The sequence below is a fragment of the Sphingomonas sp. AP28 genome (assembly GCF_056680455.1).
Genome location: NZ_CM155283.1, coordinates 3,637,898 through 3,695,267, shown reverse-complemented (window position 1 = coordinate 3,695,267; position 57,370 = coordinate 3,637,898). Strand labels below are relative to the sequence as shown.

Genomic DNA, 57,370 nt, shown 5'->3' with positions numbered 1-57,370 from the left:
ACCCCGGCCTCAGCGTTCGCTGGACCGGCCACGACGTGAAGATCACCGCGACCAACCTTGCCCGCGCGGTCATGCTCGATTTCGGCGCGGTCGCCGCCCAGCCGTCCGACGACGGCTTCGACCTGTTGCCCGGCGAGAGTGTCACCATCCATGTCGTCTCCGACGCCTCCGCAGCAACGTTGCGGAAAGCGCTTACTTTGAGGACCCTCGCCCGATGATCTGGCTCCTGCTCGCGTCCGCCGACCCGGTGGCGACTGCCGTCGCGCAAATGTCGCTCGAACAAAAGGCGGCACAGTTGCAGAGCACCGTGCCCGCCGATCCGAAAGCCGGCCTGCCCGCATACGACTGGTGGAACGAGGGGCTGCACGGCCTCGCGCGCAACGGCCACGCCACCGTCTTCCCGCAGGCGATCGGCATGGCCGCGACCTGGGACACCGCGCTCGTCGCTAAGATCGGCGACGTCGTCGCGACCGAGGCGCGCGCGCGCTTCAATGCGCAGGACGTCGGCGCTAACCGCAAGATCTACGAAGGGCTGACGATCTGGTCGCCCAACATCAACATCTTCCGCGATCCACGCTGGGGCCGCGGCCAGGAAACCTACGGCGAGGACCCGTATCTGACCGGTCGCCTCGGCGTCGCGTTCATCGGCGGGTTGCAGGGCCCCGACCCGCTCCACCCCAAGGTCATCGCCACCCCCAAGCACTTCGCGGTGCACAGCGGCCCCGAAGCCGGCCGCGACAGCTTCGACGTCGATCCCAGCCCCTATGACCTGGAGGCGACCTACTTTCCCGCATTCCGGCTCGCCGTGACCGAGGGCAAGGCGCAGTCGCTGATGTGCGCGTACAACTCGATCCACGGCGTCCCGGCCTGCGCATCGTCGGCGTTGATGGTCGACCGGCTGCGGCGCGACTGGGGGTTCAAGGGCTTCACCGTGTCGGACTGCGACGCGGTGTCGAACATCAGCCTCTACCACCACTACCGCCTCGACGCCGCGGGCGCCGCCGCCGCCGCGGTTCGTGGCGGCACCGACCTCAACTGCGGCAGCGCCTACGCCGCCCTCCCCGCCGCGGTGCGCCAGGGTCTCGTCACCGAAGCCGAGGTCGACACCGCGTTGATCCGCGCGCTCGAAGCGCGCCGCGCGCTCGGCACCGTGTTCGGCGCGGCCAACCCGTGGCGCAGCATCCGCACCGATCAGGTCGACACCCCCGCCCACCGCGCACTCGCGCTCGACGCGGCCCGGAAGTCGATCGTCCTGCTCAAGAACGACGCGAACCGCCTGCCGTTGAAGCCCGGCAGCCGGATCGCGGTGATCGGCGCGGACGCCGACGATCTCGGCGTGCTGCAGGGCAATTACCACGGCACCGCAGTCGCGCCCGTCACGCCGCTGGAGGGCATCCGCAAGCAGTTCGGCGCCGCCAACGTCCGCTACGCGCAAGGCTCGTCACTAGCCGACGGCGCGGCCGTGCCAGTCCCCGAGACCGTCTTCGCCGGCGGCCTGAAGACCGAGTATTTCGCCGCGCTGGCGGGCGTCGGCGCACCGACCCTGACCCGCACCGATCGCCACATCGACATCGACCACAACCGCGCGAGCCCCGCCCCCGGCCTCGCCAAGACGTTTGGCGTGCGGTGGACCGGGACCTTCACGCCCCCCGCAGCCGGCACCTATCCGCTGGTCGTCGACGTCCCCGCCTGCTGGAAGGATTGCTCGACGCACGACGCGGTCCGGCTCTGGATCGGCGACCGCCAGCTCTCGGCAGGCGAGGTCAAGAAGGGCCGCGTCGAGGTCACGCTGACCAGCGACGGCAAGCCCGTCCCGTTCCGCCTCGAACTCGATCACAGCAGCGACGACGAAGGCGTCCGCCTGCTCTGGAGCCCACCCGCACAGCCGTTGCTCGACCAAGCCATCGCCACCGCTCGTGACGCCGATGTCGTGGTCGCCGTGATGGGCCTGTCGCCCGATCTCGAAGGCGAAGCACTCTCGGTCAGCGTCCCCGGCTTCGTCGGCGGCGACCGCACCGACATCGGCCTGCCTCCAGCGCAGGTCCGCCTGCTCGAAGCGCTGAAGGCCACCGGCAAGCCCATCGTCCTCGTCCTCACCAGCGGCAGCGCGGTCGCGGTCGATCCGGCATCGGCTGACGCGATCCTCGCCGCCTGGTATCCGGGACAAGCCGGCGGCACCGCGATCGCCGAGACGCTGGCCGGGCTCAACAACCCGTCGGGCCGCCTCCCCGTCACCTTCTACAAGACCACCGGCGACCTGCCCGCCTTCACCGACTACACGATGAAGGAGCGCACCTACCGCTACTTCACCGGCACGCCGCTCTGGGGTTTCGGCCACGGCCTGAGCTACACGAACTTCGCCTACGCCATGACGAAGCCCGCACTCAGCGTCGCCGCCGGACAGCCGCTGACCGTCACCGCCAAGCTGTCGAACGCCGGCAATCGCGCCGGTGAAGAAGTCGTCCAGGCCTACCTCGTAGCGCCCGCCGCCAAGGCCGGCGGTCCGACCACGCCCGTCCTCCAGCGCCAGCTCGTCGGCTTCGGCCGCGTCGCGCTGAAGGCGGGCCAATCGCGCACCGTGCCGATCACCATCGATCCCCGCTCGATGAGCAGCGTCGCGCGCAACGGCACGCGGACGATCGTCCCCGGCGCCTACCGCCTCTATATCGGCGGCGGCCAGCCCGTCGACGGCGCGGGCCAGTGGAGCGACCTGACGATCACCGGCGCGACGGTGGAGCTGCCTAAGTGAGCGCCACCAACATGGACCGCCGCACCGTCATGGCCGGCGGCGTAGCGGGAGGCCTCGCGCTCGTCGGCACGCCCGCCTTCGCCGCCCGCCCCTCGCTGCCGAGCAAGCGCCCCGCGCTCGCCGACCGCAACTTTACCAGCCGCTTGGTCGAACGCGAGATCGCGCGCGTCTCCGCCCGGATCGGCGACCCGAAGCTCCGCTGGATGTTCGGCAACTGCTACCCGAACACGCTCGACACCACCGTCCGCATGTCGACGATCGGCGGCGCGCCCGATGCGTTCGTCATCACCGGCGACATCCCCTGCCTCTGGCTCCGCGATAGCTCCGCGCAGCTCCGCCCCTACCTCCATCTCGTCCGCGAAGATCCGGCGCTACGCACGCTCTTCCGCGGCCTGATCGCGCGCCAGTCGCGCTCGATCCTGATCGACCCCTACGCCAACGCGTTCATGGAAAGCCCCACCGCGAAGACCGACCTCAGCTGGGCCCTCAAGGATCAGACCGAGATGAAACCCGGCGTCGCGGAGCGCAAATGGGAGATCGACTCGCTCTGCTATCCGATGCGCCTCGCCTACGGCTATTGGCAGGCGACGCGCGACGCGACGCCGTTCGACGCGACCTGGGCCGAGGCCGCGCGCGCGAGCATCCGCACCTACCGCGAGCAACAGCGCAAGGACGGTCGCGGCCCCTACAGCTTCCTGCGATCCTCGAACCGCAACACCGAGACGATGGCTCTCGAAGGCTGGGGCAATCCCGCCAAGCCCAACGGCCTGATCCAGTGCGGCTTCCGCCCCTCGGACGATGCCTGCGTCTACCCGTATCTGATCCCGTCCAACCTCTTCGCGGTCACCACCCTGCGCGAACTCGCGGTCGTCGCCAACGAAGCGCGTCACGATACCGCGCTCGCCGCCGATGCGACCGCACTCGCGAACGAAGTCGAGGCGGCCCTCGTCGCGCACGGGCGGATGCGCTTGCGCGACGGCAGCGAAGTCTGGGCTTTCGAAGTCGACGGTTTCGGCAACGCCGTCTTCATGGACGACGCCAACGTGCCGTCGCTCTCCGCGCTCGCGTACATGGGCTGCGTCCCCGCCACCGATCCGCTCTGGCGCCGCACCGCCAATGCCGCCTGGAGCGACGCGAACCCGTATTTCTTCAAGGGATCGAAGGCCGAGGGCATCGGCGGACCGCATGTCGGGCTCGGCCAGATCTGGCCGATGTCGCTGATCGTCCGTGCGCTCGCAGGCGCCGACGACGCGACCGTCCGCGCGTGCTTGCGTATGCTGCGCGACACCGATGCCGACACCGGCTTCATGCACGAGGCGTTCGACAAGGACGATCCCGCCAAGTTCACCCGGTCCTGGTTTGCCTGGGCCAACGGGCTGTTTGGGGAACTGATCGTTCAGCTTGCGAACACCCGCCCCGCACTATTGGCGAGCGCGTTATGAAGATCACACGACGCGCCCTGCTCGGCTCCAGCGGTGCGCTGGCCATCGCCGGCGCGGCCCCCGCGATCGCAAGGTCTCCAAAAGCCGCGCCCAATCTGTGGATCGGCACCGGCGGCGACGGCCATACCTATCCCGGCGCGACGATGCCGTTCGGGATGGTCCAGGTCAGCCCCGACACCGATACCGAGAATTGGGCCAACTGCTCGGGCTATCACCACGGCGACCCGACCATGATGGGCTTCTCGCACACGCATCTGTCGGGCACCGGCATCGCCGACCTGATGGACGTGCTCGTCGTCCCCTGTCGCGGCGCGGTCAAGCTGCTGCCCGGCGCACCCGACAAGCCCGGCGAAGGGTATCGCCAGACCTATACGCAGGAAGTCACCGAGCCCGGCTATTACGCCGTCACGCTAGGCAACGGCGTCCGCTCCGAACTGACCGCGGAGACGCGCGTCGGCTGGCAGCGGCACCACTTCCCCGCCGGGCCCGGCCACCTCCTGGTCGATCTCGGCAACTATCGCGACAGCCGCCCCGGCGAAGGTCCGCTGATCGACGATAGCCGTATCGAACTCGATACCGACGGCACGCTCACCGGCAGCCGCCGGACGTTCCGCTGGGCGAAGGGCCGCCGCATCCACTTCGCGATGCACGTGTCGCCAAAGCCAGACCGGATCACGCTCTACGCCGACACGCAGAGCGTCAACGGCGCGATCGTCACCGCCGACCGAGTCCGTGCGGTGCTGCATTACGACAATGCCGGTGCCGCACCGATCGTCGTCCGCACCGCCGTCTCCGCGGTCGACATGGCCGGCGCGCGCACCAATCTCGCCGCGTCCTATTTCCGCGAGTTCGACGTCGCGCGACGCCAGGCGATCCGCAACTGGGCGGACACGCTCAAGGTCGTGAAGGTCGAGGGCGGCACCGACGACGCCCGCGTGATCATGACCACCGCGCTCTACCACGCGATGATCGCGCCGACGCTCTTCTCCGACGTCGACGGCCGCTATGTCGGGCTCGATCGCGAAGTCCACAGCGTGCCCGCCGGCGAGCAGGCCTACAGCACCTATTCGACCTGGGACACGTATCGCACGCTCCACCCGCTGCTGACTTTGGTCGCGCCCGACCGCGCGAAGTCGCTGGTCCGCGACCTGATCCGCCAGACGCAGCAAAGCGCATACGGCCCGCCCTGCTGGCCGCTCCAGGGGGTCGAGACCGGCACGATGATCGGCTGGCACTCGGTCGCGATCATGGCGGAAGCCGCTGCGAAGGGCATCGACGCCGACTATGCCGCCGCATGGCCCGCGATCCGAACCCGCGCGTTCGATCCCGCCGCTCCCGACCTCGTCAACAGCCGGGCGCGCGGCACGTACATCGAGCGCGGCTATCTCCCCGCGGACGTCGTCGACGAATCGGTCAGCCGGACTCAGGAATACGCGTATGACGACTGGGCGATGGCGACGCTCGCGCAGAAGGCCGGCGCGAAGGAAGACGCCGATCGCCTGCGTCTCCGAAGCCGCAACTACCGCAACGTGCTCGATCCCGCGATCGGCCTCGCCCGACCGAAGCTTGCTGACGGTAGCTGGCTGAAGCCGTACGACCCGATCCAGCTCGGCCACACCAAGCGCTACCGCGACTTCACCGAGGCGAATGGCTGGCAGACCACGTTCCTCAACCAGCACGACCTCTACGGCCAGATCGCGCATTTTGGCGGCGACGCGAAGTTCGCTGCACGGCTCGACGCGCTGTTCGCCGCGCCGTCGACCCTGCCCAAGGACGCACCGCCCGACATCTCCGGGCTGCTCGGCCAATACGCGCACGGCAACGAACCCGATCAGCACGTGCCCTATCTCTACGCCTATGTCGGCAAGCCGTGGAAGACGCAGGCGCTCGTCCGCAAGCTGCTCGCCACGATGTACCGCAACGCGCCCGACGGGATCATCGGCAACGACGATTGCGGCCAGATGAGCGCATGGTTCGTGATGTCCGCACTCGGCTTCTATCCGGTCGATCCGGTCGCGGCGGTCTACGTGTTCGGCTCGCCGCTGTTCACCCACGCCGAAATCCGCGTCGGCAAGGGTCGCAAGCTGGTCGTCGAAGCCCCCGGCAACCGCGCCGACACGCCCTATGTCGCGGCGGTCCAGTGGAACGGCAAGCCGTGGACGAAAAGCTGGATATCGCATGCCGATCTCGCGGCCGGCGGCACGCTCCGCTTCACCATGTCGGCCACGCCGAACCCTGCATTCGGCGCGAAGCTCGCCGACCGACCGCCCTCGTTCGGCCAGCCCGCTGCCTGATACCTCCCGGAGACGATGATGACCAAAGTTTCCCGCCGCCTGCTGCTCGCCTCGGGTCTAGCCGCCACCGCCACGCCTGCGATCGGCGCCGGCCGCGAAACCGCGCCGAAACCCTGGGGCGCGACACCCTCGAAGCGCCAACTCGCCTGGCACGCGCGCGAGCAATACGCATTCGTCCATTTCTCGATCAACACCTTCACCGATCGCGAATGGGGCTATGGCGACGAGGATCCGAAGCTCTTCAACCCGACCGACTTCTCGCCCGACCAGATCGTCGCCGCGGCCAAGGCAGGCGGGATGCGCGGCATTATCCTGACCGCCAAGCATCATGACGGCTTCTGCCTCTGGCCGACGATGCTCACCGAACACTGCATCCGCAACAGCCCCTACAAGGACGGCAAGGGCGACATCGTCGGCGAGATGGAGCGAGCCACCCGTCGGGCCGGGCTCGATTTCGGCCTGTATCTCTCGCCCTGGGATCGCAACCACGCCGAGTATGGCCGCCCCGCCTATGTCGAGTATTTCCGCAAGCAGGTGGTCGAGCTCTGTACGCGTTACGGCACGCTGTTCGAATTCTGGTTCGACGGCGCGAACGGCGGCGACGGCTATTATGGCGGTGCGCGCGACACGCGGAAGATCGACGCGCCAAAATACTATAACTGGCCGTCGATCGTCGCGCTGGTCCACCAGCATCAGCCGATGGCCTGCACCTTCGACCCGCTCGGCGCGGACCTGCGCTGGGTCGGGAACGAGGACGGCGTCGCCGGCGATCCGTGCTGGCCGACCATGCCGAACCATCCCTATGTCCAGTCCGAGGGCAATTCGGGCGTGCGCGGTGCGCCGCTCTGGTGGCCGGCGGAAACCGACGTCTCGATCCGGCCCGGCTGGTTCTATCACGCCGACGAGGATTCGAAGGTCAAGACGCCCGCCCGCCTGATCAAGCTCCACGACGAGTCGGTCGGTCGCGGCACCAACCTCAACCTCAACCTGCCGCCCGATCGTCGCGGCCGGCTCGCCGACATCGACGTCGAGACGCTGAAGTCCTTCGGCACGGCGCAGGCCGCGACCTTCGCCACCGATCTCGCCAAGGGCGCGGTCGCATCGGCCAGCCACGTCCGCGGAAAGACCTATGCGGCCAGCACGGTGCTCGACGGCAACCGCGACACCTACTGGTCGACGCCCGACGCCATCACCACGCCGACGCTGACGCTGGACCTCCCGCCGGGTCGATCGTTCGACCTCATCCGCCTCCGCGAGTATCTCCCGCTCGGCATCCGCGTGACCCGGTTCGCGATCGACGCCGAGATCGCTGGACAATGGCGCAAGCTCGCCGAGCATTCGGGCATCGGCCCCCAGCGCATCGTCCGCCTGGAAACGCCGATCGCCCCCCGCCGCCTGCGCCTGCGCATCCTCGAAGGCACAGCCTGCCCCGCAATCAGCGAAGTCGCGCTCTTCCGTCAGGTCGCACCCGCGCCCGTCGCGCCGGTCCGCAACACCGACACGACGACCGTCGTCACCAGCCGCTGGTCGATCGTCACCGCTACCGCGCCGGGTGCCAAGGCGCTGCTCGACGACGACAGCGCAACCGCCTGGACCATGCCCGCACCCGCGCCCGGCACACCCGCCTCGGTCACGATCGACCTCGCCGCGACGGAGACGCTCGCCGGCTTCGTCCTGATCCCGTCGCGCGCGGTGATGGCAAGGACGGCCCCGCCGAAAGGCTACCGGGTCGAGGCGAGCACCGACGGCAAGACGTGGCAGGATATCGCCAAGGGCGAACTCCCCAACATCGCCTACGCGCTCGCCGCCCAGCGGATCGCCTTCGCCCGACCGACCACCGCGCGCTACCTGCGCTTCTCGTTCGCCGAGACCGCGATTCCCGCCCAACGACTGGCGATAGCAGGCCTCGGCGCGTTCAGGCCGAAACCAGGCGCATTGTAACGGGCATAGGTATATCCGCTGCCACCCTGCCGCCGCAGAAGGAGAATCTAGATGACCGCCTATGTCGTATTCGTGCGCAACGAAGTCACCGATGCCGAAGAGATGAAGCAATATCAGGCCAAGGCACCCCTGGCCCGCGAAGGCCGCACGCTGAAGCCACTGGCGTTCTACGGCGCGGTGGAGACGCTCGAAGGTCCCGCAGTCGAGGGCGCCGTGATCCTCGAATTCCCGGACGTGGCGGAGGCGCATGCCTGGTATGACAGCCCGGCCTATCAGGACGCGTTGCAGCACCGTCTCAAGGGTGCCGACTACCGCGTGTTCGTGATCGAGGGCCTCCCCGGCTAACATAGGGGCGGCTTATCCCCGGCTGGCGCACCAACCTGTACGCCAGCCGACAACTCCGTTCAGGAACGATGTCTCTCGATAGCCGTATCAACGGCACATCCCGATTGTCGGGTTCGAGAGGACATCTCATGAAGTTTACGCATCTCATCGCTGCCGGGTTGGCCTTCGCGACACTCGGCCTCGGCGCCGCCGCTCCCGCAGAGGCACAGCGCGGGTACAGCCAGCAATATCGCGACAACGATCATCGCGGCGACCACCGCGACCATCGGGGCGACCGCCGCGACTATCGCCACAACGATCACCGCGGCGATCGTCATGACAATCGTCGCTATCGTGGTCGCGACCATGATCGTCGCAACTGGAACAACAACCGCCGCTGCCGCACCGAATGGCGCCACAACCGCCGCGTGCAGATCTGCCGCTGATACTGCGTTGACTTGAGGCGGGTGGCGGCAGCACGATGCCGCCACCCGCATTCGGCGTAACCCTTTGAAAGGATTTGAATCATGAGCCGATTCCTCGGCACGGCGGCGCTGGTCGTCGCCACCTGCCTGTCCGCTGCCACGCCCGCGCTCGCCCAGAGCAGCGCCGACGACGCGCGCTTTGCCGCCGCGCAGGCGCGACTCGACAGCGAATTGCAGATCTTCCGGACGGAATTCGATCGCTACCAGTCGGTCCGCGGCAACCGCGGCGGCTACGCGCCCCAGGGTGCCTACCGCACCGCGCCCGACCGCAGCGGCGGCTATCAGGAAGCGTATCCGGACGAGCGCGACGAGGGTAATTACGACCCCTCGCGCTATTATCGCTCAGGTTCGAACTACCAGGAGCGCGTCCTGTCGACCAACGACCGCGTCTATGCCGGCCAGGACGGCCGCTATTACTGCAAGCGTAGCGACGGCACGACCGGGCTGATCATCGGCGCAGCGGGCGGCGGCATCCTCGGCAACGTCATCGACGGCGGCCGTTCGCGGATCGTCGGCTCGCTACTGGGCGCCGCCGCAGGCGGTCTCGCGGGCCGCGCCGTGGACCAGAACAACAGTCAGGTCCGCTGCCGCTAGGTTCATGCCGCGAGCTAACTGTTCCCCCGCGAACGCGGGGGCCCAGGATCACAGGCGATACCGTTCGTGACCCTGGGCTCCCGCCTTCGCGGGAGAACGGCGGGGAGTGGCGGCGGGCGACACGAGCCCCCTACTTCGCCACCCCGACCAGCTTCTGCGTGAAATACGTCATCTGCAAAGCCTGCAACCGAGCCCCCTGCTCGATATCCGCATCGCCCGAATGACCGCCCGCCGTATCCTCATAATACAGATACGGCAGCCCATATTCCTTCAACCGCGCCGCGAACTTCCGCGCATGCTGCGGCCCCACCCGGTCGTCCTTGGTCGTCGTCCAGATATACGGCTCCGGATACGCCACGCCCTTCTTGATGTTCTGATACGGCGAGATCGTCTCGAGGAACGCCTTCTCCGCCGGCACCGTTACCGAGCCATATTCGTCGACCCAAGACGCCCCAGCTGCGATCCCCTCATACCGGATCATGTCGAGCAACGGCACCTGGATCGTCACCGCCTTCCAGAGGTCGGGATGCTGGTTGAACTCGACCCCCATCAGCAACCCGCCATTCGACCCGCCATAGATCCCCAGCTTGGCCGGGCTCGTCAGCTTCCGCGCGAACAGGTCCTTCGCCACCGCTGCGAAGTCGTCATAGATCACCTGCCGCTTGGTCTTGCGCCCGGCGTCATGCCATTTCGGCCCGAACTCCCCGCCACCGCGGATGTTGGCGAGCACATACGACCCGCCCCGCTCCAGCCAAAGCTTGCCCGTGCTCCCCGAATAGCTCGGCGTCATCGACACCTGGAAACCGCCATACGCGGTCATGATCGTCGGCGTCGTCCCGTCGAGCGTGATGCCCTTCTTGTGCACCACGAAATACGGCACCTTCGTCCCGTCGGTGGACGTCGCCTCGAACTGCTCGACGACATCGTTCGACGCATCGAACTTGGCCGGCAGCGTCTTGATCGGCTTCGGCGCAGCGCCCGTCGCGGCATCCAGCGAATAGAGCGACGTCGGCGTCAGGAACCCCGTCACCGTCAGATACGCGTCGTCGCTACGATCGGTCGTGCTCGCCACGTCGATCGAGGCGTTGTCCGGCAACGCGATCGGCTTGGCGGTCCAGCCATTCGCGCCATGCGTGTAGACCGAGGCCCGCCCGCGAACATTGTCCGACACCACCAGCAACAGCTTCGACTTGGTCAGCGCCATCCCGTCGACCGACTGGCGCGGCCCCGGCGCGAACACGATCGTAGGATTGATCGTCCCCTTTGCGACCTCGGCTAGCGGCGCCGACGCGACCGCACCCTCGGGGATCTTGCCCCACGGATCGCTGGTCGAGAAGATCACCTGCCCGTCGATCATGCCCACCGGGAACGTCCGGTCGGGCAGCGCGAGCGGCCGCGTCCCCGTCGGCGTCCAAACCAGCTTGTCCGCGCCGAAGAACGTCTTCCGCCGCTGGATCACGACCAGCCGGTTGCCCTTCTCGTCGGTCAGCACGTCCGCGCCCGTCGCGCCCTGGTCGGTCGCCGCGCCCCGGTATACCTCGGTCGCGGCGGTCAGCGGTGCCCCACGCTTCACCTGCTTCAGTACGAACGCATAGCCCGACTGAGTCGTCGTCCCCGCACCCCAGTCGCGCGCGACCAGCAGCGTATCCTTGTCGACCCAGCTCGCATCTTGCTTCGACTTCGGCAGCGTGAAGCCGTTCGCGACGAACGTGCCGGTCGACAGGTCGAACTCGCGATACGTCACCGCGTCCTCGCCACCCTCCGACAGCGCGACCAGGCACAGCCGCTCCTCGGGCTGCAGGCAGGTCGACCCCTTCCACACCCACTGCTTGCCCTCGGCCTTGCCCAGCGCATCGAGATCGAGCGCGGTCGTCCATTTCGGCGTCGCGCTCGCGTAATCGGCAGCACTCGTCCAGCGCCACAGCCCATGCGGATGCTCGGCATCGCGCCAGAAATTATAGATCCGTCCGAACATCTGGTTCGGCATCGGGATGCGATCCTTCGCCGACGCGATCGCCAGCGCCTCGGCATAGAAGGTCTTGTAGCGCGGATCGTTCTGGAGCCGTGGGAGCGTCTTCGCGTTCTCCGCCTCCACCCAGGCGAGCGGCTTCGCGCCATCCTTGTCCTCGAGCCAGATATACGGGTCGGCGGCGGTGTTCGTTGTGGTCATCGGTGCGACTTGGGCAAGCGCGGCACCGCCCGCAAGTCCGGCGCCACCGCTCAATATCGTCGCCGCAAGCATCGAAGCCAGAACCCGCATCACCGTATCTCCCTGATTTGCTTGGCGCGATACATGACGAGGTCTATCGCGGTCCGCAATGCAACCGGACCAGATATCGGCGGCCGACGGCCTGCCCAAGCCCCGCCGCTTCGTCGCCATCGCCGCGATCTCGGCAGGCACCGCGCTGACGATCATCGACGGCGGCATCGCCACCGTCGCGCTGCCGACGATCGCCCGCGACCTGAACGTCGGCAGCAGCGCGGTGGTGACCGTCGTCACGGTGTACCAGCTGATCCTGGCGATGGCGCTGCTCCCGTTCTCCGGGCTCGGCGACCGTATCGGCCTGAAGCGCATGTACCAATACGGCCAGTTGCTCTTCACGGTCGCGACGCTGCTCTGCTTCTTCGCCAAGAGCCTTCCCTTCCTGCTCGTCGTCCGCGCCGCGCAAGCCTTGGGTGCCGCGGCCGCACTGAGCGTCTCATCCGCGCTGATCCGCTCGATCTACCCGACCAAGCAACTTGGCCGCGGGCTCGGCATCAACTCGGTCGTCGTCTCCAGTTCCGCGGCACTCGCCCCGACGATCGGCGGCCTCGTCCTCGCCATCGCCCCCTGGCCCTGGGTGTTCGCCAGCGCAGTGCCGTTCGCGATCGCATCGCTGCTGCTCGGCCGCGCGCTACCCGAACCGCGGAAACACGACGAACCCTTCGACGTCCTCGGCGCAGTGATGTGCGCGGCGATGATCGGCCTCGTCATCGGCGGTGCGGAGAGCGCGGTTCACGGCGACAGCCCGATCGTCTCCGCCGCGATCGTCGCGACCGGCATCGTCATCGGCTGGTTCTTCGTGAAGCGCGAGCAGGGCGAGACCAAGCCGATCCTGCCGATCGACCTGCTCGCTCGGCCCGTCCTCGCGCTGTCGGCGATCGGTGCCTACACCGCGTTCATCGCGCAGATGACTCTGCTGCTCTCGACCCCGTTCCGCCTGACGCACGCCTATGGGTTCAGTGCGGCGGAGGTCGGTGCGGCAATCGCGCCGTGGCCGCTCGCCAACATGTTCGTCGCGCCACTCTCCGGCTGGTTGTCGGATCGCTACCCGGCCGGATTGCTCGGCGGAATCGGCATGGGCATCTCGATATGCGCGCTGCTGCTGATCGCCTACATGCCCGCGGACCCGGGGTATTTCGACATCGCGTGGCGGATGGCGTTGTGCGGCTCTGGCTTCGGGATGTTTATGGCCCCGAACGCACGGTTGATCATCGGCAGCGCGCCCCGCGAACGCGCGGCTGCGGCTGGCGGCCTCGTCTCGACGGTCCGCCTGGTAGGCCAGACCACCGGCGCCACCCTGGTAGCCGCCCTGCTGGCCATGGGCGTAGGCGCCGGCATGACCCCGCCGCTGGTCGCAGCGGGCCTAGCGCTAGTGGCAGGCCTATGCAGCCTAAGCCGCCTCCGCCCCTCGATCCGCAACCCACCGACCGAAGAAACGCAGGACGTGCAGCCGGCCTCCCAAGCGAGGTAACCTACTCCTTCTCCCCTCCGGGGAGAGGGTCGGGGTGAGGGGCAGCCAAGCAGCGCTCCGCCCGGAACAGCCCCTCACCCCAGCCCTCTCCCTAGAAGGGGGAGAGGGAGCAGCAGAAGAAGCCGAAGAAGAAGAATGTTCACCCGCGAAGGCGGGTGCCCAGTCTGTGTCCCCGCCTTCGCGGGGACACAAGCTTTTGGGAAGACCCAACGATCTCCCTAAAAATAACACCACCCCGGCGAAGGCCGGGGCCTAATTGGAAAGGTCGGCGTAACGGAGGACTGCGCGTCGTTAGCAACGTTCCCCAATTGGGCCCCGGCCTCCGCCGGGGTGGTCCGAAATAGGGGGCAACCGCCCCCAAATCAAAACGCCGCCGTCGCCTTAGTCTCCCCCATCATAGCCTTCCGCACCAAAGGAATCGGCGGTCCCCCATAACTCAGGAACTGGTCATGGAACGCCTTCCAGGCCTTCCGCCCACCCCGCGTCGCAGTCCAATCCGCCCGCAGTTTCCGGATCATCAACTTACCCATCGTATAGTTCAGATACGCCGGATCATACGTCCCCCGCGCCGCCTGCTGCTTCGCGTTCCCCTCGTCCTGGTAACACTCGTCGACGAACATCCGGAACGACTGCTCCTGCGTCATCCCCTTCGCATGCATGCGGATCGCCGAAAGATACCGGCAATCGCGCAACAGCGCGTTGGAGATCTGCCCGACATGCGTCTCAGGATCGCCGTTGTTCAGCCCGGCCTCCCACATCATTTCCTCGGCATAATGCGCCCACCCTTCCGCAAACGCATACCCCACGAAAAGCCGCCCGAAGAGCGACGGCGAGCGGTTCGCCTGCAGGAACTGGACGAAATGCCCCGGCATCACCTCGTGCACCGATGTGAACAGCAGGTCGTTCTTGCCCGGCACGAACGCGTCCTGCACCGCCTTGGTCCAGCTCGGGTCGGGCGGCGAGATATAGTAGATCGACGGCACGCCCTTATCGAACGGCCCCGGCGGATCGATATACGCCGAGTTCTGCCGGTTATACGGCGGCGATTCCTCGACCAGCGCCTGCTCGGTCCCCGGGATCGTCACCAGGTCGTGATCCACGACGAATTTCCGCAAAATCGGGATCTGCCGCCGCGCCTCTGCAACCGGCCCGCCGACCGGCTTGTTAGCATTCATCTTGTCCGTGCACGCGAGGATCGTCTGCCCCTTGGCGAATACCCCGCACGCCTGCGCCAGCGCCGCCTGGTTGCGCTTCAAGTCGGCGACACCCGCCGCCTCAAGCTGGTCGAGCGGCGTATCGACGCCCTCGGTCATCGCCACCATCCGCGCGAACTTGTCCGCCCCGAGCGCGAAATCCTGCGTCGCGGTCGCGCGCTGGCCCTCGGTCCACGTCCCCAGATCGCGCATCGCCTTCGACGCCGCCTGCGCCGCATCGGTGAGCTGCTTCTGCGCCGCCGCATCCTTCACGCCGGCAAACGCCTTCACCGCGTCGCCCGCATAATAATCCGCAAACCCGTTGAACGCCGCCGTCCCGTAACTGACGTAGCTCAGCGGCATCGGCGTCTTGAGGTTCGCCTTGATGTTGCCCGCCGCCGCCGGGATCTTCTGCAGAAACGCGGTCAGCGCCTTCATCCGGGTCGGCGCATCGGCATAGTTGCGCGCGATATACGTGTTCGGATCGAGCCCCGCGCTCACATACCACGCCGGATTATGGTGCGGCTGGTCGGCATCCTCCAGCCAGAACAGCTTCCCCTTGGCGACCTGCACCAGATAGTCGCGCTCGAACGCCTCGGCGGGTTTCAGGTCCTTGAACGCTCCAGCCTTGTCGATCGCGCCATGCAGGAAGTCCGCCTGCCGCTTCAGCCCCGCCGCGCTCCAGTCGCCCAAGCCGCCGTCATACTCGTGCTTGCCCTGATAGACCGCGTTGGCCGGATCGATCTTGAACCAGCCGTCGATGAAGCCATCGCGGAACCCCGCCCAGTCGCCCTTCGCAGCAGTCGTTGGCGCGGCTGGAGCCTGCGTGTTCGCGGTCGTCTGCGCAGGGCCGCACGCGCTCAAGGCGAGGACCGCGCCGAGCGCCGTCGTCATAAGTCCGATCCGCATCCTGTCTCCAATTCCGATTCGTCTGGCGCCATGCTGCCAGTCGATGTCTTGGTACGCCAGCATGCGGAACGGCGCGCACGATGAGCCGTTGAACGTGCATCTGCAAAGACAGACCGGAGACTTGCATGCCCTACGTAAAAACCCGCGACGGTACAGACATTTACGTCAAGGACTGGGGCACCGGTCGCCCGGTTATTTTGACGCATGGCTGGCCGCTCAACGCCGACAGCTGGGACGCGCAGGCGATGGCGCTCGCGCACGCCGGATTCCGCGCTATCGCGTACGACCGCCGAGGGTTCGGTCGCTCGGGCCAGCCCTGGACCGGCTACAACTACGACACGCTGACCGACGATCTGGCCGACGTGATGGAAGCCACCGGCGCGAACACCGACGCGACGATCGTCGGCTTCTCGATGGGTGGCGGCGAGATCGCGCGCTACATGAGCCGCTACGACGGCAAGGGCGTGGTCGCCGCCGGGCTGATCTCGTCGGTGGTGCCGTACATGCTCAAGACCGACGACAACCCGGACGGCGTCGACGAGGAAACGCTGGCCAGCATCGGCGCGAACATCGAGGATGATCGCCCGGCGTTCTTCAAGACCTTCCTCCAGCAATTCCTCGGCGTCGGATTCATCACCTCGCCGGTCAGCGACGAGGTCGTCGACTGGGTCTGGAGCCTTGCGATGCAGGCGGGCCTTCACCCGACGCTGGAATGCGCCAAGGCGTTCGGCCACACCGACTTCCGTCAGGATCTGGCCGCCTTCCGTGTCCCGACGCTGGTCGTCCACGGGACGAGCGACAAGACGGTGCCGATCGACGCCACCGGCCGCGCCGCCGCCAAGGGCATCGCGGACTCGCAGTTGGTGGAGTATGACGGCGCCCCGCACGGCCTGACGATTACCGAGAGCGATCGCTTCACCAACGACCTGCTCACGTTCCTGGGTCGGTAATTTCTGAATCCTCCCCCGCAAGGGGGAGGTGGCAGGCTCTTGCCTGACGGAGGGGGAGGTAAGCGAAACCTTTGTTCCGTATCCTCCCCCTCCGTCACCTGCGGCGACACCTCCCCCTGGCGGGGGAGGATCGAAAGACTAGTTCCCCAGCGGGACGATAACCTCGTCCGGATGCGCGACGTTCAGTTCCTTGCGGACCATCTCGTCGACCATATCCGGGTTCGCATGATCCGGGTTCAGCAACGCCACCCGGTTCTTCAAGACCTCACGCTTGCGATCGAGCGCGGCATAATCCTGCTCCCGCTTAGCAAGCTGGCGCTTGTAATCGCCATACGCGAACATCCCGTTCGGCCCGAGCACGGCATACGCGCCGAAGAACGCCATCAGCGTCAGCCCCAGCGCCGGCCACGCGGCCTTGCGCATCGTCTTCCGCAACTTGCTGGTCTTCGTCGTCACGCGTGCCATGTCGTCCTCCGGTACTCCAGATCGGTCCAATCCTGGACTTACCCGGTGCGTATACCCTCCATACACCCAACCGTCATTCCCGCGAAGGCGGGAACCCATATTGGCAAACCTCGTGACCTGGTCGCGACCGTTTGAGCATCTGGGTCCCCGCCTCCGCGGGAATGACGAGAGTTAGATGTCGAAAGGGCTATACCCTCAGCCCCCAATCAGGATGTCGCGACCGGCATAGCGCGCGGCATCACCCAGCTCTTCCTCGATCCGGATCAGCTGGTTGTACTTCGCCAACCGGTCCGACCGCGCCAGGCTGCCCGTCTTGATCTGACCGCAGTTGGTGGCGACCGCCAGATCGGCGATCGTCGCATCCTCGGTCTCGCCCGAACGATGCGACATCACGGCCGTATACTTCGCCCGCTGTGCCATCGACACCGCCTCCAGCGTCTCGGTCAGCGTGCCGATCTGGTTTACCTTCACCAGCAGCGAGTTCGCGATACCCTGGTCGATCCCGCGCTTCAGACGCTTCGGGTTGGTCACGAACAGATCGTCGCCGACAAGCTGGACCTTGTCGCCGATCAGGTCGGTGAGCGTCTTCCAGCCCTCCCAATCGTCCTCGCCCATGCCGTCCTCGATCGAGAAGATCGGGTAGCGGCGCGTCAGGTCCGCCAGATATTCCGCCATCTCGGCGCTCTCGAGGATCCGGCCCTCGCCCGAGATGTCGTACCTGCCGTTCTTGTAGAACTCGGTCGCCGCGCAATCGAGCGCGAGCATCACGTCCTCGCCCGGCTTGTACCCTGCCTTCTCGATGCTCGACATGATGAAGTCGAGCGCCTCGGTGGTGCTGCCGATGTTCGGTGCGAAGCCGCCCTCGTCGCCGACGCTGGTCGACAGGCCCTTCTCGCTCAGGCCCTTCTTCAGCGTGTGGAAGATCTCCGAGCCGCAACGCACCGCCTCGAGGATGTTCGACGCGCCGACCGGCACGACCATGAACTCCTGGAAGTCGATCGGGTTGTCGGCATGCTCGCCGCCGTTGATGATGTTCATCATCGGCACCGGCAGCAGATGCGCCTGCACGCCGCCGACATAGCGGTACAGCGGCAAGCCACGTGCTTCGGCCGCCGCCTTGGCGACGGCGAGGCTGACGCCGAGGATCGCGTTCGCGCCCAGCCGGCCCTTGTTCTCGGTACCGTCGAGTTCGATCATTGCGCGATCGAGGTCCGACTGGTCCTCCGCGTCCATGCCGAGCACCGTGTCGGTGATCTCGTCGTTGACCGCATCGACCGCACCGTCGACGCCCTTGCCACCCCAGCGGGTCTTGTCGCCGTCACGACGCTCGACCGCCTCGTGTGCGCCGGTCGAGGCGCCCGACGGCACGGCAGCGCGGCCGAAGCTGCCGTCTTCGAGCAGCACGTCGACCTCGACGGTCGGATTGCCGCGGCTGTCGAGGATCTGGCGTGCATGAAGGTCGATGATTGCGGTCACGTAACGATGCTCCTACAAATCCCGGTGCCGGGTCGTTCGCGCCGCCTCTACCGTCTCACGCCATATCGGGCAATCGCGCGGACATCCGAGAATAGTGTCGTGCAATCGCGCGACGGTTCGGGAACCGTGCTCCAACGACGGTGTTGAGGGCGTAACAATTCTGAAAGGGACCGTCATGGCCGACTCCAGCGTAAACGACACCGTCAACGACCTGAAAACGACCGCGAACGAGGTCGGGACCGAGCTCAGCAAGACGATCGATAACGGCGATGTCTCGGCCAAGGCCGGCGACGCGAAGCAGGCGATCAAGGACGGTGCGAACAAGTACACCGCGCAGGCGACCGACAAGGTCCGCACCTTCGCCGAGGACGGCAAGGCGCGCGCGAGCGGCGCTCTGGAGCAGGTCGCACAGTTGCTGACCGACGCCGCAGGCCAAGTCGATGAGAAGCTCGGCTCACAGTACGGCGGCTATGCCCGCAGCGCCGCCGACAGCGTTTCGGGGTTCGCCGACCAGGTGAAGGCGAAGGATATCGACGAGCTGTTCGACGACGCACGCGAGCTCGTGCGGAAATCGCCGGCCATCGCCGTGGGTGCAGCAGCCGCCATCGGCTTCGTCGTCGCGCGACTGGTGCAGTCGGGCGTCGATGCCAACTCGAAGGTCTGACGTTTTGGTCGATCCACTGACGTTCGCGACCGGCGAGGACGAGAGCCTCGTGTCGATCGTCGGTCGCCTGGCGACCGAGACGAAGAGTCTCGCGACCGCGGAAGTCGCTGTCTACAAGGCGAAGTTCGGCGAGACCGCGAGCGCGTACAAGTCGGCCGCGATGTTCTTTGCGGTCGCCGGCGTGCTGGCTTTGGCCGCACTGATCGCACTGCTGGTCGGTGCGATCTTGACGGTGGCGACGCTGGTGGGGCCAGGATGGGCGACCGCCATCGTCGTGGTGGCCGTCCTCGCAGTGGCGGCGATCCTGGCGATGATCGGCAAGTCGAAGCTTCAGACGAAGAGCGAGCCCGTATCATGACATCCGCCAAAGTCGCCGCCGCAGAGATCGAATCGGCCCTCGCCCGCCAGCGTGTCATGATGACGCTCGGGCAGTTGCAGGACCGGCTCAATCCGCGAAAGCTCGCGCTGAACGCTAGCCGCGACGTCGCCGATGCCGGCACCGCCGCGCTCAGCGCCAGCGTCGAGACCGTGAAGCGCAATCCGGGGCCGACCGCGGGGTTTGCTGCAGTCGCCGGACTGTTCTTCGCGCGCCACCGGATCGTCGGACTGTTCCGCCGCGGGCGCTAACGCCTTGAAACCTTGAAGTCCCGGCTCGCGTTGAACCCTCATTGCATTGAACGGCGAGCAGCTTGCCACCAGAAGGACATTTTCCATGACCGACGCAAAGACCACCGCCAACGAAGCCGCCCACGAGACCGAGAGCCGTCTCCGCGAAGGCCTCGACACCGTCCGCGAGACCGCGTCGAAGGTCTATCACGACGCCGGCGACAAGGCCTCCGAGGTTCTCGAAGTCTCGCGCGAGAAGACTAAGCGTGTCGTCAACAATCTCGAATCCAACCCGCTCGGCATCCTCGTCGGCGGTCTGGCCGTAGGCGCGCTCGTCGGTGCGCTGCTCCCGCGTTCCGCGCGTGAGAAGGAACTGCTCGCCCCCGTCGGCAAGCGCCTCAGCGAGACGCTCGTCGCGGCGACTGCGGCGGCGAAGGACGCAGGCCGCTCGGAACTCGGCGAACTCGGCCTGACCAAGGACAATGCACGCGACCAGGCGAAGGGCTTGCTAGAGGGTATCGTCAAGGCCGTCACGACGGCCGGTACCGCAGGTGCGAAGGCGGTTTCGCAAAAGCCTGTAGCCTAAGGGTTCAAACCGCGGGTCGAACACGCTAGGGAGGCGGCAACCCCCTCCCTAGGAAAGCAAGCGCATGAGCAAGCTCCACCTCGTATTCGGCGGCCGCGTCAGCGACCCGCGCACCCTGGATTTCAACGATCTGAGCAAGATCGAATTCGTCGGCGTATTCCCCGACTATGCCAGCGCCGAGAAGGCCTGGCGTGCTGCGGCGCAGCGTACCGTCGACGACGCCGAGATGAAGTTCGTGGTGGTGCACCTGCACCGCATGCTCGAGCCAAACTTGGGCGCGACCGTAGCATAGCAGCCGCCACCCACCGTCATTCCCGCGGAGGCGGGAACCCATACTGGCTAACGTAGCGACCTGATCGCAACGAAATAGGTTATGGATCCCCGCCTCCGCGGGCATGACGGATTTGACAGTACCTCTCTGACCATCAATTTCGCATGAAACGGCCCTCTCCCGTTCGGGAGAGGGAGAGACGCAAATGGCGCCCCCCCTTTTCCGTTCGCGCTGAGTAGAGACCGAGTAGGCTCGAAGAGCCGTATCGAGGGCTCGATCGAAGCACAAGCCCCGAGTGCCCACCCATCCTTCGATACGCCGCTTCGACAGGCTCAGCAGCTACTCAGGACGAACGGGGTGTGCGGGTATCGAGTGGCGGTAGTTAGGATCCGGCAGGCTCAAGCGGCCCGGTAATGCCAAAGCAACAAAGGCCGAGCCAACACCAGCCCCGCCAAAAACCCCCCGATATGCGCACCAATAGCAATCGGCCCGCTAGCCCCGACCGAAGCCCCAAACCCAGCCAGCCCCATCAGCAACTGGATCCCGATCCAAGCCGCAGCCAGCCACACGACATGCACGACCCCAGCCGGCACCGGCCCGATCGCCCGCGCCCGCCGCTCGCCATACAAAAGCGCATAAGCCCCAACGACCGCCGAAATGGCCCCGGAAGCGCCAATCATCGGCGCAGTGGACTCAGGCCCGAACGCCCAATGCCCCGCCGCCGCCACATACGCGCCCAGCACATACAGAACGACCAACCCGACCGTCCCCAGCGCCTTCTCGACGAACTGCCCGCAATACACCAGCATCACGAGGTTCAGTGCGATGTGCGCCCAGCCCCCATGGATCAACGTCGCGGTCAGCGGCGTCGCCCAGGACGGCACGACGAACATGTGCTCGCTCGGAATACCGAGATCGGTCATCCGCAACGGGATGAACCCGGCATTCACCGCCCAGTAGCCAAGCGACCCGCTCAGCACCAGGAATCCCGAGACGATGACCGTCACGATCGTGATGATCGCCGTCGCCCGCGTCTCGAAGAATTGCATAAGGCTCAGATGAACTCGATCTTGGAGACGACGTAGTAACGCTCGCCAGCCGGCACCGTGACCTCGACCTCTTCGTCGAGCTTGCGCCCGATCAGCCCGCGACCCAGCGGCGAATTGTACGAGATCCGCCCCGTCTTCGCGTTAGCCTCGGTCTGGCCGACGATCTGATACTTCACCGGCTTGTCGTTCTCGTCGAGCAGCGTCACCGTCGCGCCGAACACGACCTTGTCGCCCGACAGGTCCTTCGGATCGATGATCTGGGCACGCGACAGCTTGTCCTCGATGTCCGAGATCGATGCCTCGACCTGGCCCTGACGCTCCTTCGCGGCATGATATTCCGCGTTCTCGCTCAGGTCGCCGTGCGCGCGCGCCTCTTCGATCGCGTCGACGATCGTCGGACGTTCGGCTTTCAGGCGCTTCAGATCCGCGCTCAGCGTCTCATAGCCTTCCTGCAGCATCGGCATCTTTTCGACGGTCGCCATCATCTCGTCCCCAAATCCATTTCCCCGCGCGAGGCCCTGTACCAGCCCCGCCCACACATCATTCTCATGTCGGGATCAGTCGTGCGACTGCGAATAATAGGATTGCAGCGGCCGTACTTCAAGGCTGTGCGTCGAAAGCTTGGCGATCGCCTTCGCCGCCTCGAGCGAAGCGGGCGCGGTCGTGAAGTACGGAATACGCTGGCCGAGCGCCGAAGCCCGGATCGGCTGCGAGTCCTTCAGGCTCTGCCACCCCTCGGTGGTGTTGAAGATCAGCGCGATATCGCCGTCCTTGATCCGGTCGACGATATGCGGTCGACCCTGCGCCACCTTGTTGACCTTCTCGACCGGCAACCCGGCAAGCGCGAGGTGATCCGCCGTCCCACCGGTCGCGACGATCGAGAAACCGGTGTCGACCAGAGCCTTCACCGCTTCGACGATCATCGCCTTATCGCCGTCCTTAACGCTGACGAAGACATTGCCCTTGGTCGGCAGGATCGTCCCCGCGCCGAGCTGAGCCTTGGCGAACGCAATCGTGAAATCGGGATCGATTCCCATGACTTCGCCGGTCGACTTCATTTCCGGTGACAGCACCGGATCGACGCCGGGGAATTTGTTGAAGGGGAACACCGCCTCCTTCACCGCATAATAGTCGATATGCCGGTCGATCTTCGGCAAATTGACCAGCTTCTCGCCCGCCATCACCCGCGCCGCGATCTTGGCGATCGGCGCACCGATCGCCTTGGCGACGAACGGCACGGTCCGCGACGCACGCGGGTTGACCTCGATGAGGTAGACCAGGCCATCCTTCACCGCGAACTGGATGTTCATCAGCCCGACCACCGACAAGGCATGCGCGAGCGCCACCGTCTGCCGCTCGATCTCGGCGATGATCTCCGCCGACAGCGAGTAAGGCGGGATCGAGCACGCAGAGTCGCCCGAATGGACGCCCGCTTCCTCGATATGCTGCAGCACGCCCGCGACCACCACGTCGGTGCCGTCGCAGATCGCGTCGACATCGACCTCGATCGCATCGCGCAGATACTGGTCGATCAGCACCGGCGAGTCACCCGACACCTGCACTGCGGTCGCGATGTAATGCTCGAGCTGCCCGATCGTATCGACGATCTCCATCGCCCGCCCGCCGAGCACGTACGAAGGCCGCATCAGCACCGGATAGCCGATCCGCTCCGCCGCCGCGACCGCCTCGTCCCGGCTCCGCGCGAGGCCATTGGCCGGCTGCAACAGCCCGAGCTTAGTGATCAGCGCCGCGAACCGCTCGCGGTCCTCCGCCAGATCGATCGCATCCGGCGTCGTCCCCAGGATCGGAATGCCCGCAGCCTCGAGCGCTCGCGCAAGGTTCAGCGGAGTCTGCCCGCCGAACTGCACGATCACGCCCACCAGCGTGCCGTTCTGCTGCTCGACATGCAGGATCTCCAGCACGTCCTCCGCGGTCAGCGGCTCGAAATACAGCCGGTCCGACGTGTCGTAATCGGTCGACACCGTCTCCGGGTTGCAGTTGACCATGATCGTCTCATAGCCCGCATCCGCCAGCGCGAAGCACGCATGGCAGCAGCAATAATCGAACTCGATCCCCTGCCCGATCCGGTTCGGCCCGCCGCCCAGGATCACGATCTTCTTGCGGTCGGTCGGCTCGGACTCGTTCTCGGGCTCGCCGAAGCTCGGCGCCTCGTAGGTCGAGTACATATACGGCGTCTTCGCATCGAATTCGGCCGCGCACGTATCGATCCGCTTGAACACCGGCCGCACGCCGAGCTTCAGTCGATGCTGCCGCACCTCCTCCTCGGTCACGCCGCCGGTCATCGCCTTGACGACCTCGTGAATCAGCCCCGAGCCGCGCGCGATCCCGCGGTTCATGCCGCGCAGGTTGGCGGATTGCAGCGCCAGCCACGCGAGCCGCTTGTCGCTGAACCCCATGCTCTTCAGGCGGCGCATGCCGGGCGCGTCGATCGGCAAGCCGTCCTTCATCACCTCGGCCTCGGCCGCGATGATCTCGGCGATCCGCTCCAGGAACCACGGATCGTACTTGGCGATCGCATGCACCTCGGCGACCGTGAAGCCCTCGCGCAACGCTTGAGCCGCGACCAGCAACCGGTCCGGCGTCGCGACGGCCAGCGCCGCCTCGATTTCCGCGCGCGGCGCACCGACCAGATGATCGACCTGGTTGAACCCCGACAACCCCGTCTCGAGCCCACGCAATGCCTTCTGCATCGATTCGTGGATGTTGCGACCGATCGCCATCACCTCGCCGACCGACTTCATCGCGGTGCCGAGCGTGTTCGACGCGCCCTTGAACTTCTCGAACGCAAACCGCGGAATCTTCGTGACGACGTAATCGATCGTCGGCTCGAATGCGGCGGGCGTGGCGCCGGTGATGTCGTTCTCGATCTCGTCGAGCGTATAGCCGACCGCCAGCTTCGCCGCGACCTTCGCGATCGGGAAGCCGGTCGCCTTGGACGCCAGCGCGGACGAGCGCGAAACGCGCGGGTTCATCTCGATGACGACCAGCCGGCCGTCCTTCGGATTGACTGCGAACTGGACGTTCGAACCACCTGTCTCGACACCGATTTCGCGCAACACCGCGATCGATGCGTTGCGCATGATCTGGTATTCCTTGTCGGTCAGCGTCAGCGCCGGCGCGACCGTGATCGAGTCGCCGGTGTGGACGCCCATCGGATCGACATTCTCGATCGAGCAGATGATGATCGCGTTGTCGTTGCGATCGCGCACCACCTCCATCTCGTATTCTTTCCAGCCGAGCAGCGATTCCTCGATCAGCACCTCGGTGGTCGGCGACAGATCGAGCCCGTTGCGGACGATCGCGATGAATTCCTCGCGGTTATACGCGATGCCGCCGCCCGAGCCGCCCATCGTGAAGCTCGGCCGGATGATCGACGGAAGCCCCGTCTTCTCAAGGCCTTCGAGCGCTTCCTCGACAGTATGGGCGATCGCCGAGCGCGCGCTTTCCAGCCCGATCCGGTCCATCGCGTCGCGGAACTTCAGCCGGTCCTCCGCCATGTCGATCGCATCGGCATCCGCCCCGATCATCGTCACGCCGAACTTCTCGAGCGTACCGTCATGGAACAGCGCGAGCGCGGTATTCAGCGCGGTCTGCCCGCCCATCGTCGGCAGGATCGCGTCCGGGCGCTCCTTCTCGATGATCTTGGCGACGATCGCGGGCGTGATCGGCTCGACATAGGTCGCGTCGGCCAGCTCGGGATCGGTCATGATCGTGGCGGGGTTCGAATTGACGAGGACGATACGATAGCCCTCCTCCTTCAACGCCTTGATCGCCTGCGTGCCCGAATAATCGAACTCGCACGCCTGGCCGATGACGATGGGTCCTGCGCCGATGACGAGGATCGAGGAGATGTCGGTGCGTTTTGGCATTAGTGAGCCGCCGTAGAAAAGAGAGCGATGATCGAAACGAAAAGCGATGCAATACCGGCCAGCGAATTGGCCTTACCTATTATCGCCCATATTAATTCAAATGGAGGATCGGGCGCTTCCGACAGAACTTTGGCAGCGATGATATAAGCTCGCGCCTGCGCCCTTATCTCCTGACTAGCAGAAATAGATCCGAGGCGTTCCTCCGCAAGAGCTAGCTCCCTTATCAGGGTACTCTGTCGTTCTTCCGACAAAGTGAAATCGCTTTGGAGGCCGGTCCATAATGCGCTGTCAATGGATATAGATTCCGCCGCTTCGTCGCTTTCCTCGCCTAAAACAGCTAGCCGATCTTCCACTGATTCCAGTGCCTCGTGAAGGTAATCTGATCCAATATCAGAAAACGCCTCGAGAAATGGATAGGCCTTATTATTGCCGAAGCCCTGCCCGGTGGAATAGGCCCGAATATCAAACGCACCCTGCTTCATGGCATCATCAAATTTTACCGCATCGACTTTGTAGTAGGTTTGCATACCTGGTCTGACATAGCGGTTTAGCGCACCAATATTTTCCAGTATTTCGATCGCCGACGTAAATGTTTCTTCGGAATACGGAAGATTGAACGCGTCCCGTGCATCTTTTCCTATAAAGTAAAACGGTCCCGATTTGGCCTGCTTAGGTTCCCGCCGAACATACTCAATAACGCAAGCTGCGTAGATTTCGTTCAAGTCTTCCATTTCAACTGAGCATGCCCACGAACCGCTCGAACAGATACAGGCTATCCTGCGGACCCGGACTCGCTTCCGGATGATACTGCACAGAGAACGCCGGCTTGTCGGTCAGTTCCAGCCCTGCGTTCGACCCGTCGAACAACGACACATGCGTCTCGCGGACGTTCGCCGGCAGGCTGTCGCGCTCGACTGCGAAGCCGTGGTTCATGCTGGTGATCTCGACCGCGCCGTCGGACAGACGCTTGACCGGGTGGTTGGCGCCGCGGTGTCCCTGGAACATCTTGGTCGTGGTCGCGCCGACCGCGAGGCCGAGCAGCTGGTGGCCGAGGCAGATGCCGAACAGCGGCTTGCCCGTCTCCAGCAGCTGGCGGATCACCGGCACCGCGTATTCGGCGGTCGCGGCGGGATCGCCGGGGCCGTTCGACAGGAAGATGCCGTCGGGGGCGAGCGCCATCACGTCGTCGAAGCTGGCGGTGGCGCTGACGACGGAGACTTTCGCGCCGGCCTCGACGAGGTTGCGGAAGATGTTGCGCTTCGAGCCGTAATCGATCGCGACGACGTGAGGCCGGGCCTTCTGCTCCCCTCCCGCATCGCGGGAGGGGTTGGGGGAGGGCATGGCCTCAGGCGGGGTCGGCGCTGATTGGTCAGCCCCTCCCCCGACCCCTCCCGTGAGCGGAGCAGAAGCACCCTCTCCTGCTTGCGAGCTGTCCCCGTAGCCGAAGCCCAGCTTCCAGACACCGCCGGGAGCATCCTCACCCCAGCCATAATGCATCTCGGTCGATACGTCCTTGGCGAGGTCCATGCCCTCAAGCCCCGGCCACGCGCGCGCCATCGCCAGCAACGCCGCCACGTCGAACTCGCCACTCGCCGAATGCGCGATCACGCCATTCGGCGCGCCCGCTACCCGGATCCGCCGCGTCAGCGCACGCGTGTCGACCCCCGAAAGGCCGATCCGCGCATGCCGCTTCATCCAGCCATCCAGTCCCTCGACCGCGCGAAAACTCGACGGCTTCGTCACGTCCTCGCGGACGATAATGCCGAGCGCGTGCGGGTCGTCCGCCTCGACGTCGTCGGGGTTCGCGCCGACATTGCCGATGTGCGGGAAGGTGAAGCAGATCATCTGCCCGGCGAAGGACGGGTCGGTCAGCACCTCCTGATAGCCGGTCATCGCGGTGTGGAAGCACACTTCGCCGACCGCACTGCCTTCTGCGCCGAACCCGCGACCCCAGATCACGTCGCCATTGGCGAGCACGAGGACGCCAGTTGCTCCGGCAGGCATGGCTATAGGCTGGGCGTCGGCCATCAGGCTGGGCACTCTCTTTACGTTGACGATGTCGCTAAGTGGTGTCCGCTAAGGCCGGCGTGCCGCAGCGTCAATCTGTTAAACGGACGGCGGACGCGCTATCCCGTCGGGCTACGCACGAACCACCTGAAAGACCAGTACATGATTCGCGACGACATCAAGGCTGCGCAGCTGACCGCCATGAAGGCCGGCGACAAGCAGAGCCGCAACGCTATCTCGTTGATCCAGGCCGCGATCAAGAACCGCGACATCGAGGCACGCACCGGCAAGGCGCCCGAGAGCGACGACGCGCTGGTGGTCGAAGTGCTCCAGAAGATGGTCAAGCAGCGCCGCGAGTCGATCGAGATGTTCTCGAAGGGCGGCCGCCAGGAGCTCGCCGATGCGGAGGCGGCGGAGGTCGCGGTGATCGAACGCTTCCTCCCCCAGCAGATGAGCGAGGCGGAAACGACGGCCGCGATCGAGGCGATCAAGGCGGAATTCGGCGCGACCGGCATGAAGGACATGGGCCGCGTGATGGCGGAACTGAAGGCACGCCACTCCAGCGAGCTGGACATGAGCAAGGCGAGCGGCCTGGTAAAGGCGGCGCTGTCGTAAATGGATAAGGGCGAGCCCCTTCTTCCTCCCCTCCCGCAAGCGGGAGGGGACCGAGGGGTGGGCCCGCGCCATCGTCTGGACCGACCAACCGAGAGGGCGCGAGACCTCCGCAACGACACGACGAATGCCGAGCAGATGCTATGGCGGCAGTTGAAGGGCTCCAGGCTGCAGGATCTCAAGTTCGGCCGTCAACTGCCGATCGCCGGGTATTTCGCCGACTTCGTATGCCGCTCGCACAAGCTGATCGTCGAACTCGACGGCAGCCAGCATGTCGAAGGCCAACCCCATGACGACGCCCGCACGAAGCAGCTCGAAGCCGCGGGCTACCGCGTCGTTCGCTTCTGGAACAACGATCTGACCTCGAACATGCCCGGCGTGCTGGAAACCATTCTGAACGCTGCGATCGGAACCGAGCGCGTGCCCACCCCCCAGCCCCCTCCCGCAAGCGGGCGGGGGAGCTCTGTCGTGGGCGGGGCGAGTTAGATGGCCCTAACCCCACAATTCCTCGACGAACTCCGCGGCCGCACCTCGCTCTCGGCGCTCGTCGGCAAGACCACCAAGCTCACCAAGGCCGGGCGCGAGCACAAGGGCTGCTGCCCGTTCCACAACGAGAAGACCCCCAGCTTCTACGTCAACGACGACAAGGGCTTCTACCACTGCTTCGGTTGCTCCGCGCACGGCGACGCGATCAAGTGGATGACCGACCAGCGCGGCCTCCCCTTCATGGATGCGGTCAAGGAGCTCGCCCAGGCCGCCGGGATGGACATGCCCGCGATGGACCGCCAGTCCGCCGCCAAGGCCGAGCGCGCCAAGGGCCTGCACGAGGTCATGTCCGACGCCGCCGACTGGTTCACCGAGCAGCTCAACGGCCTCCCCGGCACCGAAGCCCGCGCCCTCCTCGACCGCCGCGGGATCAGGCCCGAGACGGCGCGCGCGTTCGGCATGGGGTTCGCCCCCGACAGCCGCGGCAAGCTCAAGACCGCGCTGAAGGACTACGGCGACCCTATGCTGGTCGAGTCCGGCATGCTCATCTCGGTCGAGGGCAAGGACCCGTACGACCGGTTCCGCGGCCGCCTGATGATCCCGATCCGCGACCCCCGCGGGCGGACGATCGCGTTCGGCGGGCGCGTGCTCGACGGCGGCGAGCCCAAATACCTCAACTCCCCCGACACCCCGCTCTTCGACAAGGGCCGCACGCTCTACAATCTCGACAAGGCCGCCCCCGCCTCGCGCAAATCCGGCCGCGTGCTGGTGGTCGAGGGCTATATGGATGTCATCGCGCTCGCCCAGGCCGGCTTCGGCGAAGCGGTCGCCCCGCTCGGCACGGCCCTCACCGAAGCACAACTCGAACGACTGTGGCGGATGGTCGACGTCCCCCTGCTCTGCTTCGACGGCGACGGCGCCGGCCAGAAGGCGTCGCTCCGAGCCGCCCACCGCGCGCTCCCGCTACTGGCGCCCGGCCGCAGCCTCGCCTTCGTCACGCTCCCGCAAGGCCAGGACCCCGACGACCTCGTCCGCGCCGGCGGCCCCGGGGCGTTCGAGGCGTTGCTGAAAACCCCCGAACAGCTCGTCGACCGGCTCTGGGCGTCCGAAGTCGCCGCCGAGGCGCTCGACACCCCCGAACAGCGCGCCGGCCTCAAGCGCCGCCTCCACGAACTCGCGGAAGGCATCGCCGACCCGTCGGTGAAGCAGCAATACCACGCCGAGTTCAAGAACCGCTTCTACGAGCACTTCAAACCCGTCCGCGCTCCCTTCGTCCCCCGCGGCGAGCGCCCCAAAGGCGGCTGGAAGCCCCCCGCCGCGCCCGTCACCGAAGACGCGAAGGCCTTCCTCGCCACCGGCATCGACCGCGTCTTGGCGAAGGCGGTGCTCGCCGGCCTGATCCGCCACCCGGTCGAGATCGCGCGCCACATGGAGGTGCTCGGCTCCCTCCAAATGATCGACGGTGCGCTCGGGCGATTGTTCGAAGCGGTCGTAGATGTTGCACTTGAGGACCAGAAGCTTGATAGCGGGCGCTTGCTCACCATATTGGCGAGGTCCGGTTTCAATTCAGTCGCGAGTGACCTGTTGAGAGCCGATACGATGCCCTATTCGTTCACGCAGACCACGGCCGATCCAGCCCGCGTCCGTGCCGACCTCGACGAGGCGATCGCGATCATGGTCGCCCGCCCTGAGGTAGACGCGGCACTCAAGCAGGCGACCGCGGCGATGCAGACGCACTTCACCGAAGATGCGTTCGAACGACAAGTGGCTATGGTAAGAGAGAAACAGGCGTTGGAAGTCCGACTTGCAAATCTTGTACAGTCGAACGAAGACGCCCGAGCGTTGGGTACCGAGGGCGATTGATGGCTAAGGCGAACATGGCGGAACCCGCCGAGACGAACGAAACCGGCGATGCGCCGCTGATCGACATGAACGATGCGTCGATCAAGAAGGTCATCGCGCGCGCCAAGAAGCGCGGCTACATCACCTATGAGCAGCTCAACGAAGCGCTGCCGCAGGGCGAGATGTCGTCCGACCAGATCGAGGACATCAGCGCCGCGCTGAGCGAGATGGGCATCAACATCGTCGAGAATGACGAAGCTGGCGAGGACGGCGAGACCGAGCCCGCCAAGGATGACGAGGACGAGCCGGAGGCCGCCGACGCGGATGCCGACACAGGCCCCGCGATCGAAAAGAAGAAAGAGACCATCGATCGCACCGACGATCCGGTCCGCATGTACCTGCGCGAGATGGGCGCGGTCGAGCTGCTCAGCCGCGAGGGCGAGATCGCGATCGCCAAGCGTATCGAGGCGGGTCGCGACACGATGATCCTCGGTCTCTGCGAATCGCCGATCACCTTCAACGCGATCATCGACTGGTCGACCGCGCTGAACGAGGGCACGATGCAGCTGCGCGAGATCATGGATCTCGACGCGATGCTGTCGAAGGACCCCGCGCCGGAAGCGATGGCCGAGGACGGCGAAGCCGACGACGGCGAGATCAGCGAGAAGAACGCAGGCCCCTCGTTCAAGGAAGAGGCCGAGCCCGAAGAGCCGTCCGCCGACGAGGACGAGGACGGCGAGCGCCGTGCTCCCCGCGCATCGGACGACGAGGAGGAGGACAACACCCTCAGCCTCGCGCAGATGGAGGAACAGCTCAAGCCGATCGCGCTCGAGCGGTTCGCCAGTATCACCGCGCTCTACAAGAAGTTCAGCAAGATTCAGCAGTCGCGCGTCGACGCGATGGGCATCGGCGGCGATTTCTCGGCTGCCGACGAGCGTAAATACCAGAAGCTGCGCGAGGAGCTCACGGCGGAAGTCGAGAGCGTCCAGTTCCACAACGCCAAGATCGAATATCTGGTCGATCAGCTCTATGCCTATAACCGTCGCCTGACCGCGCTGGGCGGCCAGATGCTGCGCCTTGCCGAGCGCCACAAGGTGCCGCGCAAGGACTTCCTCGATCGCTATATCGGTCATGAGATCGACGAGAACTGGCTGACGACGGTCAACAAGGTCGACAAGAAGTGGACCGCGTTCGTCGCGAACGAGGGCGAAGCGGTCGAGCGCATTCGCGCCGAGATCGCCGACATCACGCAGCAGACCGGCATGGCGCTCACCGAGTTCCGCCGGATCGTCAACATGGTCCAGAAGGGCGAGCGCGAGGCGCGCATCGCCAAGAAGGAGATGGTCGAGGCGAACCTGCGGCTGGTGATCTCGATCGCCAAGAAATACACGAACCGCGGCCTGCAGTTCCTGGATCTCATCCAGGAGGGCAATATCGGCCTGATGAAGGCGGTCGACAAGTTCGAGTATCGCCGCGGCTACAAGTTCAGCACGTACGCGACGTGGTGGATCCGCCAGGCGATCACCCGCTCGATCGCGGATCAGGCGCGGACCATCCGCATCCCGGTCCACATGATCGAGACGATCAACAAGCTGGTTCGCACCAGCCGCCAGTTCCTCCACGAGCAGGGCCGCGAGCCGACCCCGGAGGAGATGGCCGAGCGCCTCTCCATGCCGCTGGAGAAGGTGCGCAAGGTGATGAAGATCGCCAAGGAGCCGATCAGCCTCGAAACGCCGATCGGCGACGAGGAAGATTCGCATCTCGGCGACTTCATCGAGGACAAGAACGCGATCATCCCGGTGGATGCCGCGATCCAGGCGAACTTGAAGGAGACGGTCACGCGGGTGCTGGCGTCGCTGACACCGCGTGAGGAGCGCGTGCTGCGCATGCGCTTCGGCATCGGCATGAACACCGATCACACGCTTGAGGAAGTCGGCCAGCAATTCTCGGTGACTCGCGAGCGCATCCGCCAGATCGAGGCGAAGGCGCTGCGGAAGCTGAAGCATCCGTCGCGTAGCCGCAAGATGCGGAGCTTCCTCGACCAGTAAGGGTTGGGGATTGCTGATCGAACGAACGGGCCGCGGTGGAAACACTGCGGCCCTTTTAATTTTACGACTTATTTCACGTACTGAGCGCCCACCCTCCACGGAACTCAAAGTTCGAGACATACGATCCGCCCAGATCGTTACGTCTGCCTTGTCCACCGCCATGATAACAGGGCAATAACACCCTTGTTCTTCGGCTGTAAATGCGGTCTGCTATCGCAATTGGCAGGAGGCTATGTGAAGCAGACTTGTTTCGTAATTCAGGTTTTCGACGGTGGCACTTACGACCGCCGATATGAAGAGACATTTGCACCCGCTATCACTGCCGGCGGTGCCTCGGCCGTGCGAGCAGATCGAATTCTTGGCAGCAAACCGATTATCGAAAAGATCGAAGGTGCGTTGCGCGAAGCGACGGTCGCATTCGCTGAAATCTCAGAAAATAATCCGAACGTGTTTATTGAACTCGGGTACGCACTCGATATCGGCATCCCGCTGGTGATGGTCTGTGACAAAGCAAAACGCCCAACATTACCTTTTGATATCGGCCATCGCCCGGTGATTTTCTACAAAACGGATACGGCCGGCGATTTCCAAAAACTCCAAGAAGAGATTGAAATAGCGATCTCTGCGGCACTTATCGACGCGTCTAATCGCGTTCCAATATCTGAGCCAATGCTGCCAGCCATTGTCCGAGATACGCCAAGCGACGCGCTTAAGGACAAGCTGATGCTTGAGGTTCTGGAAGCCGAGACCGGCGACAGTATGGGAATTTCGGCCTACAGCCTTACGCGGTCACTTGCGAATGACGGATACTCGAATGGACTGGCAAGCCTGGCGATTTTGGCACTGATCAAAGATGCCTTGATAGTCAAAAATGAAGGTCAGGATCGAGACGGCGATCCTTATGTGTCCTATTCGTTGACGGAACCGGGGCGGGATCGACTCTTAGAACGCTACGCAGAGATCAAGCGATCTGAGGAAGAGCATAGGCGAAGCCCAGCACTGCCGACGAAGGTGGGAGGAAGCTTCGGTTCGGTTGGGGGTTTCTCTGACGACTTAGACGACGACGTGCCATTCTAACGAGGAAAGTCGGCCCTTATCCGGCGGGCGGCTGCACAATCTGATCCTCCCCTGTAAGGGGAGGTGGCGCGAAGCGACGGAGGGGTGACGCCCTATCGTGAGCGGGTCACCCCTCCGTCAGCGCTGTGCGCTGCCACCTCCCCTTGCAGGGGAGGAATTACGGTCGAACCCCATCGCCAATCCCTCTAAAGCCCCGCCATGCCCCGCGTAATCCTGTTCAACAAACCGTATGACGTCCTCAGCCAGTTCACCGACGTGAACAGTCCGACCCCGCGCGCGACGCTGTCGCAGTTCGTCGATGTGCCGGGCGTCTATCCGGCGGGGCGGCTCGACCGCGATAGCGAAGGGCTGTTGCTGCTGACCGACGACGGTCGCCTCCAGGCGCGGATCGCGGACCCGAAGTTCAAGCTGGCCAAGACCTATCTCGTGCAGGTCGAGGGCGATGCCGGCGAGGACGCGCTCGATCGGTTACGGGGCGGCGTCCTGCTGAAGGACGGCCCTGCCCGCGCCGACGTCGAGCGGATCGCCGCGCCCGACCTCTGGCCGCGCGTGCCACCGATCCGGGTCCGCGCGAGTATCCCCGATTGCTGGCTGAAGATAACGATCCGCGAAGGCCGCAACCGCCAAGTCCGCCGCATGACCGCCGCGATCGACCACCCCACGCTGCGGCTGGTCCGGTGGAGCATCGGCGACTGGACCGTGGCGGGTCTGGAGCCCGGCACGTGGCGCGACGCCTGACGGGGGCTTGAGGCGGGCTGACGGGTGCCTGCGGGCCACCTTAGACGCGTATGCCCCACAGGTACGCCCTTCCGGCGGCAGCGTTCGTGATTACAAGCGGAACGCTCCCCACCCACGCCGTCATCCTGACGAAAGTCAGGACCCAGAGCCAAGCAGCGCGGCGTTCGTGATCCTGGGCCCTGACTTTCGTCAGGATGACGGAGAAGGGCATGTTCACGCGAAGGCGCTAAGGCGCGAAGAGAAGCAGCTTATTTAGCGCACTTGCCCGGTCTTCTCTTCGCGCCTTCGCGCCTTCGCGTGAATCCATTCCTTGAGCTGCGCTCCGTGGCGCAATGTGATCATAAGTCCCGAGGAGAGGGCTCCCCGCCCGCGCGGGGATGTCAATGCGTTGCGTGACGCGCCGAAATTGCATGGTGCCACGACGAAAACTCCCTCCTCTTCAGGGGAGGGTCGGGGTGGGGCATGTCCGCGCGAGCGCGCTCAGTGTGGCATTGCTTCGCCTAGTCCAAGCAGGCGGCATTCGAGTCCGCCAGCAAGACGTGTTTCCCCGCGAAGGCGGGGACCCAGACTGGGCTCCCGCCTTCGCGGGAGAACAAAATAGCGGGCGGGAGAACAAGGAAGCGGCAGTCGGTCTGCGCACGACCGCGCGTCCATATCCGACCCGACAACCTCCCCCGACGCCCCGAAGGACGGAGAAACGCGCAGACACCACGGCCGCCGCCGGCCGACGTGCTAATCCGCTGTCCTACACGCACCTCGGAGCGCAACCTTGGCCGATGCCCCACCCCACCTATCCCGCATGCAGCACCTCGGCCCAGAACGCCCCTATCCGACCCCATATCGGGGGATGTGCAGAACGCTGTGAGACTGTGAACTTCGTGCACTTCCGCACTGCAGCATCGCCGCAAGACACTGATTTCAGGCGCACAACGAAAAAGGGCGCGGGGACCATCGCCCCCGCGCCCTTCTCCAACTCCAGCAGGCTCCGATTACTCGGCGGCTGCAGTGCCCTTGGCAGGGCGCATGTCGCGACGCTCGGCGATACGCGCTGCCTTGCCGGTGCGGCCACGCAGGTAATACAGCTTGGCGCGACGCACGGCGCCCTTGCGGACGACTTCGATCGAATCGACGTTCGGCGAGTAGAGCGGGAAGACGCGCTCGACGCCCTCGCCGAAGCTCATCTTACGCACGGTGAAGTTCGAGCCCATGCCCTTGTTCGAGCGCGCGATGCACACGCCCTCGTAGTTCTGAATACGCGTGCGCTCGCCTTCGACGACCTTCACGCCGACCTTGAGCGTGTCGCCGGGGCGGAAATCGGGGATCGTCTTGTTGGCCAGGAACTTCGCGATGTTCTCGGCTTCGATCGTCTGCAACAGGTTCATGTCTCGTCCTCGTGTCGCTGCGCGCCAGAGGGCGACTGGACCCGAACGCCCTCATGGCGCTCCCAAAGGTCCGGTCGCCGTGACCGTGTATCGATCTCTGCGCGGCGTTTGCGCCATGCAGCGATCTTCGCATGATCCCCCGATCGCAGCACCTGCGGGATCGTGCGCCCTTCCCAAATCTGAGGTCGGGTATAGTGTGGATATTCGAGCAGCCCCGTTTCGAAGCTCTCGTCATCCCCACTAGAAGCCGCGCCCATTACGCCGGGCAGCAGCCGAATGCAAGCATCGAGCAGCACCAGCGCGCCCATCTCGCCCCCCGACAGGATGTAGTCGCCGATCGAGACCTCCTCGATCTCCCGCGCCTCGAACAGCCGTTCGTCGAACCCCTCGAACCGGCCACAGAGAATGGTGACGCCAGGGCCCTTGGCGAGCTCCCGAACCCGCTCCTGGGTAAGCGGCTTCCCCCGAGGCGTCATCGCCAGCACCGGCCGCCCATCCGCAACGCTGTCGATCGCCGAAGCCACCACGTCGGCCCGGAGCACCATCCCAGCCCCGCCCCCCGCCGGCGTATCGTCCACCGACTTGTGCTTGTCCGTCGCAAAGTCGCGGATCTGCACCGGCGAGCAGGACCACCGCCCCTCCCCGAGCGCCCGCCCCGCAAGAGACGTCCCCAGCGGCCCCGGAAACATCTCCGGATACAGCGTCAATATCGTGGCAGCGAAAGTCACAGCGTCCAATTCTCTATGCGTTTGCGCCAGCGTGCGGCGCCGAATGCGCCCAGCACTTATACGGATCGGCGCAGTGGAACAATTACGCTGGCGAAACGCTCGCGGCGAATGGACGATTGCATCATCATCGGCGCCGGCCCGGCGGGCCTCACCGCAGCCATCTATCTCGCGCGCTTCCACCTCTCGATCCGCCTGTTCGATTGCGGCAGCAGCCGCGCCGCGCTTATCCCCTGCACGCATAATCATGCGGGCTATCCAGAAGGCATCCGCGGCACGGACCTGCTAGCCCGGATGCTGGCACAGGCGGATCATTACGGTGCAGTGCGCGAGGGCGTGCGGGTAGATGCGATCGAGGTGGAGGACGAAGGCTTCACCGTACGGCTCGGCGACCGACGCGCGCGGGCCCGGAGCGTGCTGCTCGCCACCGGGGTCGTGAACAACCGTCCGGACATGCCCGACGCGATCCACGACGAAGCGCTGGAGGCCGGGTTGCTCCGCTACTGCCCGATCTGCGACGGCTATGAGGTCACCGACAAGCGCGTCGGCATCATCGGCACCGGCGACCACGGCATGCGCGAGGCGCTGTTTCTGCGCGGCTACACAAAGGACGTGACGCTGATCGCGCCCGAAGGCGGCCACGATCTCGATCCGGCATGCGAGACGGCACTCGACGATGCCGGGATCGTCCGCGTCGGAGGCCCCTGCGGCAACTACGCAATCGAGGCAGATAAGCTCGCACTCGACACGGTCGACGGACGGTTATCGTTCGACAGCATCTATCCGGCGCTCGGATCGGTTATCCGTTCGGAACTAGCCGTCGCGGCGGGTGCGCGCGCGTCTGAGGACGGTTGCCTGGAAGTCGACTCGCACCAGCGCACGTCGATCCCCGGCCTGTTCGCAGCGGGCGACGTGGTGAAGGGCCTCGACCAGATCAGCCACGCGATGGGAGAAGCCGGCGTCGCCGCCACGACGATCCGAAACATGCTCGCCGAGCAGAGTCCACTTCGGCGGTAATCGCTACTCAACTTGGGAGAACAAGGCTCACTCAGCCGCGAACGAAGCCTCTACGATAAGCCGGTCGGCATCCCATTCGGGAACGGCCTCGGGCCGCATCGGTATCATGAACCGCTTGCCGGGCTTGTCATCCACGGACGGCCGCTCGATCTCGATCACGTCACCCGCACCGAAATTATCGATTGCAACGACCCGTCCGATCGCCTCGCCATCGGTCGAGACAACATCGAGACCGATCACATCCGTGTGATAATACTCACCGTCTTCCAGCGGCGGCAGCGAAGACCGCGGCACAGTCAGCTCGGTTCCGCGCATCGCCTCGGCAGCGTTGCGATCGGCGACCTCGGCGAAGCGCGCGATCATGCCGTTGTTACCGTTACGAGCGGACTTCAGCGACAGCGCGCCATTGTTGAAACTCTTATAGCTGCCGAAATTCTCGGCGAAGACCTTCAGCCGCACTTCGCCACCGATGCCGTGCGCACCGATGACGACGGCGAGCGTCACGTCAGCCTTGCGCGGAGCCTTCATCGCGACCGGGAGTGTCGTCGGAGCCTTCGGCGGGGTCGTCGGCGGAGACGCCTTGGTTGGTGGCATCTTCGATGTCCTCGGGTGCGGGGGCTGTGCGGGGGTCGGTTTCGGGGGCCATCATGCGCTCCTGTTCGGGGTTACCGATTGAGAGAACGCATGAAGTCCGGATCGGGTGCGGTTAGCGACCCGCGGTTGGAGCGGGAGATGCATCCCGCGCCAACGTCACCCCGGACCTGTTCCGGGGTCCACCGTTCCGCGTACCCAGTCTATCGGGTCCGCGGACGGGTGGATGCCGGAACGAGCCCGGCATGACGGAGAGGGGTAGGACGATCACGCCCTGCCCCTCTCCAGGAGCGCTGTCTTACGAAGCGGCTTCTTCGGTCTCGGCAGGAGCAGCCTCTGCCTCGGCAGCAGGTGCCGCCTTCGCAGCAGCTTCGGCCTCGGCAGCTTCAGCCGCCTTGGTCGCACGCTCTTCAGCGCGCTCGGTGGCCTTCTCGCCGGGCTTGCCCTTGTTCGGGTTGTTGCGCGCCGAACGCTCGAGCACGCCAGCCTGGTCGAGGAAGCGCGCGACGCGGTCGGTCGGCTGCGCGCCGACGCTCAGCCAATGCTTTGCGCGATCGGCGTCGAGCTGGACGCGCTGCTCGTTGTCCTTGGCGAGGAGCGGGTTGTAGTTGCCGATCTTCTCGATGAAGCGGCCATCACGCGGCGAACGCGCATCGGCAACGACGATCTTGTAGTAGGGACGCTTCTTGGAGCCACCGCGCGCGAGGCGAATGTTGATTGCCATGATATTTTCCTTCGTTTTCTAGATAGATCCCCGAGCAAAGCCGAGGTGTCGTGGTTGGATAAGGAGGTTATTTCTTCTTCAGAAAATCGTCGAAACCGGCAGGCATCTGCGGCATCTTGGGGCCACCAAGCCCCGGCAGACCACCGCCACCGCCAGGAAGGCCACCGGCACCAGCCTTGTTGAGCATGTCGCCCATCTGCGGCCCACCGATCGCATTGCCGATGCCGCCAAGACCGCCGCCAAGGCCACCTTTTCCAAGCATCGCCATCATGCCCTTCATTCCGCCCATCTTCTTGATCTTCTTCATGGCGGTCGACATTTCGAGGTGCATCTTCAGCAGCTTGTTGACCTCCTGGACGGTCGTCCCGGAGCCCTTGGCGATGCGGATCTTGCGCTTGGCGTTGATCAGTTCGGGCTTGTTGCGCTCCTTGATCGTCATCGATCCGATCATCGCGTCCATGTGCACCAGCATTTTTTCACCACCGGCGGACGCGACCGCGCCCTGCGCCTTTTTCATGCCGGGGATCATCCCCGCCAGCGCGCCGAGCCCGCCCATCCGCTGCATCTGCGCCAGCTGGGCACGCAGGTCGTTCATGTCGAACTGACCCTTGGCCATCTTGGCGGCCATCCGCTCGGCGTCTTCGGCCTGGATCGACTCCGCCGCGCGCTCGACCAGGCTGACGACGTCGCCCATCCCGAGGATCCGACCCGCGACGCGCTCCGGATGGAACGCCTCAAGCGCATCGAGCTTCTCGCCGGTGCCGGCGAACTTGATCGGCTTGCCGGTGACCGCGCGCATCGACAGCGCCGCGCCGCCGCGGGCATCGCCGTCCATGCGGGTCAGCACGATACCCGTCAGCGGCACCTGGTCGCTGAAGTTCTGCGCGACGTTGACCGCGTCCTGGCCGGTCAGCGAGTCGACGACGAGCAGGATCTCGGCCGGGTTCGCGACGTCGGCAACCGCCTTCATCTCGTCCATCAACGCCTGGTCGACATGAAGTCGACCCGCCGTGTCGAGCATCAGGACGTCATAGCCCTGGAGCTTGGCCGCCTGCATCGCACGCCGCGCGATATCGACCGGTTGCTGACCCTGCACGATCGGCAGCGTCGCGACGTCGATCTGCGTGCCGAGCGTCGCGAGCTGCTCCTGCGCGTTCGGGCGATTGACGTCGAGCGATGCCATCAGCACCTTCTTGCGCTCGCGACCGGCCTGGCCGAAATTGGCCTGCCCCGCCGCCAGCCGCTTGGCGATCTTGGCCGTGGTGGTCGTCTTGCCCGAACCCTGGAGGCCAACCATCATGATGACGGCCGGCGGCGTGACGCCTAGCTCCAGCTCTACGGCATCCGAACCGAGCATCTCGACCAGCGCATCGCTGACGATCTTGACGACCTGCTGCCCCGGCGTGACCGAGCGCAGGACGTTCTGGCCGATCGCCTTCTCGGTCGCCTTCTCGACGAACTCGCGCGCGACGGGCAGCGCGACGTCGGCTTCGAGCAGCGCGACGCGCACTTCGCGCATCGCCGCGCGCACGTCCGCTTCGGTCAGCGCACCCCGGCCGCGAAGGCGGTCGAAGACGCCGCCAAGTCGATCGCTCAGGCTTTCGAACATCGAAATACTCCCATACACCGCTACCAAACGCAAAAGCGCCGGCGGGCGAAACCTCGCCGGCCAGCGTGCATCCTTGGATGCTCGTCCAATGCGCCCCGTAACGGAACGTGGGCTGCCACCTACCGGAATGCGGTTAGGGATGCAAGATGGGTCGCCGAGCGCGCAATGAGACGCCGCCCAATTGTTCTCCCGCGAAGGCGGGAGGCCAGTCTGGGCTCCCGCCTTCGCGGGAGAACACTCTGCTTCTTTGGCGCATACAGCACCCAATAGCAGCGCAGCCAATCGCGCCCGCGGCTCGCCCCGCCCCGCCTATACGGCTTCTTAACATATCCTACACGTGTCGCATGCCACACCGCCACCCAAGCAAGAGACCGAACAGGCAAACCCCATGACGGTAAAGTCGGCGGCGACATTTTCGCTCCGCAACATCAGTCGGGAATTCATGACCGGCGCCGTCACGGGCGCCGCACTGCTTCTATTCGTCGGCACCGCCGGCGCCGCGGTCGTCAAGGCACTGGCACATTGGCACGGCAGCGATGCGGTGATCGATCACGGTCTGGTCGCGGCGCTGTTGTTGAATGCGGCGCTGATCCTGTTCGGGTGGTTCCGATACCGGGCCCTATCGGAAGAGCTGAGCATTCTGTCCGACGCCGGCCGCCACGCCCACGCGCTGGCGCAGCGCGATCCGCTCACCGGCTTCCTCAATCGCCGCAGCTTGTCCGAAGACGGCGCGGCACTGTTCGCCAGTACCCGCCGCCGCGGCAAGGCGATGGCCATGCTGACGATCGACATCGATCACTTCAAGAGCGTCAATGACCTGCACGGCTATGCGGTCGGCGACCTGTTGCTCGGTCATGTCGCGGAGACGATCGCGGCGATCGCGCCCGGCACTGGCCTGCTCGCGCGACTGGGGGCGGACGAATTCGCATGCACCTTCGTCTTCGACTCCGCGCACGAGAACGTCGCCGACCGGATTGCCGAGCGCATGGTCGCAGGCCTCGCCTTGCCGTTCCGCACCAACGGCGTTGATATCCACACCAGCGTCTCGATCGGCATCGCCCGCTCCGATCGCGACTGCGCCTCGGTCGACGCCTTGCTGCGCAACGCCGACATCGCGCTCCACGCGGCCAAGACCGCCGGGCGCAGTCGTCATGCGTGGTTCGACACCTCGATGGAGCGATCGCTGCAACTGCGCGGCGAACTCGAAGCGGGTCTTCGCAGCGCGATCCCGGCGCAGGAGGTCGTTCCGTATTTCGAGCAGCAGGTCGACCTGACCACCGGCCTCATCACCGGTTTCGAAGTGCTGGCGCGGTGGGAGCATCCGACGCGCGGCACGATCGCGCCCGACGTGTTCATCCCGATCGCGGAGGAGACCGGACTGATCGGCGACCTGTCGCTGTCGATCATGCGCCAGGCCTTCGCCGCCGCGCGCGACTGGGACGCCGGGCTGACCTTGTCGGTCAACGTCTCACCACTGCAGTTGCGCGATGCGTGGCTCGCGCAGAAGATCATCAAGACGCTGGTCGAGACGGGCTTCCCCGCCAGCCGGCTCGAGATCGAGATCACCGAGAGCGCACTGTTCGACAATCTTCCGCTCGCACAGTCGATCGTCGGCAGCCTGAAGAACCAGGGCATCCGCCTCGCGCTCGACGATTTCGGCACCGGCTATTCGAGCCTGGCGCATCTGCGGGCGCTGCCGTTCGACCGGATCAAGATCGACAAGAGCTTCGTCTCGTCGATCCTGGATAATCCGGAGAGCATGGCGATCGTCAACACGATCGTGCGGCTGGGGGACAGCCTCAACCTGCCGACGACCGCGGAAGGAATCGAGGACGCGGCGATCGAGGAGCGCCTGCGCGGCATAGGCTGTGCGAAGGGCCAGGGGTATTTGTACGGGCGCCCGCTGGGTGCGGCGCAGGTCCGGCGGTTGCTGGCGGAGAAACGCTTGCTGGCGCAGCGGCCCGACCGGAGCGTGCCACCGCCTCGCGGTATTGCGCCACGGTTGGCGGGCTGACCGCGAGCACCCTGCCCATCTGCCAAGCACCACCCCGGCAAGCACCACCCCGGCGAAGGCCGGGGCCCAATTGGAAAGGTTGCTGGGACGAAGGACCGTCCTTTACCACCCTCGTTCCCCAATTGGGCTCCGGCCTCCGCCGGGGTCGTGTCTGATGAATGTGGGGTACCAACAAAACTCTCGTTCTCCCGCGAAGGCGGGAGCCCAGGACCAAGCAGTGCCCCGGTTGGTACCCTGGCCCCCCGCCTTCGCGGAGGAACGGTTATCGGCCGCCGGGTATTCCCCTCAAACCATAAACCGCAAACCGTGGACTTCCCCCCCCGCCCCTCCTAAATCGCGCCCCATGCCATCTGCCCCGCAGCCAGAGGTCATCAGCCTCGGCTGCCGCCTCAACATCGCCGAAAGCGAGACCATCCGCGCGCTCGTCGCCGGGCGGGACATGGTCGTGGTCAACAGCTGCGCCGTCACCAACGCCGCGGTAAAAGCAACGCGCGTCGCGATCCGGCGTGCCAAACGCGATCACCCGGACGCGCAGATCGTCGTCACCGGATGCGCCGCGCAGATTGATCCTGCCAGCTTTGCGGCCATGCCCGAAGTCGACCGCGTCGTCGGCAATGCGGACAAGCTGACGCCGCATGTATGGGGGACTGACGCCCCGGTCGTCGTCTCCGACATCATGCAGGTCCGCGATACCGCCCCCCATCTCGCCGCCAGCTTCTCCGCGCACGCCCGCGCGTTCGTCGAAGTCCAGAACGGCTGCGACCACCGCTGCACCTTCTGCGCGATCCCGTTCGGCCGCGGCCCCAGCCGCTCGGTCCCTGCGGGCGCGGTCGTCGACCGGATCGCCGGCCTCGTCGACGCAGGCCACCGCGAGATCGTCCTCACCGGCGTCGACCTGACCAGCTACGGCCCCGACCTCCCCGGCACGCCCACGCTCGGCCACCTCGTCGAACGCATCCTGCACCACGTGCCCGCACTTGAACGCCTGCGTCTCTCGTCGCTAGACGGCATCGAGATCGACGACCGCCTCTTCGCGTTGCTGACAACCGAAGCGCGGATCATGCCGCACGTCCACCTGTCATTGCAGGCCGGCGACGACATGATCCTCAAGCGCATGAAGCGCCGCCATTCACGCGCCGAAAGCGTCGCCCTCGTCGAGCGCCTCAAAACCGCCCGTCCCGACATCGCGATCGGTGCGGACCTGATCGCCGGCTTCCCGACCGAGGACGCGGCGATGTTCGCCAACACGCGCGCGCTGATCGACGACTGCCACATCGTCCACCCGCACATCTTCCCCTACTCGCCCCGCGCCGGCACCCCCGCCGCGCGGATGCCGCAAGTCGAACCCGAAGTCCGCCGCCAGCGCGCCGCCCTCCTCCGCGACGCCGGCGAAACGGCTCGAGCGAACTGGCTGCAAACGCTTGTCGGCACATCGCAGGATCTGCTCGTCGAACGCCCCGGCGACCGCGGCCACATCGGCAATTTCGCAGAAGTCCTGCTGGACGAACCCGCCATACCCGGCGACATCGTCCGCATTACGATCACCGGCGCCACGTCCGACCGCCTCAGCGCAACACGAGAACCATCATGAGCACCACCCCCACCTGGCACGACAAGCTGATCGGCGGCTTCAAGCGCACCTCCGACCGGCTCGTCGGCAACCTCGCCGGCCTCGGCGGCGCGCGGCTCGACGATTCGACGCTCGACGACATCGAGGAAGCACTGATCGCCTCCGATCTCGGCCCCGAGACCGCCGGCCGCATCCGCCGCCGCCTCTCCGAAGGCAGCTTCGAGCGCAACATGGAGGAACTCGGCATCCGCGTGATCGTGGCGGAAGAAGTCGAGAAGGTGCTAGCCACGGTCGCCAAGCCGATCGAGATCGACGCCTTTCCCCGCCCGCAGGTCATCCTCGTCATCGGCGTCAACGGCTCGGGCAAAACGACGACCATCGCCAAGCTCGCGCATCTGCTGATGGAGCAGGATTACGGCGTGATGCTGGCCGCCGGCGACACCTTCCGCGCCGCCGCGATCGGCCAGCTCCGCACCTGGGCCGAGCGCGTCGGCGTGCCGATCGTCACCGGCCCCGAGGGCGGCGACGCGGCGGGCGTGGTGTGGGATGCGGTCAAGAAGGCGACCGAGACGGGCATCGACGTACTGATCGTCGACACCGCGGGCCGTCTGCAGAACAAGCGCGAGCTGATGGACGAGCTGGCGAAGATCCGCCGCGTGCTGGGTCGCATCAACCCTGAAAGCCCGCACGATATCGTCCTGGTGCTCGACGCCACCACCGGCCAGAATGCGCTGCAGCAGATCGAGGTCTTCAAGGAAGTCGCCGGCGTTACCGGCCTCGTGATGACCAAGCTCGACGGCACCGCCCGCGGCGGCGTTCTCGTGGCGGCGGCAGAGAAATACGGCCTGCCGATCCATGCAATTGGCATCGGCGAGGGCATGACCGACCTGCGCCCGTTCGATGCGAACGAGGTGAGCCGGATCATCGCGGGCGTGGAGAGCGTTCGGAAGTAACGCCTTTCCACTCGCTCCACGCCCCCTCTTTTTCCGTTCGTCCTGAGCGTAGTCGAAGGACCGGCCCGTTTGTGGCAATGTCCTTCGACTTCGCTCAGGACGAACGGTATTCTGGATTGATCTCGTGACCCCAACCAAGCCCCCCCTATCCCCCGGCCTCCGCATGGCGGTCGACTACGGCCCGCTCGCGGTCTTCTTCGCAGTGAACTTCCTCACGCCCGGCCTGCCGATCGTCCGCGTCGTCGCCGCTACCACCGCGTTCATCATCGCCACGATTGCCGCGATGATCGTGTCCAAGGTGAAAACCGGGCATATCTCGCCGATGCTGTGGCTGTCGGGCGCGCTGATCGTCGTGTTCGGCGGGCTGACGATCTATTTCCACGACCAGCGCTTCATCCAGATGAAGCCGACGATCATCTACGCGATGTTCGCTGCGATCCTGACGTTCGGGCTCGTCACCGGGCGCCCGCTACTCCAGTCGCTGCTCGCCACCGCTTACCCCGGCCTGTCCGCCGATGGCTGGCGCAAACTGACGCGCAACTGGGCGGTGTTCTTCGTGTTCATGGCGGTGCTGAACGAGGCAGTATGGCGCAACACGACCTGGGATTTCTGGGTCGGCTTCAAGCTCTGGGGCGCGATCCCGCTGACGCTGCTCTTCGCGTTCGCCAACATTCCGATGCTGCTCAAGCACGGATTGCAAACGGGCGACAAGGCCGTGACCGACCTGCCGCCCGAAGGGTAACTCTACTCCCCTCCCGTTTACGGGAGGGGTCTGGGGAGGGGCGTGCCGCACTAACCGGACGCCAGTACGTACGTCGCCCCCTCCCCTAACCCCTCCCGCAAAGCGGGAGGGGAATTCAGGTCAGCCAGCGACCTTCGCGTAGCGCTCGCCGACGACGTCCCAATTCACGATGTCCCACCAGGCCTTCAGATAGCCCGGACGATCGTTCTTATACGTCAGGTAATAGGCGTGCTCCCAGACATCGTTGCCGAGCAACGGCGTGCCGGGCTCCTTGGCATCGTCCATCAGCGGGTTGTCCTGGTTCGGCGTGCTCGTAACCTTCAGCTTGCCGCTCGCATCCGCGATCAGCCACGCCCAGCCCGAGCCGAACTGTCCTGCACCCTTGGTGTTGAACTCTTCCTTCAGCTTGTCGAGGCTACCGAAGTCGCGGTCAATCGCCTTGGCGAGCTTGCCCGACGGAGCCTGGCCGTTCTTGGCCGCCATCGTCTTCCAGAAGAAGTCGTGGTTCCAGAAACCGCCGCCATTGTTGCGGACCAGCAGCGGCTGCGACGAGATCATGCCGAGGATGTCCTCGATCGACTTGCCCGCCAGCGCGGAATCCTTCTCGACGCCTTCGTTCAGCTTGGCCGTGTACGCCGCGTGATGCTTGTCGTGATGAAACTTCATCGTTTCCTGGTCGATCACCGGCTCGAGCGCGTCATAGGCATACGGCAGCGGTGGGAGTTCGAAAGCCATGGGGGTTCTCCTTTATGGGGTCGGACGCTCAACGTCCGCACGTCGCAAATGGTCCCGCAAAAGTCGTTGCGCAAGCGTATCCAGCGGGCGAAACGCCGCGACCCGACAGCATCATCGGTCAGGCGGCGGTCTTACCGTATTCCTGCCGTGTCACGGGATGGCTGGACGAGAGACCGCCATCGACCGCGATCGCCTGGCCGTTGACGTAGCTGGCGTCGTCGGACGCGAGGAACAGCGCGACCTTGGCAAGTTCCTCGGGCTGCGCGCCGCGGTGGAGCGGGTTGAGGCGGCCGACGCGGTCCATCTTGTTCGCCCCGCGCGCGTAATCGAACACGGGCTTGGTCATGCCGGTTTCGGTCAGGCCGGGGCAGATCGCGTTGACGCGGACGTTCGAGCCGGTGAGTTGCTGCGCGGAGACGGCCGCGAGGTTGATGACACCGGCTTTCGACGCGGAATAGGCGGGCGAGCCGGCGCCCGAGCGGATGCCGGCGACGCTGGCGGTGAGGACGATCGCGCCCTTCCCGCGTTCGGCGATACGCGGGGCCGCGTGCTTGATCGCGAGGAACGGGCCGATCAGGTTGACGCGCAGCACTTCGGTAATGAGTGCGACGTCGGTATCGAACAGGTTCGCCATGCCGCCCGAGATCCCCGCATTGGCGAACATCACGTCGAGCCCGCCGAAGCTGCCGCAGGCGAACGCGATCGTGCGGATCACGTCCTCTTCGAGCCCGGCGTCGATGCGGATCGCCTTGGCCGTACCGCCGGCTTGCGCGATCAGGTGGGCGGTTTCGTCCGCGCCTTCGGTCTTGTCGGCGACGATGACCTTGCCCCCTTCGCTCGCGAACAGGAGTGCGGCTGCGCGGCCGATGCCCGAGCCTGCGCCGGTGACGATGATCGACTTGTTCTCGAAACGCATGAGGGTTCCTCCCGGTTAGATCGTGACGCCGCCGTCGATGACCATCGTCTGGCCGGTCATGAATGCGCTGGCCTGCGAAGCGAGGAAGACGACCGCGCCGGCGATCTCTTCGGGCTCGCCGATTCGGCGGAGCGGCACGCTTGTGTTCGCCGCCTCGATCCGTTGCGGGTCCTCCCACAGCGCTCGCGCGAAGTCGGTCTTGATCAGGCCGGGGGCGATGCAGTTCACGCGGACGTTGGACGGCCCGAACTCGACCGCGAGGTTGCGCGCGAGCTGCATGTCGGCGGCCTTGCTGATGCAATAGGCGCCGATCACCGGCGAGCCGCGCAGGCCACCGATCGAGGATATGATGATGATGCTACCGCTGCGGCGCTCCAGCATCTCGGGCGCGACCATCTGGATCAGCCAGTGGTTGGACACGATGTTGTTGTCGAGGATCTTCCGGAACTGGTCGTCGGCGATGCCGGCTTGGGGCCCGTAATAGGGGTTCGAGGCGGCGTTGCAGACGAGGATGTCGATACGGCCGAACTTGGCACGGGTCTCGTCGACGAGGTGCTGAAGGCCAGCCTTGTCGGAGATGTTCGCGGCTATGGCGATCGCGGTGCCGTCTCCGTGTCTGGCGTTGAGTTCCGCCGCCACCGTGTCACACGCGTCCTGCTTGCGGCTCGATATCACGATCTTCGCGCCGTGCTCGGCCAGTTCGCGTGCGGAGGCCAAGCCGATCCCTCGCGAGGAGCCGGTGACGATGGCGACCATCCCGGTCAGATCGAACTGCGACATTCTTGCTTCTCCCCTCCCGCATGCGGGAGGGGTCGGGGGTGGGCCCCCGGCCAGCCACAAACGGTATCGGTTATGGTGAGCGCGAGCCCACCCCTAGCCCCTCCCGCATACGGGAGGGGGATGAACTAAGCCCCCGCCTTAACAGCAAAGCCCCAGGCCGCGTCCGCCAGACCATGGATCTTGGCGACCGTTTTCTCCGCCTGCGCGCTCGACGCAGTGCCGTCGACGATGCGCTTCTTGATACCCTGGACGATGCCGGTCAGACGGAAGAGGTTGTAGGCGAAATACCAGTTGAGATCGGGCACCCCGTCGCGTCCGGTGGCAGCGCAATAGCGCGAGACCACCTGCTCGATCGTCGGAATGCCCGTCTCCGGGCCGGTCATGCCGAGCACGCCCGAGCGCCCCTCGGGTTCGGTCACCCAACTCATCAGCAAATACGAGAAGTCCGCGAGCGGATCGCCGAGCGTCGACAATTCCCAGTCGAGCACCGCGATGACCTTGGGCTCCGACGGCGCGAAGATCATGTTGTCGATGCGGTAGTCGCCGTGGACGATCGAGGTCCGCGTCTGCTCGGGCAGGGTTCTTGGCAACCATTCGATCAGGCGTTCGACCGACTCCATATGCTCGGTTTCGGCGGCGCGGTATTGCTTGGTCCAGCGGCCGACCTGGCGCTCGAAATAATTGCCGGGCTTGCCGTATTCCTCGAGCCCCGCCGCCGCGTAATCGGTGTTGTGGAGCGCGGCGAGCGTATCGACCATCGCCTCGTAATGCGCAGTACGCTCGGGCGGGGTCGCACCGGGCATCGCGCCGTCCCAGATCGTCCGGCCCTCGACCATCTCCATGACGTAGAACGCCGAGCCGATGATGGCCGCGTCCTCGCAAAGCCCGTAGGGGCGCGGCACGGGAAAGCCGGTCGGATGGAGGCCGGCGATGACGCGGTATTCACGGTCGACGGCATGCGCGCTCGGCAGGATCGGGCCGAACGGTTTCCGGCGCAGCACGCAGGCGCGATCCGGTGTGTCGAGGCGGTAGGTCGGGTTCGACTGGCCGCCGGCGAACTTCGCGTAGGTCAGCGGGCCGGCATAGCCCGGCACGTTGGCGGTCATCCACGCGCCAAGCGTGTCGAGGTCGAGACGGTCCTTGTCGCCGACTGCGATCGTGCCGACCATGCTGGTCGATGCGTCGCTCACGAGAAAGTGATCACGCTGCGAGTGGTGTCGCCGCGGCGGAGTTCGTCGAACGCGTCATTGATGCGCTCCAGCGGCATCCGGTCGGCGATGATCGTGTCGAGATCGAGCAGCCCGCGCATGTAGAAATCGACCAACCGCGGGATGTCGACCGGGAAGCGGTTCGAGCCCATGAACCCGCCCTGCAGCCGCTTGCCCGACAGCAGGTCCATCGCCGACAGCCCAACCTTCTCGCCGAGCGGCATCATGCCAAGGATCGTCGCAGTGCCGCCGCGCCGCAGCACCTTCACCGCGGTCGCCGCGGATTGCGCGCGCCCGACCGCCTCGATCGCGTGATGCACGCCGCCCTTGGTGATCGCGACGACCTCGTCCGCCGCGGTGACGGACAGCGCATCGATGCTGTGCGTCGCGCCGAGTTTCTCTGCCATCGCGCGCTTCTCGGGCACGGGATCGAGCGCGATGATCTTCCCCGCGCCCGCGATCTTGGCCGCGTTCACGGCCGCGAGCCCGATGCCGCCGCAGCCGACCACGCAGACCGTCTCGCCCGGCGTCACATCCGTGGTGTTGAACACCGCGCCCGCGCCGGTCGTAATCGCGCACCCAAGCAATGCGGCACGGTCCATCGGCATGTCGCGGTCGATCGCGACGCAGGCGTGTTCGTGGACCAGCATCATCTCGGCATAGGCGCTGAGGTTGAGCATCTGCGCGATCGGCCGATCACCGAGCATCAGGCGTGGGGCGGCCCCCTTGGGGCGACGCACGCTAGCGTCGATGCACAGCGACATCCGCCCGGTGACGCAGAACTCGCATTGGCCGCAAAATGCCGAGAGACACGTCACGACATGGTCGCCGGCCTTCACGCCGCGCACTTCGTCGCCGACCGCCTCGACCACGCCGCAAGCCTCGTGCCCCGGAATGGTCGGCATGGCATGCGGGTAGGCGCCATCGACGAAATGCAGGTCGGACCGGCAAACGCCGACCGCGACCGTTCGGATCAGAACCTCGTGTGCCGTCGGCTTCGAGATGGTGACATCCTCGATGCTGAGCGGGGTGTTGGCTTCGAAAAGGACTGCGGCTTTCATGGGTAGTCAGGCTCCGAAAATTGGCGGGCGGACAATCAAAATTCCGTTCGTCCTGAGCGCAGTCGAAGGACATTGCCCCAAGCGAGCCGGTCCTTCGACTTCGCTCAGGACGAACGGAGAGTGCGGTGGGTTTACCGGCTCACCCCGACGTCCCCGCTGGAAACGCCGCCCTTACGGAAGTCCCCATATTTCCCGAACTCGTTGCGCGCGATCGAGCGGTTGTGAACCTCGTCCGGGCCGTCCGCGAAGCGCAGAGTCCGCATCGCCGCCCAGTCGTGCGCCAACCGGAAGTCGCCCGAGACACCGCCGCCGCCATGCGCTTGGATCGCATCGTCGAGGATCCGCAGCGCCATGTTCGGCGCGGCGACCTTGATCATCGATATCTCGATCTGCGCAGACTTGTTGCCTGCCTTGTCCATCATGTCCGCCGCCTTGAGGCAGAGCAAACGAGTCATCTCGATGTCGATGCGCGCGGTCGCGATCCGCTCTTCCCAAACCGAGAAGTCCGCGATCCGCTTGCCGAACGCGACCCGGTCGAGCAGTCGCCGCGCCATCGCCTCGATCGCGGTTTCGGCGACACCGATGGTGCGCATGCAGTGATGGATGCGGCCCGGCCCAAGCCGCCCCTGCGCGATCTCGAACCCGCGCCCCTCGCCGAGCAGCACGTTCTCGACCGGCACGCGGACGTTCTCCAGCACGACTTCGCCATGCCCATGCGGCGCGTGGTCATAGCCATAGACGGAGAGCATCCGCTTGATCGTCACGCCGGGCGTATCCATCGGCACGAGGATCTGGCTCTGCTGCTGATGCCGCGAACCCTCGAAGCTCGTCTTGCCCATCACGATCGCGATCTTGCAACGCGGATCGCCGACGCCGCTCGACCACCATTTCGTGCCGTTGATGACGTAGTGATCGCCATCGCGCACCATCGACGTCTCGATATTGGTCGCATCCGACGACGCCACCGCGGGCTCGGTCATTAGGAACGCCGAGCGGATCTCGCCGCGCATCAGCGGCCCGAGATACGCCTCCTTCTGCTCGCGCGTACCATAGCGGTGAAACACCTCCATGTTGCCGGTATCGGGCGCCGAACAGTTGAAGCACTCGCTCGCCCAGCTGATCTTCCCCATCTCCTCCGCGCATAACGCATATTCGAGATTGGTCAGCTGCGTGCCTTCGAACTCGAACGAATCGTCGACATGCGTCTGGCCCGAATGCGGCGGCATGAAGAAATTCCAGAGCCCGGCGGCCTTGGCCTTCTCCTTCATCTCCTCGATCACCGGAATCACCTTCCAGCGCTCGCCCTCATGCGCCTGCTGGTCGTAATCGGCCTGTCGCGGGCGGATATTCTGGTCGATGAAATCCCGGACCCGATCCCGGAAATACATCTCTCGTTCGCTCAGCGTAAAATCCATGCGGGCTCTCCGTTCGTCGTCGCTTTGGAGGCGGGTTAGACCATACCGCACATTCGGTAAAGCGTGTGAAGGGTCCCGGAAAGCATGTTTTCAAGTCCGCCCTGAAAGCGCCTAAAAAGCACTGTATCTTCAAATCGAAGCTGTTAGGGTGTTTCGATGAAGGTTCCGGCAGAGGCCAGCGACGAGAGCGAACAGGGGACCAAGCGCTTCCGTGCGAAGCGTGACGCGATCCTCGCCGCGGCGGCAGAAGCGATCAACGAACAGAGTGCCAAGGGCATGACGTTCGCGGACGTGGCGCGGCGCGTCGGGCTCAATACGACCAGCGTTACCTATTATTTCAAGCGCAAGGAAGACCTCGCGGCGGCGGCGTTTGAGAACACGCTCGAATCGTTGATCGCGATGCTCGACGTCGCGATGGAGGAGGCGACGCCCGAGGATCGCGTGCGGCGCTATCTCGCGCTCAACATGGACCGGCTCGCCCGCATCCAGCGCGGCGAGGAGAAGGCGTTCGCGGTCCTCTCCGATCTGCGCGCGACCGAGGAGCCGATGCGCGGCCGGCTGATGGCGGGCTGGCGCGAGGTGTTCCGTCGGACGCGCCTGTTGTGGGGGCCGACCTCGTCACGTGCGCAGACCGACCTCAACGGTGCGCGCGCGCATGTGCTTCTCGAGAACACGTTCTGGTTGCCGATCTGGCTGACGCGGTACGAGCCCGATCAATATGGGCGTGTCGAGGAACGCTTGATGGATGTGTTTGCGCACGGCATCGCGGGGAAGGACACGCGCTGGGCCCCTACCCTGCTCGATCTCAGTCATGACGAGGCGGAGCCGGGGCGCGAGGCGTTCCTGCTGGCGGCGACGCGCCTGATCAACGAACTTGGCTATCGCGGTGCGTCCGTCCAGAAGATCGCGTCCGAACTGAACGTGACCAAGGGCAGCTTCTACCACCATCTCGACGCGAAGGACGATCTCGTCATCGCGTGTTACCGCCGCAGCTTTGACACGATCGCCGATGCGCAGAGCCGCGGCGAGGCCGAGGGCGGGAGCTATTGGCACAAGCTGTCGAGTACGGTCGCGACCTTGCTCGACGTGCAGTTCGCCGAGCGCGGACCGCTGCTGCGCACCACCGCGCTCAGCGGCCTGCCGGTCGGCGTACGCAATGCGATGGTCGATCGCTCGAACGGTATCGCGCGGCGCTATGCCGGCATGATGATGGACGGCATCGGCGAAGGCTCGATCCGCGCAGTCGATGCGCTGATCGCGGCGCAGGCGCTGATGGCGCTCCAGAACGCGGCGTTCGACATGCGCAAATGGGCGTCGACGATGCCGCGTGAACGCGCGATCGCGATGTATGCCTCGACGCTGATGTTCGGCCTGTTCGACGATCGGATGGCGAAGGCCTGATCCTCCGCGAACCGGGGCGGTTTCGAGGCTAAAACGGTTTGGTTACGCCTCGTTAACGGCGGATCGCCGACCCCGGCTTTCACGGAGAACCAGTCTCCACGGAGGCTGCATGCACACCATCACGACCGATCTGGCGACGGGAATTATCGAGGTCGAAGCGTCCGGGTTCTGGACGATCGAGCATGTCGAGGCGTTCCTGCGCGACCTGGAGCGCGAGGGGCGGCGCGTGCTGGCGACGGGCAAGCGCCACATGCTGCTCTGCAATTTTTCGAAGTCCGCGATCCAGCCACAGGAGGTGATCGCGATGCTGCAACGCGTGGCGCTGTCGATGCCGCTGAAGTCGCGCAAGGTCGCACTCTACACCAATGGCAAGCTCGCACGGTTGCAGGTGAAGCGGATCGCGTCGGTCCGCGACGACATGGCTGTGTTCGACGACCGGGCGTCGGCGCTGGCATGGATGTTGGGGGATGGGACGGGCGGAATATCCTGACGAAACTCGCTTCGTCGATCCCACGGAGGGGGAAACCAGACCGACTGACGACGCGACGACAGTGCCGTCCGAGGCTTTTTGGGTCCGCCTCCGCGGGGATGACGAGCGGTCTGGCTACCGAACCGCCGCGTCCTCCGCCCGCTTCAGCAACACCCCCGCGCGCCAATAGTGGAACAGCGCCCAAGGTGTCATCAGCACAATGATCACCAGTGCATAGCGAAGCGAGTCCTCGCCGAACCCGGGCTTGAGCAGGTCGCTCAGCCACCCCACCAGCGTCGGCCCCAGCCCCAGCCCGACCAGGTTGATGACGAGCAGCGTGATCGCCGCCCACATCGCCCGGATCTGCAACGGCGCGAGATGCTGGATCAGCGCGAAGCTCGGCCCGAGGTACGAGTTCGCGAAGATCAGCGACACGAAATAACTGCCGATCGCGACCGCCGGTGCGTCGATCAGGTAGAAGGCCAGCGCGAACGGCAGCGACAGGCCCTTCATCACCAGCACCACCCAGGCCTGGACGTGAAGCCCGTGACGCTTGGCGAGCACGTCCGCGATCTTGCCGCCCGCCAGCGCGGAGATCGCGCCGAACAACGCGCCCGGCAGGGCGATATAGCGCGAGATGTCGAGCATCGAGATACCGAGCGAGCGCTGAATATAGCTCGGCCCCCAGCCGGTCAGCGCATAGCCGATCATCGAGGTGAGCGTGACGCCGACCACCAGATGCCGCGCCGGCGCACTCGCCCACATCGACGCGAACCCCTGCGCGACGCTGGGCATCGGCGTCGCCACCGCGCGGGCGGCATCGGACAGGCCACGGCGAGGCTCGACCATGAACAGGCGGACGAGGACGGCGAGCACGATCCCCGGCAGGCCGACGGTCATCATCGCGATCCGCCAGCCATAGCTGTGCGCGACGACGCCGCCGATCAGCGTGCCGAACCCTGCACCGAGCACGACGCCGAGCGAATAGACCGCCATCGCGCTCGCGCGCTTTTCAGGCGGATAGAGATCGGCGATGATCGAATGGCTTGGCGGGCTCGACCCCGCCTCGCCGATGCCGACGCCGATCCGGAACAGCATCAGCTGCGTGAAATTCTGGGCAAGCCCGCACAGCGCGGTCATCGCGCTCCAGATCGTCAAGCTTGCGGCGATGATGTTGCGGCGACTGGTCCGATCCGCCAGCCGCGCGACCGGGATGCCGAGCGTCGCGTAGAAGATTGCGAACACGAGTCCGGACAGCAAACCGAGCTGCGTATCCGTCAGCAGCAGGTCCGCCTTGATCCGCTCGAGCAGGATCGCGAGGATCTGTCGGTCCATGTAGCTGAAGAAATAGGTGAAGGTGAGCAGCGCGAGGGTCAGGCCCCGTCGCTTCATCGCCAGCGCGTCGGCGATCTCGGGATGGGACTGATACGCTGTAGCCATCGACAATACCTCGAAATCGAAACAGGCCTTACGCTACGGCAATCAGCGCGTACCAGACAAGCTAAAGCTGTGTCGCGAGGCAAGTTGCGGTGAGCCGAGGCACCCGCGGCGACGCGCGGAATAGCGTCGAAAAGCAAAACGTTGCGAGTTTGAAAGCGCAACCGGCGTTTCGTGAGAAGGACGGCGGAAGATGCGTCCTCGTTTGGGTCGCTCTTCCGCCTTATCCCCTCTCCAACGTCGTGCCGGGCTCGCGTCCGCATCGACGATGGAGCGGAGTGTCCGGGCAATCTGAATACCGGGTATGCGGGTCCCCTCGCACAGATTCGCAACGTTGCAAAGCGTCTTTTCCTTACCGCCCATCGGCGAAGGCAGCGACAGGGGGCGTTCGCCCGTGCTAGCCCTCGCGTCCCGGCCGTCTCGACAGCGCCACGTCGAGGTGCCCGCCGCCGTCCAGCAACAAGACTTCGCCGGTCATCGCCCGGCTCATCGGATCCAGCAGCATCTCGATCGGGCCTGCGACGTCGTCGGGCCCGGTGGCGAAGCCCATCGGCACCGATGCCGCGACCTTCGCATTCAGCTTGGCGAACCCCTCGTCGCCGAGCCGCTTCTCGTACCAGCCGGTCGCGACATAGCCGGGCGCGACGGCGTTGACGCGGATCTTGGGTGCGAGGGCCCTCGCAAGGCTTTTGGTCATCGTCACGAGCGCGCCTTTCGACGCGGCATAGGCGACCGACGACCCCATCCCGAACACCCCGGCGACACTCGCGACGTTGACGACCGCGCCGAACGGGCTGACGCGCAAGGCAGGGGCGCAGGCGCGGACCATCTGGAACGGGGCGACCGTATTGAGCCGGTAGATGTCGACGAAATCCTCCGCGTCGAGCGCATCGAGATCCTCATGAGCCGCGAACTTCGTCCGGCCGGCATTGTTGACGAGGAAGTCGATCCGACCGAACGCGTCGGTCGCGGCCCGGGCAAGCGCGCGACACGCGGCATCGTCGACGATGTCGGCCTGTACCGCGATCGCGCCCTGGCCCATCTCGGCGGCAAGCGCCTCGGCATCGTCGCGGCTGGTCGCGTAGTTGATGACGCAACGGACCCCGCGCGCCGCCAGTCGCCGCACGACCGCCGCGCCGATCCCCGTCCCGCCGCCGGTGACGATCGCAACCGCACCCTCGATACTCGCGCTCATGCCTGCGCACTCGGCCGAGCGGAGGCCCGCGCATGCCACTCGCGCAAATGACCGAGATCGTCGGGCATCGCGATCCCGACGAACTTTGCGAAGTCGATCGTCGTCAGCAGGACGATGTCGGCGATCGTGTAGCGTTCGCCGTCCAGCCAGTCGCGACCGGCGAGTGCATGGTCGAACTCCGCCATCGCCGCGAGTACGCGCGGTCGCTGGCTCTCGCCGAACTCGGTATATTGCGGCTGGACGATCCGCGCGGTCCAGGGATGCGTGTGCAGCCACACCATCGACAGCGGGGTCATCAGCCGAAGCTCGATCCGCCGCGTCCACATGTCGATCTCGGCGATGTTGTGCGCACCGTGGCCGAACATCGGGGGATCGGGGTGCAGCACCTCGAAATACCGGCAGATCGCGACGCTCTCGGTCAGCACGCGGCCATCGTCGAACGCGAGCGCGGGCGTCTGGCCGAGCGCGTTGACCGACAGGAACCGTTCGGCCTTGTGCTCGGCCTTCGGGATCGAGATCTGCGCCATCGGCACGCGGACATGCTTCTCGGCAAGAAAGAGGCGGACGCGCCGCGGATTGGGTGCGGGCAGCGCGCTATCGTAGAACAGCAAGGGCGTCTCCTCGGCATCGGTTTTCGAATATACCGTATGGCATTGCCGGACGCGTTCGCCTAGCGATGCGTCGCATGACGACCGCTGCAGACATGCTCGCCACCGGCTTTGCCACCCTTCCAGACCTGATCTTCGCCCACGCGCGCGAACGCGGCGATCGTACCGCCGTCGCCGATGCGCAGGGCAGTATCGACTATCGAACGCTCGACACGATGATGGACCAGGTGGCGACGGCGTTGCAGCGCGACGGGGTTGCGCCGGGGAGTGCGGTGGCGATCGTCGCGGCGCCGACGACGGCGTACGCGGCGGTATTCCTTGGTGCGGTACGCGCCGGATGCGTAGCGACGCCGATCGCGCCGTCGGCCACGCCGGCGGCGATTGCG

General features: G+C 65.5%; 53 protein-coding genes (2 of these 53 cut by a window edge). 29 read left to right on the top strand and 24 right to left on the bottom strand.

Features of this window, described 5'->3' with window-relative positions:
- The 8 genes from AC1MH0_RS17015 to AC1MH0_RS16980 form a co-directional block, all read left to right on the top strand.
- Positions 1-218 carry the end of a beta-mannosidase gene (locus AC1MH0_RS17015; RefSeq protein WP_480963734.1) on the top strand. 2,368 nt of this gene lie to the left of the window's left edge, so the window shows 218 of its 2,586 coding nt (coding positions 2,369-2,586); its start codon lies off the left edge, out of view; the stop codon is at positions 216-218.
- The gene (locus AC1MH0_RS17010; RefSeq protein WP_480963733.1) at positions 215-2,749 is read left to right on the top strand and encodes a glycoside hydrolase family 3 C-terminal domain-containing protein; all 2,535 of its coding nucleotides are present in this window, start codon (positions 215-217) and stop codon (positions 2,747-2,749) included. Before AC1MH0_RS17015 ends, AC1MH0_RS17010 begins: the two co-directional genes overlap by 4 nt.
- A gap of 11 nt (positions 2,750-2,760) precedes the next feature.
- Entirely contained in the window at positions 2,761-4,191 is a 1,431-nt protein-coding gene (locus AC1MH0_RS17005) for a glycoside hydrolase family 125 protein (RefSeq protein ID WP_480965778.1), read from the top strand.
- Positions 4,188-6,485, top strand: a complete 2,298-nt coding sequence (locus AC1MH0_RS17000; protein ID WP_480963732.1) for a GH92 family glycosyl hydrolase — start codon at positions 4,188-4,190, stop codon at positions 6,483-6,485. The genes AC1MH0_RS17005 and AC1MH0_RS17000 overlap by 4 nt, the downstream gene beginning before the upstream one ends.
- A gap of 18 nt (positions 6,486-6,503) precedes the next feature.
- Positions 6,504-8,426, top strand: a complete 1,923-nt coding sequence (locus AC1MH0_RS16995) for an alpha-L-fucosidase (RefSeq protein WP_480963731.1) — start codon at positions 6,504-6,506, stop codon at positions 8,424-8,426.
- A gap of 51 nt (positions 8,427-8,477) precedes the next feature.
- Complete coding sequence (locus tag AC1MH0_RS16990) at positions 8,478-8,771, top strand: DUF1330 domain-containing protein (protein WP_120299685.1); 294 nt, start codon at positions 8,478-8,480, stop codon at positions 8,769-8,771.
- A gap of 128 nt (positions 8,772-8,899) precedes the next feature.
- Entirely contained in the window at positions 8,900-9,196 is a 297-nt protein-coding gene (locus AC1MH0_RS16985; protein WP_480963730.1) for a hypothetical protein, read from the top strand.
- An 81-nt stretch (positions 9,197-9,277) separates the two neighbouring features.
- Positions 9,278-9,829, top strand: a complete 552-nt coding sequence (locus tag AC1MH0_RS16980) for a glycine zipper 2TM domain-containing protein (protein ID WP_480963729.1) — start codon at positions 9,278-9,280, stop codon at positions 9,827-9,829.
- Positions 9,830-9,959: 130 nt separating this feature from the next.
- Here AC1MH0_RS16980 and AC1MH0_RS16975 read toward each other — a convergent pair whose 3' ends face one another.
- Complete coding sequence (locus AC1MH0_RS16975; protein WP_480963728.1) at positions 9,960-12,089, bottom strand: prolyl oligopeptidase family serine peptidase; 2,130 nt, start codon at positions 12,087-12,089, stop codon at positions 9,960-9,962.
- 58 nt (positions 12,090-12,147) lie between these two features.
- On the opposite strand from AC1MH0_RS16975, the gene AC1MH0_RS16970 reads away from it, so the two are divergent.
- The gene (locus AC1MH0_RS16970) at positions 12,148-13,563 is read left to right on the top strand and encodes an MFS transporter (protein WP_480963727.1); all 1,416 of its coding nucleotides are present in this window, start codon (positions 12,148-12,150) and stop codon (positions 13,561-13,563) included.
- 362 nt (positions 13,564-13,925) lie between these two features.
- Here AC1MH0_RS16970 and AC1MH0_RS16965 read toward each other — a convergent pair whose 3' ends face one another.
- Positions 13,926-15,665 carry a DUF885 domain-containing protein gene (locus AC1MH0_RS16965; RefSeq protein WP_480963726.1) on the bottom strand — a complete coding sequence of 580 codons (1,740 nt, stop codon included), beginning with the start codon at positions 15,663-15,665 and terminating at the stop codon, positions 13,926-13,928.
- Positions 15,666-15,790: 125 nt separating this feature from the next.
- On the opposite strand from AC1MH0_RS16965, the gene AC1MH0_RS16960 reads away from it, so the two are divergent.
- On the top strand, positions 15,791-16,615 hold the full coding sequence (locus AC1MH0_RS16960; RefSeq protein ID WP_353470795.1) for an alpha/beta fold hydrolase: 825 nt from the start codon (positions 15,791-15,793) through the stop codon (positions 16,613-16,615).
- Positions 16,616-16,753: 138 nt separating this feature from the next.
- Here the strand turns inward: AC1MH0_RS16960 and AC1MH0_RS16955 are convergent, their stop codons facing one another.
- Together AC1MH0_RS16955 and eno are read right to left on the bottom strand one after the other, a co-directional pair.
- Positions 16,754-17,080: an FtsB family cell division protein gene (locus AC1MH0_RS16955; protein WP_055878455.1), complete on the bottom strand. Its 327-nt coding sequence runs from the start codon at positions 17,078-17,080 to the stop codon at positions 16,754-16,756.
- Between the two features lie 195 nt (positions 17,081-17,275).
- On the bottom strand, positions 17,276-18,556 hold the full coding sequence (eno, locus tag AC1MH0_RS16950) for a phosphopyruvate hydratase (protein ID WP_277983995.1): 1,281 nt from the start codon (positions 18,554-18,556) through the stop codon (positions 17,276-17,278).
- A 175-nt stretch (positions 18,557-18,731) separates the two neighbouring features.
- On the opposite strand from eno, the gene AC1MH0_RS16945 reads away from it, so the two are divergent.
- From AC1MH0_RS16945 to AC1MH0_RS16925, 5 genes are all read left to right on the top strand, one after another.
- A complete protein-coding gene (locus tag AC1MH0_RS16945) occupies positions 18,732-19,220 on the top strand; it encodes a hypothetical protein (protein ID WP_056062308.1) in 489 nt (162 codons plus the stop codon).
- 4 nt (positions 19,221-19,224) lie between these two features.
- Entirely contained in the window at positions 19,225-19,578 is a 354-nt protein-coding gene (locus tag AC1MH0_RS16940; protein WP_235529837.1) for a phage holin family protein, read from the top strand.
- On the top strand, positions 19,575-19,847 hold the full coding sequence (locus AC1MH0_RS16935; protein ID WP_480963725.1) for a DUF3618 domain-containing protein: 273 nt from the start codon (positions 19,575-19,577) through the stop codon (positions 19,845-19,847). Before AC1MH0_RS16940 ends, AC1MH0_RS16935 begins: the two co-directional genes overlap by 4 nt.
- 85 nt (positions 19,848-19,932) lie before the next feature.
- A complete protein-coding gene (locus AC1MH0_RS16930) occupies positions 19,933-20,412 on the top strand; it encodes a hypothetical protein (protein WP_480963724.1) in 480 nt (159 codons plus the stop codon).
- Positions 20,413-20,476: 64 nt separating this feature from the next.
- The gene (locus tag AC1MH0_RS16925; protein ID WP_056051043.1) at positions 20,477-20,704 is read left to right on the top strand and encodes a DUF4170 domain-containing protein; all 228 of its coding nucleotides are present in this window, start codon (positions 20,477-20,479) and stop codon (positions 20,702-20,704) included.
- Positions 20,705-21,081: 377 nt separating this feature from the next.
- Here AC1MH0_RS16925 and AC1MH0_RS16920 read toward each other — a convergent pair whose 3' ends face one another.
- From AC1MH0_RS16920 to carA, 5 genes are all read right to left on the bottom strand, one after another.
- On the bottom strand, positions 21,082-21,732 hold the full coding sequence (locus tag AC1MH0_RS16920; protein ID WP_480963723.1) for a rhomboid family intramembrane serine protease: 651 nt from the start codon (positions 21,730-21,732) through the stop codon (positions 21,082-21,084).
- 5 nt (positions 21,733-21,737) lie between these two features.
- On the bottom strand, positions 21,738-22,214 hold the full coding sequence (gene greA, locus AC1MH0_RS16915) for a transcription elongation factor GreA (protein ID WP_056052861.1): 477 nt from the start codon (positions 22,212-22,214) through the stop codon (positions 21,738-21,740).
- 75 nt (positions 22,215-22,289) lie between these two features.
- Positions 22,290-25,622 carry a carbamoyl-phosphate synthase large subunit gene (gene carB, locus AC1MH0_RS16910; RefSeq protein WP_060526860.1) on the bottom strand — a complete coding sequence of 1,111 codons (3,333 nt, stop codon included), beginning with the start codon at positions 25,620-25,622 and terminating at the stop codon, positions 22,290-22,292.
- Positions 25,622-26,344, bottom strand: a complete 723-nt coding sequence (locus AC1MH0_RS16905; RefSeq protein ID WP_480963722.1) for a hypothetical protein — start codon at positions 26,342-26,344, stop codon at positions 25,622-25,624. Before AC1MH0_RS16905 ends, carB begins: the two co-directional genes overlap by 1 nt.
- Before the next feature lie 10 nt (positions 26,345-26,354).
- Positions 26,355-27,650, bottom strand: a complete 1,296-nt coding sequence (gene carA / locus AC1MH0_RS16900) for a glutamine-hydrolyzing carbamoyl-phosphate synthase small subunit (protein ID WP_480963721.1) — start codon at positions 27,648-27,650, stop codon at positions 26,355-26,357.
- A 141-nt stretch (positions 27,651-27,791) separates the two neighbouring features.
- Here carA and AC1MH0_RS16895 point away from each other — a divergent pair, with 141 nt between their 5' ends.
- The 6 genes from AC1MH0_RS16895 (at position 27,792) to AC1MH0_RS16870 (ending at position 34,432) form a co-directional block, all read left to right on the top strand.
- On the top strand, positions 27,792-28,244 hold the full coding sequence (locus AC1MH0_RS16895) for a GatB/YqeY domain-containing protein (protein ID WP_480963720.1): 453 nt from the start codon (positions 27,792-27,794) through the stop codon (positions 28,242-28,244).
- A gap of 57 nt (positions 28,245-28,301) precedes the next feature.
- The gene (locus AC1MH0_RS16890; RefSeq protein WP_480963719.1) at positions 28,302-28,727 is read left to right on the top strand and encodes an endonuclease domain-containing protein; all 426 of its coding nucleotides are present in this window, start codon (positions 28,302-28,304) and stop codon (positions 28,725-28,727) included.
- The gene (gene dnaG, locus AC1MH0_RS16885; RefSeq protein ID WP_480963718.1) at positions 28,728-30,590 is read left to right on the top strand and encodes a DNA primase; all 1,863 of its coding nucleotides are present in this window, start codon (positions 28,728-28,730) and stop codon (positions 30,588-30,590) included. It begins immediately after the preceding gene.
- Complete coding sequence (gene rpoD, locus AC1MH0_RS16880) at positions 30,590-32,617, top strand: RNA polymerase sigma factor RpoD (protein WP_056051057.1); 2,028 nt, start codon at positions 30,590-30,592, stop codon at positions 32,615-32,617. Before dnaG ends, rpoD begins: the two co-directional genes overlap by 1 nt.
- Before the next feature lie 234 nt (positions 32,618-32,851).
- Positions 32,852-33,694: a hypothetical protein gene (locus tag AC1MH0_RS16875; RefSeq protein ID WP_480963717.1), complete on the top strand. Its 843-nt coding sequence runs from the start codon at positions 32,852-32,854 to the stop codon at positions 33,692-33,694.
- Positions 33,695-33,892: 198 nt separating this feature from the next.
- Entirely contained in the window at positions 33,893-34,432 is a 540-nt protein-coding gene (locus AC1MH0_RS16870; protein ID WP_333922920.1) for a pseudouridine synthase, read from the top strand.
- Between the two features lie 989 nt (positions 34,433-35,421).
- Here AC1MH0_RS16870 and rplS read toward each other — a convergent pair.
- Both rplS and trmD read right to left on the bottom strand, forming a co-directional pair.
- On the bottom strand, positions 35,422-35,814 hold the full coding sequence (gene rplS, locus AC1MH0_RS16865) for a 50S ribosomal protein L19 (protein WP_031395442.1): 393 nt from the start codon (positions 35,812-35,814) through the stop codon (positions 35,422-35,424).
- Positions 35,811-36,542: a tRNA (guanosine(37)-N1)-methyltransferase TrmD gene (gene trmD, locus AC1MH0_RS16860; RefSeq protein WP_480963716.1), complete on the bottom strand. Its 732-nt coding sequence runs from the start codon at positions 36,540-36,542 to the stop codon at positions 35,811-35,813. The genes rplS and trmD overlap by 4 nt, the downstream gene beginning before the upstream one ends.
- Positions 36,543-36,650: 108 nt before the next feature.
- Here trmD and AC1MH0_RS16855 point away from each other — a divergent pair, with 108 nt between their 5' ends.
- The gene (locus tag AC1MH0_RS16855) at positions 36,651-37,556 is read left to right on the top strand and encodes an NAD(P)/FAD-dependent oxidoreductase (RefSeq protein ID WP_480963715.1); all 906 of its coding nucleotides are present in this window, start codon (positions 36,651-36,653) and stop codon (positions 37,554-37,556) included.
- A gap of 27 nt (positions 37,557-37,583) precedes the next feature.
- On the opposite strand, the gene rimM is transcribed toward AC1MH0_RS16855, so the two are convergent.
- From rimM to ffh, 4 genes are all read right to left on the bottom strand, one after another.
- Positions 37,584-38,084 carry a ribosome maturation factor RimM gene (rimM, locus tag AC1MH0_RS16850; RefSeq protein ID WP_121904105.1) on the bottom strand — a complete coding sequence of 167 codons (501 nt, stop codon included), beginning with the start codon at positions 38,082-38,084 and terminating at the stop codon, positions 37,584-37,586.
- Entirely contained in the window at positions 38,062-38,202 is a 141-nt protein-coding gene (locus tag AC1MH0_RS16845) for a hypothetical protein (protein WP_165895105.1), read from the bottom strand. The genes rimM and AC1MH0_RS16845 overlap by 23 nt, the downstream gene beginning before the upstream one ends.
- A gap of 243 nt (positions 38,203-38,445) precedes the next feature.
- On the bottom strand, positions 38,446-38,871 hold the full coding sequence (rpsP, locus tag AC1MH0_RS16840; RefSeq protein ID WP_056051069.1) for a 30S ribosomal protein S16: 426 nt from the start codon (positions 38,869-38,871) through the stop codon (positions 38,446-38,448).
- A gap of 67 nt (positions 38,872-38,938) precedes the next feature.
- Positions 38,939-40,480 (bottom strand): signal recognition particle protein, encoded by a 1,542-nt coding sequence (gene ffh, locus AC1MH0_RS16835; protein ID WP_480963714.1) that lies wholly within the window; start codon positions 40,478-40,480, stop codon positions 38,939-38,941.
- Positions 40,481-40,868: 388 nt separating this feature from the next.
- On the opposite strand from ffh, the gene AC1MH0_RS16830 reads away from it, so the two are divergent.
- The 4 genes from AC1MH0_RS16830 (at position 40,869) to AC1MH0_RS16815 (ending at position 45,759) form a co-directional block, all read left to right on the top strand.
- Positions 40,869-42,494: a putative bifunctional diguanylate cyclase/phosphodiesterase gene (locus tag AC1MH0_RS16830; protein ID WP_480963713.1), complete on the top strand. Its 1,626-nt coding sequence runs from the start codon at positions 40,869-40,871 to the stop codon at positions 42,492-42,494.
- A gap of 343 nt (positions 42,495-42,837) precedes the next feature.
- On the top strand, positions 42,838-44,085 hold the full coding sequence (mtaB, locus tag AC1MH0_RS16825) for a tRNA (N(6)-L-threonylcarbamoyladenosine(37)-C(2))-methylthiotransferase MtaB (protein WP_480963712.1): 1,248 nt from the start codon (positions 42,838-42,840) through the stop codon (positions 44,083-44,085).
- On the top strand, positions 44,082-45,017 hold the full coding sequence (gene ftsY, locus AC1MH0_RS16820; RefSeq protein WP_056051078.1) for a signal recognition particle-docking protein FtsY: 936 nt from the start codon (positions 44,082-44,084) through the stop codon (positions 45,015-45,017). Before mtaB ends, ftsY begins: the two co-directional genes overlap by 4 nt.
- 115 nt (positions 45,018-45,132) lie before the next feature.
- Positions 45,133-45,759, top strand: coding sequence for a septation protein A (locus AC1MH0_RS16815; protein ID WP_353470832.1), 627 nt, complete (start codon positions 45,133-45,135; stop codon positions 45,757-45,759).
- Between the two features lie 120 nt (positions 45,760-45,879).
- On the opposite strand, the gene AC1MH0_RS16810 is transcribed toward AC1MH0_RS16815, so the two are convergent.
- The 6 genes from AC1MH0_RS16810 to AC1MH0_RS16785 form a co-directional block, all read right to left on the bottom strand.
- The gene (locus AC1MH0_RS16810) at positions 45,880-46,494 is read right to left on the bottom strand and encodes a superoxide dismutase (RefSeq protein ID WP_480963711.1); all 615 of its coding nucleotides are present in this window, start codon (positions 46,492-46,494) and stop codon (positions 45,880-45,882) included.
- 118 nt (positions 46,495-46,612) lie between these two features.
- On the bottom strand, positions 46,613-47,410 hold the full coding sequence (locus AC1MH0_RS16805; protein WP_480963710.1) for an SDR family NAD(P)-dependent oxidoreductase: 798 nt from the start codon (positions 47,408-47,410) through the stop codon (positions 46,613-46,615).
- Between the two features lie 15 nt (positions 47,411-47,425).
- Positions 47,426-48,190: an SDR family oxidoreductase gene (locus AC1MH0_RS16800; RefSeq protein WP_480963709.1), complete on the bottom strand. Its 765-nt coding sequence runs from the start codon at positions 48,188-48,190 to the stop codon at positions 47,426-47,428.
- A gap of 125 nt (positions 48,191-48,315) precedes the next feature.
- On the bottom strand, positions 48,316-49,359 hold the full coding sequence (locus AC1MH0_RS16795) for a phosphotransferase family protein (RefSeq protein ID WP_480965777.1): 1,044 nt from the start codon (positions 49,357-49,359) through the stop codon (positions 48,316-48,318).
- Between the two features lie 17 nt (positions 49,360-49,376).
- The gene (locus AC1MH0_RS16790) at positions 49,377-50,459 is read right to left on the bottom strand and encodes a Zn-dependent alcohol dehydrogenase (protein WP_480963708.1); all 1,083 of its coding nucleotides are present in this window, start codon (positions 50,457-50,459) and stop codon (positions 49,377-49,379) included.
- Positions 50,460-50,590: 131 nt separating this feature from the next.
- The gene (locus tag AC1MH0_RS16785; RefSeq protein ID WP_480963707.1) at positions 50,591-51,874 is read right to left on the bottom strand and encodes an acyl-CoA dehydrogenase family protein; all 1,284 of its coding nucleotides are present in this window, start codon (positions 51,872-51,874) and stop codon (positions 50,591-50,593) included.
- Positions 51,875-52,030: 156 nt separating this feature from the next.
- Here AC1MH0_RS16785 and AC1MH0_RS16780 point away from each other — a divergent pair, with 156 nt between their 5' ends.
- Both AC1MH0_RS16780 and AC1MH0_RS16775 read left to right on the top strand, forming a co-directional pair.
- The gene (locus AC1MH0_RS16780) at positions 52,031-53,275 is read left to right on the top strand and encodes a TetR/AcrR family transcriptional regulator (protein WP_480963706.1); all 1,245 of its coding nucleotides are present in this window, start codon (positions 52,031-52,033) and stop codon (positions 53,273-53,275) included.
- Positions 53,276-53,384: 109 nt separating this feature from the next.
- Entirely contained in the window at positions 53,385-53,765 is a 381-nt protein-coding gene (locus tag AC1MH0_RS16775; protein ID WP_480963705.1) for a hypothetical protein, read from the top strand.
- A 114-nt stretch (positions 53,766-53,879) separates the two neighbouring features.
- On the opposite strand, the gene AC1MH0_RS16770 is transcribed toward AC1MH0_RS16775, so the two are convergent.
- From AC1MH0_RS16770 to AC1MH0_RS16760, 3 genes are all read right to left on the bottom strand, one after another.
- Positions 53,880-55,184, bottom strand: a complete 1,305-nt coding sequence (locus AC1MH0_RS16770) for a spinster family MFS transporter (protein ID WP_480963704.1) — start codon at positions 55,182-55,184, stop codon at positions 53,880-53,882.
- 394 nt (positions 55,185-55,578) lie between these two features.
- Positions 55,579-56,376 (bottom strand): SDR family NAD(P)-dependent oxidoreductase, encoded by a 798-nt coding sequence (locus tag AC1MH0_RS16765; protein ID WP_480963703.1) that lies wholly within the window; start codon positions 56,374-56,376, stop codon positions 55,579-55,581.
- Complete coding sequence (locus AC1MH0_RS16760) at positions 56,373-56,987, bottom strand: glutathione S-transferase family protein (RefSeq protein WP_480963702.1); 615 nt, start codon at positions 56,985-56,987, stop codon at positions 56,373-56,375. The genes AC1MH0_RS16765 and AC1MH0_RS16760 overlap by 4 nt, the downstream gene beginning before the upstream one ends.
- A gap of 74 nt (positions 56,988-57,061) precedes the next feature.
- On the opposite strand from AC1MH0_RS16760, the gene AC1MH0_RS16755 reads away from it, so the two are divergent.
- Positions 57,062-57,370, top strand: partial view of a class I adenylate-forming enzyme family protein gene (locus AC1MH0_RS16755; RefSeq protein WP_480963701.1) — the start only. The gene runs 1,269 nt beyond the window's last position; 309 of the gene's 1,578 nt are visible here — the first part of the coding sequence; its start codon is at positions 57,062-57,064; its stop codon lies off the right edge, out of view.

Bases quoted from the DNA above. Each gene is read 5' to 3' on its own strand.
- AC1MH0_RS17010 (WP_480963733.1), top strand. From the start codon at position 215: ATGATCTGGCTCCTGCTCGCGTCCGCCGACCCGGTGGCGACTGCCGTC.
- AC1MH0_RS17005 (WP_480965778.1), top strand. From the start codon at position 2,761: ATGGACCGCCGCACCGTCATGGCCGGCGGCGTAGCGGGAGGCCTCGCG.
- AC1MH0_RS17000 (WP_480963732.1), top strand. From the start codon at position 4,188: ATGAAGATCACACGACGCGCCCTGCTCGGCTCCAGCGGTGCGCTGGCC.
- AC1MH0_RS16995 (WP_480963731.1), top strand. From the start codon at position 6,504: ATGACCAAAGTTTCCCGCCGCCTGCTGCTCGCCTCGGGTCTAGCCGCC.
- AC1MH0_RS16990 (WP_120299685.1), top strand. From the start codon at position 8,478: ATGACCGCCTATGTCGTATTCGTGCGCAACGAAGTCACCGATGCCGAA.
- AC1MH0_RS16985 (WP_480963730.1), top strand. From the start codon at position 8,900: ATGAAGTTTACGCATCTCATCGCTGCCGGGTTGGCCTTCGCGACACTC.
- AC1MH0_RS16980 (WP_480963729.1), top strand. From the start codon at position 9,278: ATGAGCCGATTCCTCGGCACGGCGGCGCTGGTCGTCGCCACCTGCCTG.
- AC1MH0_RS16975 (WP_480963728.1), bottom strand. From the start codon at position 12,089: ATGCGGGTTCTGGCTTCGATGCTTGCGGCGACGATATTGAGCGGTGGC.
- AC1MH0_RS16970 (WP_480963727.1), top strand. From the start codon at position 12,148: ATGCAACCGGACCAGATATCGGCGGCCGACGGCCTGCCCAAGCCCCGC.
- AC1MH0_RS16965 (WP_480963726.1), bottom strand. From the start codon at position 15,665: ATGCGGATCGGACTTATGACGACGGCGCTCGGCGCGGTCCTCGCCTTG.
- AC1MH0_RS16960 (WP_353470795.1), top strand. From the start codon at position 15,791: ATGCCCTACGTAAAAACCCGCGACGGTACAGACATTTACGTCAAGGAC.
- AC1MH0_RS16955 (WP_055878455.1), bottom strand. From the start codon at position 17,080: ATGGCACGCGTGACGACGAAGACCAGCAAGTTGCGGAAGACGATGCGC.
- AC1MH0_RS16945 (WP_056062308.1), top strand. From the start codon at position 18,732: ATGGCCGACTCCAGCGTAAACGACACCGTCAACGACCTGAAAACGACC.
- AC1MH0_RS16935 (WP_480963725.1), top strand. From the start codon at position 19,575: ATGACATCCGCCAAAGTCGCCGCCGCAGAGATCGAATCGGCCCTCGCC.
- AC1MH0_RS16930 (WP_480963724.1), top strand. From the start codon at position 19,933: ATGACCGACGCAAAGACCACCGCCAACGAAGCCGCCCACGAGACCGAG.
- AC1MH0_RS16925 (WP_056051043.1), top strand. From the start codon at position 20,477: ATGAGCAAGCTCCACCTCGTATTCGGCGGCCGCGTCAGCGACCCGCGC.
- AC1MH0_RS16920 (WP_480963723.1), bottom strand. From the start codon at position 21,732: ATGCAATTCTTCGAGACGCGGGCGACGGCGATCATCACGATCGTGACG.
- greA (WP_056052861.1), bottom strand. From the start codon at position 22,214: ATGGCGACCGTCGAAAAGATGCCGATGCTGCAGGAAGGCTATGAGACG.
- carB (WP_060526860.1), bottom strand. From the start codon at position 25,622: ATGCCAAAACGCACCGACATCTCCTCGATCCTCGTCATCGGCGCAGGA.
- carA (WP_480963721.1), bottom strand. From the start codon at position 27,650: ATGGCCGACGCCCAGCCTATAGCCATGCCTGCCGGAGCAACTGGCGTC.
- AC1MH0_RS16895 (WP_480963720.1), top strand. From the start codon at position 27,792: ATGATTCGCGACGACATCAAGGCTGCGCAGCTGACCGCCATGAAGGCC.
- dnaG (WP_480963718.1), top strand. From the start codon at position 28,728: ATGGCCCTAACCCCACAATTCCTCGACGAACTCCGCGGCCGCACCTCG.
- rpoD (WP_056051057.1), top strand. From the start codon at position 30,590: ATGGCTAAGGCGAACATGGCGGAACCCGCCGAGACGAACGAAACCGGC.
- AC1MH0_RS16870 (WP_333922920.1), top strand. From the start codon at position 33,893: ATGCCCCGCGTAATCCTGTTCAACAAACCGTATGACGTCCTCAGCCAG.
- rplS (WP_031395442.1), bottom strand. From the start codon at position 35,814: ATGAACCTGTTGCAGACGATCGAAGCCGAGAACATCGCGAAGTTCCTG.
- AC1MH0_RS16855 (WP_480963715.1), top strand. From the start codon at position 36,651: ATGGACGATTGCATCATCATCGGCGCCGGCCCGGCGGGCCTCACCGCA.
- rimM (WP_121904105.1), bottom strand. From the start codon at position 38,084: ATGAAGGCTCCGCGCAAGGCTGACGTGACGCTCGCCGTCGTCATCGGT.
- AC1MH0_RS16845 (WP_165895105.1), bottom strand. From the start codon at position 38,202: ATGGCCCCCGAAACCGACCCCCGCACAGCCCCCGCACCCGAGGACATC.
- rpsP (WP_056051069.1), bottom strand. From the start codon at position 38,871: ATGGCAATCAACATTCGCCTCGCGCGCGGTGGCTCCAAGAAGCGTCCC.
- ffh (WP_480963714.1), bottom strand. From the start codon at position 40,480: ATGTTCGAAAGCCTGAGCGATCGACTTGGCGGCGTCTTCGACCGCCTT.
- AC1MH0_RS16830 (WP_480963713.1), top strand. From the start codon at position 40,869: ATGACGGTAAAGTCGGCGGCGACATTTTCGCTCCGCAACATCAGTCGG.
- mtaB (WP_480963712.1), top strand. From the start codon at position 42,838: ATGCCATCTGCCCCGCAGCCAGAGGTCATCAGCCTCGGCTGCCGCCTC.
- ftsY (WP_056051078.1), top strand. From the start codon at position 44,082: ATGAGCACCACCCCCACCTGGCACGACAAGCTGATCGGCGGCTTCAAG.
- AC1MH0_RS16810 (WP_480963711.1), bottom strand. From the start codon at position 46,494: ATGGCTTTCGAACTCCCACCGCTGCCGTATGCCTATGACGCGCTCGAG.
- AC1MH0_RS16805 (WP_480963710.1), bottom strand. From the start codon at position 47,410: ATGCGTTTCGAGAACAAGTCGATCATCGTCACCGGCGCAGGCTCGGGC.
- AC1MH0_RS16800 (WP_480963709.1), bottom strand. From the start codon at position 48,190: ATGTCGCAGTTCGATCTGACCGGGATGGTCGCCATCGTCACCGGCTCC.
- AC1MH0_RS16795 (WP_480965777.1), bottom strand. From the start codon at position 49,359: ATGGTCGGCACGATCGCAGTCGGCGACAAGGACCGTCTCGACCTCGAC.
- AC1MH0_RS16790 (WP_480963708.1), bottom strand. From the start codon at position 50,459: ATGAAAGCCGCAGTCCTTTTCGAAGCCAACACCCCGCTCAGCATCGAG.
- AC1MH0_RS16785 (WP_480963707.1), bottom strand. From the start codon at position 51,874: ATGGATTTTACGCTGAGCGAACGAGAGATGTATTTCCGGGATCGGGTC.
- AC1MH0_RS16780 (WP_480963706.1), top strand. From the start codon at position 52,031: ATGAAGGTTCCGGCAGAGGCCAGCGACGAGAGCGAACAGGGGACCAAG.
- AC1MH0_RS16775 (WP_480963705.1), top strand. From the start codon at position 53,385: ATGCACACCATCACGACCGATCTGGCGACGGGAATTATCGAGGTCGAA.
- AC1MH0_RS16770 (WP_480963704.1), bottom strand. From the start codon at position 55,184: ATGGCTACAGCGTATCAGTCCCATCCCGAGATCGCCGACGCGCTGGCG.
- AC1MH0_RS16765 (WP_480963703.1), bottom strand. From the start codon at position 56,376: ATGAGCGCGAGTATCGAGGGTGCGGTTGCGATCGTCACCGGCGGCGGG.